Raw genomic sequence first — 57,671 nt, forward strand, 5'->3', positions numbered from 1 at the left:
CGGCCCGCGCCTCCGCGGCCGAGGTCGGTGCCCGTGCGTACACCTCCGGGAGCCATGTCGTCCTCGGCGACGGCGGCGGCGACAAGCACACCCTCGCCCACGAGTTGACCCACGTCATCCAGCAGCGGCACGGCCCCGTCGCCGGCACCGACCACGGCGACGGCCTGCGGGTCAGCGACCCCTCGGACCGGTTCGAGCGCGAGGCCGAGGCCAACGCGCACCGGGCCATGTCCGGGCCGGTCCGCACGCCCGAGACCGCCGTACCGCAGGAGCGAACGGCCCGTTCCGCGAGCACCGGCGCCCTGCAACGCGCCGCCACCGACGACCTCCCCGACGCCGCGGAGCCGTCAGCGACGGTGCCCGACCTACCCGCCACCCTGGTCCAGGAGTTGCAGGAGGCGAAGGACGCGACCGGGTCGGACGCCAAGGCCGTGCGCCAGGCCGCGCTGGACTCGCTGCTGCGGTACGTCCTCGCCCACCTGCCGGTCACGCCCGACCACCCCGAGCTGCCGCAGGCCCTGGCCGACAAGGACCTCGTCCTCGGCTACAAGCACTCCCGCCAGGGGGCCGGCAAGCCCATGGCCCTGACCAGCACCGGCACTTCGGGCGACAAGGTCACCATGGCGCTGTACCGCAACCTGTTCGACGACTACGGCCCCGCCGTGGTCTACAGCACACTGCGCCACGAGCTGATCCACGCCGCCCAGGCCATGCTGATGCCCGACGAGGACGCCGCCAACGGCGCGGACCCGCACATCTACATGGACGTGATGAGCGACATCGGGCACGAGACCTTCGCCCTGCTCCAGCAGCCGATGCGGGAGATCGAGACCCACGTCTGGGAGCTGGAGCACGCGGGCCGCACCGGGATCGACGGCGGCTACCTGAAGGAGACCGTCGACTACCTCGTGACCTACACCGAGGAGTTGGCCGCCAACCTCGGCAAGCCCGCCGTCACCGACCGGCACGTCGAGTACTGGGACGCGTACCTGGACAACTCGGTGGCCGCGCTCGGCCGGGCCGCCGCCACCCCCGCCGTCACCGGGCACACCGACCAGGCCCTCGCCGGACGCCTCACCACCGCCCAGCAGGCGCTGCGCGGCGCCATCGACGTCAAGAAGCGGGCGGGTGCGGCGGGCGGGAAGCGGGCCGGGGGCACCGGCCGGGGCAACCCCGGCCAGCGCAAGCGGGAGAAGGCCGACGCGTGAGTTGAGTCTGCTTCCCGCTGCGGACGGGACGGTCAGCCCCGGCGGGCCCGCCAGCGGCGGGGGTGGCGCACGGTGACGCGGCCGAAGCTCTTCTTGCCGATCAGCTCGATCCGCAGCCTGACCGGGGCGCCCGGGTCGGCGTCCTGGTGGCCCTTCACCTTGGAGAACTCCAGGGTCAGGCCGTAGGGATCGACCACGATCCCCGGGCCGACGATCAGCGTCAGGTTGCCGCCCTGCATGTCGACGTCGATCTCCAGGGTGTCGTGGGTGATCACCGCCTGGGTGAAGTCCAGCTTCACGTGGCACCACTCCGCGGCGATCTCCAGGCGGCGCGGCAGCACCCAGGCGCCCACCCGCTCGGTCCTGGTGAACTTCTGCTCGATCCGCAGCACGTCCCGGCCCTCGGCCACCACGCCGGTGGCCGAGACCGACACCGGCGGCAGGTCGGCGGTGAGTTCGGCCAGGTCCCCGACCGTGCGGGCCGACAGGGCGGCCTCCACCCGCTCGTCCAGCTCCTCGGCCGTCAGCCGGCCGTCGCCCGCGGCGACGCCCAGCGCGGTCACCACCCGGTCCCGGTCGGCGTGCGAGGCCCGCAGCGCGGGCCGGGTGCTGGGGCCGGGGGTGCTCCCGGCGGGCACGATCTCTCCCGGCATTGATTCCCGTCCCTGAACTCGCTCGGCGAAGGTCTGCGCGCGGAGGCGCCGCGCGGCAACTTACGTTATATCGCGATACGGTATATCGCGTTACGCCGTCCCCGCCAGGCCCGGGGCGGTGGCTCGCCCCGATGCGGGGGCGGCAGCCTCAGGAGGCGGCGTCCTTGCGGAAGCGCTTGGCCAGGGCCGGATCCGACTCCCACCACAGGCCGTTGCCGCTCTGCTCCTCCTCCGCTTCGACCGGCCGGGCGGATTCGGCCCCCGGGAGCACGGAGTCGCCGACGGCCCGCAGGCGGAACAGCAGGCCGGGGACGGCCCAGAAGACCGCGGCCAGCAGCAGCGTGAGTGCGGCGACGTAGTACCAGGGGACCATGGCGGCGCGGACCAGGGGCACCGCGAAGAAGGCGAATGCGAGTCCGGTGACCCGGCCCGTGAGCAGGAACTCACGGTCGTCGGCGACCTCCACGGTGACCGCCTTGGAGCGGGTGCGGTCCCAGGAGGTGAGCCGGACGGTGTGGGTGCCGGCCGGGACCGGGAAGCGCGCGAGGGTGCCCTGTTTGACGCTGCCGACCGGCACCCCGTCGATCTCCACGCCGTAGCGGCCCCTGCGCAGGGCGAAGAGCGGCGGCTCGGCATGCACGACGACGGTAGCGGTCATCTGGGTGTCCCCCCGGGTTGGTGATGATCATGAGGCGCGGAGCGCGCCCATGATAGGGGGATGCCCCTGGCCGGGCACCGTCAATTCGGCTGCCGGGCAACGAGGTTCTCCAGACCGAGGTCGCCCGGATGCTCGCCGGTGGTGTAGCGCGGGGCCGTGCGCCCCCAGTCGTGGTAGCCGCGGATCCACGCCGCGTGGGCGTCCCCGTAGCGGGCCAACTCCGGGATGCCGCCGCCGAGTTCGCGCTCCAGTTCGGGCAGGCCGGCGCGCAGGCCGAGGAAGGACTCGACGCTGCGGTCCGCGGTGTCGCGCACCTGGCGGACGGCCTCGGCGCGGGAGGCGCCGTGGTGGTGCACCAGGCTCAGCACGAGGTTGGGGCGGGCGCCGGCCTGATCCTTCTCCAGGGAGTGGATCTCGTTCATGGCGATGACGGCGTCGCAGGCGGCGACCCGCATCGCCTCCAGGTGGCTGGTGCACCAGGCCAGCAGCGGGACCTCGAAGTGCCCGACCCGCTCGGCCAGCGCCAGCAGCGGGCGCACCCCGATCGTGCGGCGGCGGGCGCGCAGGTGGGCGGCCGGGTCCGGGAGGACGCCGTGCGCCTGGTCGGCGATCTTGGTGGGCCAGCCGGCCAGGTAGTCGACCCAGTCGTGGACGGTGCGGCGGCGCCACTCCCCCGACATGCCCTCGCTCATCCGCTGCCAGCAGTCGGCGAAGGCGGCGACGACGGGGGGCGCGTGCGTCGTCTGCTGCTTCGGCCAGCGCAGGAGGTCCACCAAGTCCTGGCAGACGGCGATCGCGTCGTCCGTACGGCCGTCCCGGGCGTCGAACCGGTCGTCGAAGAGGAAGAACCAGCCGAGCAGGTCGAAGCAGAGGTCCAGGTCGGCGCCGACCGCGTCCGGGAAGCCGTACGCGGCGCTGTCCGCGACCCGGGAGAGCTCGTAGCGGCGCAGCGCCTCCGGGCCGGAGACCAGCCCGCCGGCCCGTACCCAGGCCAGGTGGCGCCGGCGGGCCCGGGCCAGGTCGGGGCTGACCCGGCCGGCGAGGGGCACCGTGAACTCGATGTCCTGGGGCATTCGGCTTCCGCGCTCCCGATACGACTCGACGGTCCGTGGCGGCCGCTCGGGGCCGTACGGTTCGGGCCCAGCGTGGGGGAAGCGGCGGTGCCCGCGCCAGAGCGCAAGGGGGCACCCCCCGGGCGCATCCGGATGCGCGGCGCCCTCCCGCACCGGGGGCGCGGGAGGGCGGGGGCCGGGGCGGGGTGCGGGAAGTCGGCGGGCCCGACTTGCCGTGCCGGGCCGTCGGCGGCACCGGGGCGGCGGCACCGGGGCGGCGGACCAGCCGGTGTCGCCGGTGCGGCGCGGGCCGGTCATTCGGGCGTCATTCGGGGAGGTCGCCGTCGCCGCCCAGGTTGGCGGTGATGCGGCGCAGCACGTTGACGGTGGTGACGAAGTCGGCCTCGTCGACGCCCTCGTGGGCCTGCCGGAGGACGTGCAGGTTGCGTTCGCGGGCGCGCAGACGGGCGGCCTCGCCGTCCGGGCTGAGGGACATGGCGCCGGTGGTCGCGTCCTCCAGCAGCCAGCCGCGGGCGGCGAGGTCGTCGAAGACCTCGTCGAAGTCGAGGCCGAGGTCCTCGTGGGGGGCCAGCCGCGGGACCAGGGTGGTGCGGTTCCAGCGGCCGGGGGCGCCGGCGGCGTGGTTGAGCGTCCACCAGTGCGGCTGGGTGAGGCCCTCCACCGCGAGCTGTCCGCGCAGGGCTCCCACCACCCGGCGGTAGGCCTCGCCGGTCCACGCGCCGATGGGCTGGGCGGCCAGGACCTCGTGCGGGTACTCCTTGAGCGTCACGCTGCTGCGCCTCTCTGTGCCGTTCGCCAGGACGTGATCACGGTAGGACTTCAAGTCGGCTTGAGGTCAAGGCGGTTCGCGGGGGTGTGTGGTGGGGGGTGGGGGGTGGGGGGTGGGGGTGCGGTGGCCGGGTTCCGGCCGGATCGGGGGCGCCCCGGGCGTGCGGGCCGGGGCGCCCCGGGGCCGTGGGCCCGGTTTCCGCCGCTGCGGCGGGCCGGTGCCGGCACCGGAAGTCGGCCCGGTCGACTTCCGGTGCCGCAAACCGGCCGGCGGACTATGGCGCGCCGGCGCTCACCCACACGGGTGGCGCGGCCGTTCCCGCTCCCCGCCGGGCCGGTGGCCTGGCACGGTTGGTCCGCGAGCGACCGCCGCCCCGGGGGCGGGAGCTCGGTGCTCGCCCCCTCTGGCCGGAGCGGGAAGTCGTCCCCGCCGACTTCCCGCTCCCCCCGGGGGCGCCTCCCGGGGATCCTGCGGGATCAGGCCTCGCCGTCGCGTGCCTACGCCGCCTGACGGCCGCTCACGGCGCGGGTTCGGACGCGAGTTCGGACGCGGGTTCGGGTGCGGTGGGGGCCGGGGCGGGGCCGTCGGCGAGGGCGGCGGACAGGACGACCGGCAGCTCCTTGTCCCCCTGGCCGACGCACAGCCCCAGCCAGCGTTCGGCGCCGGGCAGTGGCCAGACGTGCAGGGTGACGGCCTGCTGGCAGAGCAGGCCGACCGGTTCGGCGGGCGGCCGGTACCCGGCGTCCTGCGCGTCGCAGCTCGCGCGCAGGTAGGAGAACAGGTCGACCTCGTACGGGCGGCCCCAGCGGGCCGTGAACACCTCGGCCAGGGCCTCCAACGCGCCCTGGGCCAGGTCGTGTTCGCGGTCGCAGGCCATCCCGTCCGGGTCGTCCCAGAAGTCGCGGCTGACGGACAGCTCCTCGACCCGGTAGCCGGGGCCGCAGTACCCGGTGGGGTGGTCGGTGTCCTCGGGCGGGTGGGGCCGGGGGTCGGCGAGGAGGGCGTCGACCCGGTCGAGGTGCGCGGGGGTGGTCACGGCCGCAAGGCTAGGGCCTGTCTTCAAACTCCCGTCGTCCGCCCGGAGGGCGGGCGGGGCGGCGTTGGGGTGCGTGCATCGCAAGGCGGAGGTGGGGGCACCTCCCGGCCGGAGGCTGGGGGCGGAGCCCAATGCAGCGCATTGGCGACCGACGACAACGCGGCGAGGTGCGTGCACCGGCGTCGCCCCGCAGACGGGAGTTTGAAGACAGGCCCTGGGGGGCGGCACCGACAGCGGCGCGGCGGGGCCGCCCCGACGGGGCCGGGCGGTCGGCGTTGAACGGCGTCGTGGGCTCGGGCCGTTGAGCCGGTGGGGGATCCGTACGGCACCGGCATGGGGGCCGGCGCAGCGACAGGAGGCGGAACGTGGCGGCGGACCACATGGTCATCGAGCAGGTACGGCGGCTTGGGCGGGGCCCGGAGCGGGAGCTCTCCCCCGACTACGGGCTGCTCCCCCCGGCCCCGAGGTCCGAGCCCGACTGGCGTCGGCCGCTGGACACCCTGGGGACGGTGCTCATCCCCCCGGAGGCCCGCCCCGGCCCGGTCTCCCCCGGCCCGGTCTCCCCTGCCCCGGTCTCCCCCGGCCCCGCTCCGGTCACCGCCCCCGCCGTCCTCCTCGCGCCGCCCCCGATGCCCCCCGCGCCGCCCGCCGTCGCGCCCGCGCCGCCCGTCCCGTCCACCACGCCGCAGCCACAGCCGCAGCCGCAGCCGCAAGCGCAGCCGGACCCGGCGCCCGTGCCCGCGCCCGCCCGGCGGCCCCGGCTCCTCGGGGCCGGCCTGGGCGGCGGCCTGGGCCTGGGCCGGGGCGAGCAGCGTGAGCAGGAGCGGCTGCGGGCCGTCATCCGCACGCCGCTGCACCGCTCCTTCCGGATCGCGGTCATCGGCCTCAAGGGCGGGGTCGGCAAGACCTCCGCGACCCTGGGGCTGGGGTCCGTCCTCGCCGAGACCCGGGCCGACAAGGTCGTCGCCGTCGACGCCAACCCGGACACCGGCACGCTGAGCCGGCGCATCCGCCGGGAGACGCCGGCCACCGTCCAGGACCTGCTCGCGGCCGCGCCCTCGATCACCGGCTACATGGACATCCGCCGCTTCACCTCGCTGACCCCCAGCGGGCTGGAGGTGCTGGCCAACGACGCCGACCCGACGGTCGCCAACGCCTTCGGCGGCGGGGACTACCGGCGGCTGGTCGACCTGCTCAGCCGCCAGTACCCGATCGTCCTGGCCGACTGCGGCACCGGCCTGCTGCACGGCTCCATGCACGCCGTGCTCGACCTCGCCGACCAGCTCGTCATCACCGCCACCACCAGCGTGGACGGCGCCAGCGGCGCGGACACCACCCTGGACTGGCTGTGCGCCAACGGGTACGAGGAGCTGGCCCGGCGCAGCGTGACCCTGATCTCCGGGGTGCGGGCCAAGGGCCGGACGATCCGGGCGGACGACCTGGTGGCCCACTTCGGGCAGCGCTGCCGGGCCGCCGTCGTGCTGCCCTTCGACGAGCACCTCGCCCTGGGCGGCATGTTCGAGCCCGCCCGGCTGCACCAGCGCACCCGCCGCGCCTACCTGGACCTCGCCGCGCTGGTCGCCGAGGGCATCCGCCCGGCGGGGGCCTGAAGGACCTGTCTTCGAACTCCCGTCGTCCGCCCGGAGGGCGGGCGGAACGGCGTTGGGGTGCGTGCATCGCAAGGCGGAGGTGGGGGCACCTCCCGGCCGGAGGCTGGGGGCGGAGCCCAATGCAGCGCGTCGGCGACCGACGACAACGCCGCGAGGTGCGTGCCCCGGCGGCGGCCCGCAGACGGGAGTCCGAAGAAAGGCCCTGGCTGTCCGGCCGGTCTTGGCGGATCAGCCCGCGACTCCCCCAGCCTTCGGCCCGGGAGGTACCCCCGTGTCGCGCCCGGTTGGGCGTGCGTCCGGATCGTCCTCGTGCTGGGCCGTACTTGGGCGATTCGGGCGTGCGTCCAGGCGGGATGCCCAGCGTCGCGGGCCCGGCACGATCGGCCGGACAGGGCCTGAGGGCCGGTCAGGCCTTCCAGCGGCCCGGGCGCCAGGCGCGGCGGCGGGCGGCGGTGCACAGGACGGCGAGGCCCAGGGTGAGGGTGACGGTGGTCAGGACGGCGGCGGCCACCGTCGCGGCCTGGCGGGGGGCGGGGTCCGGGGGCGGGGGCCCCAGGGCGGTGGCCCGCGCCGGCGGGAGGGCGGCGGCGGTGGCGGGCGGGGTGGTGGTGAGGGCGGCGAGGGGGTCGACGGTGCCGTAGCCCAGGCGGGGGTCGGGCAGGGCGGTGCCGGGGTGGTAGGCGGTGGCTTCGAGGCGCTCGCGCAGGTGGGCCGGGTCGAGGTCGGGGTGGTGGCCCAGGAGCAGGGCGGCGGTGCCGGCCACCACGGCGGCGGCGAAGCTGGGGCCGCTGCCGGTGAAGTAGCCCTTGCCGGCCGGTCCGGTGCTCATCATCGCCTCGCCCGGGGCGGTCAGGTCGACCCGGGGGCCGGTCCGCGCGCCCTGGCCGGTGCCGGTGCCGACACCGGGGCCGACACTGGTGCCCGCACCAACGCCGCCCGTACCGCCGCCTCCCGCACCGACGCCCGTACCGCCGCCGCCCGCACCGCCGCCCGCCGTGGCCGCCGGGTCCGGCGCGGTGCCGTCCGGGGCCAGCGCGGCGACGGTGAGGACCTGCGGCGGGGCGGAGGGCAGCGAGCCGCCGCCCTGGTCGGGGGTGGCCGGGGCGACCACCAGGGCGCCCCGGTCCTCGGCGTGGCGCAGCGCGTCCTCCAGGCCGGGGTCGCCGGCGGGCAGGGGCAGGGCCGAGGCGATGATGCGGGCGCCGGCGTCGGCCGCGTCCCGGATGCCCTTGGCGAGCAGGGCCGGGGTGGTGGCGCCGGTGTCGTCGGTGACGGCGACGGCCAGGATCCGCGCCTGGGGGGCGATGCCGGCGAAGCCGGTGCCGTCCTGGTGGCGGGCGGCGATCAGCCCGGCGAGGAAGGTGCCGTGGCCGACGCAGTCGCGGGTGGAGTCGCCGGTGCCGTACTCGCGCGGGCCCGGGACCAGGCGTTCGCCCAGGACGCCGGAGGCGCCGTCGACGCCGGAGCCGACGACGGCGACCGTCACCCCGGCGCCCCGGCCCAGTGCCCAGGCGGCCTCAGGGCGCAGGAAGGTCTGTGCCCAGGGGGTGCGGTCGGTGCCCTTGTCGGAGGGTTTGAGGCACTCGCCGGCGCGGGCGCCCTGGCGGCTCTGGCCGATCACGGGCAGGGCCGCGGGGTCGCCGGAGGCCGCCGCGGCCGGGGCGCTCCCGGTGCACAGGGCGGCGGCGAGGGCGGCGGCGGCCGCGGCGCTGCGGCGGGTGGTCACACCGTGCTCCCCTGGAGCAGCGCGGGGACGTCCTGGGGCAGCAGCAGGCTCAGTTCGGACACGTCGCCGACCTCCAGGCGGGCCAGCCGCCCGGCCTGACGGGTCACCATGGCCTCCAGGGTCTGGCGGGCGAAGCGGCCGTTGCCGAAGTTGCGGTCCCGGGGGACGGCCGCGCACAGCGTGGCCAGGGTGGTGAGGGTCTCGGGGGCGCAGAGGTAGCCGGCCTCCTCGGCCTGGCGGGCGACGATGGTGACGAGTTCGTCGGCGCTGTAGTGGTCGAAGGCGATCTGCTGGGGGAAGCGGGAGGCCAGGCCGGGGTTGGAGGCGAGGAAGCCCTGCATCTCCTCGTGGTAGCCGGCCACGATCACCACGACCTCGTCGCGGTGGTCCTCCATCAGCTTCATCAGGGTGTCGACCGCCTCCTGGCCGAAGTCGCCGGAGGCGGCGCCGCCGCGCGGGGTGAGGGTGTAGGCCTCGTCGATGAACAGCACGCCGCCGCGGGCGCGTTCGAAGGCCTCCTTGGTGAGCTGGGCGGTGTGGCCGATGTAGCGGCCGACCAGGTCGGCGCGGGCGGTCTCGACGAGCTGGCCGGTGGGCAGGACGCCGAGTTCGGCGAGCAGGGCGCCGTAGAGGCGGGCGACGGTGGTCTTGCCGGTGCCGGGCGGGCCGGCGAAGACCAGGTGGTGGCTGATCCTGGCGGCGGGCAGGCCGGCCTCCTCGCGGCGGCGGGCCTGGGTGATCAGGTTGACCAGGTTCTCCACCTGTTCCTTGGCGGCGCTCAGGCCCACCATCTGGCGCAGCCGGGCCAGGAGTTCGCTGCGGCCGTCCGCGCCGGGGCCGGGGCCGGCGGCGCGCGCGGCCTCGGCGCCGAGGTCCTCGGGCAGCAGCAGCGGCAGGTCCGCGTCGGTGACTTCGGCGAGGGCGGCCAGCCGGGAGGCCTGGCGGTCGACCATCTCCTCGAAGACCTTGCGGGCGGCGCGGCCGTTGCCGAAGTCCGCGCCCTTGGGCATGCGGGTGAAGTGGGTGCCGAGGGCCTCGACGGTGGCCTCGGCGAGGTCGAAGCCGTGGGCGGCGGCGGCCCGTTCGACGATGGTGACCAGTTCCTGGGCGGAGTAGTTGCGGAACTCGACGGTGCGGCTGAAGCGGGAGGCCAGGCCGGGGTTGGAGGAGAGGAACTCGCGCATCTCCTCCGAGTAGCCGGCCACGATCACCACGACGTCGTCGCGGTGGTCCTCCATCAGTTTGACCAGGGTGTCGATGGCCTCGCGGCCGAAGTCGGGCCCGGTGCCGCCGCCCCCGGCGGACAGGGTGTAGGCCTCGTCGATGAACAGCACGCCGCCGAGCGCCTCGGTGAACACCTCGGTGGTCTTGATGGCGGTGCCGCCGACGATGGAGGCGACCAGGTCGGCGCGGGCGACCTCGGTGAGGTGGCCGCTGCGCAGCACGCCGAGTTCGGCCAGGATGGCGCCGTAGAGGCGGGCGACGGTGGTCTTGCCGGTGCCGGGCGGCCCGGCGAAGACCAGGTGCCGGCCCATCGGGAGGGCGGGCATCCCGGCCTGTTCGCGGCGCCGGGCCAGCTTGTTGAGGTTGACCAGGGTGGCGACCTGTTCCTTGACGCCCTCCAGGCCGACGAGCGCCTGGAGGGCGGCCTGGGGGCCCTCGGGGTCCGGTGGCGGCGGCTCGGTGGCGGCGCCGTCGGGGCCGGGCGGGGTCCCGTATCCGTCCCCGTACCCGCCGCCGTACCCGTCCTCGTACCCGCCGCCGTACCCGCCCCCCTCGCCGTCGCCGTCCCCGGGTGCGGGGTCGGCGGGGCGGGTGCCGGGGGCGGCGACGGGCCGAGCCTCGGCGCTGCCGTGGCTGTCGGCGTGGGCGTTGTCGCGGCTGGTCAGCTCGGTGACCGCGAGGCGGGTGCCGGGCCTGGTCTGGCGCAGTCCGGAGCCGCGGTTGCCGGTGACGGTGCAGCCGGTGACGCGGACCGGTTCCTCGGAGTCCACCCGCAGTCCGTCGCGGGCGTTGTCGGTCAGTTCGCAGCCGTTCAGGGCGGCGCGGGCGCCGGCGGCGAGCAGGATGCCGTGGCGGCGGTTGTCGTGGACGCGGGTGCGGGCGGCGGTGAGTTCGCCGTCGCCCTCGACCAGCAGGCCGTCGCCGCTCCAATCGGCGATGTCGCAGTCGCGCAGCGAGGCGACGCCGCCGGGGCCGATCTCGACGCCGTTGACCGCCGCGGTGGCGGCCGTGGTGCCGCGTACGGTGGCGGCGGCCGGGCCGGTGGTGGTGCCGCGTACGGTGGTGCCGCGTACGGTGGTGGCGCCGACCTGGGTGTTGCCGCCGTCGGCGACCCGCAGGGCGGCGCGCCCGCCCGCCCCCAGCAGGCAGGACTCCAGGCGGCCGCGGCCCTCGCGCAGCACTTCGACGCCGTGGCCGCCGACCTCGGCGACGTCCAGGCGGCGCAGCAGCGGGTTGGCGCCGTCGCGGACGACGACCCCGGCGCCGGCGGCGCCGCGCACCTCCAGGCGGTCGAACTCGGCGGCGCTCTCGCCGGTGAGGTCGACGGCGTCGCCGGCGCCGGCGGTGACGGTGGTGCGGGTCAGGACCGGGCTGGCGGACTCGTCGACCAGGATGCCGGTGCCCTGGGCGTCGCTGACCTCGCACTCCTCGAAGCGGCCCCGGGAGCGGCCGGTGACGTGGATGCCGTGGCCCTTGGTGCGGGCGGTGCGGCAGCGGCGCAGCAGTGGGTCGGTGCCGCCGGCCAGGACCAGTCCGTGGCCGCGGGTGGCGTCGAACGCGCAGTCCTCCAGGAGGACTTGGGCGGCGGAGCTGACGTAGGCGCCGATCGCGACGTCGCGCACGGTGGTGCGCAGGACCCGGGTGGTGCTGTGTTCCTCCAGGGCGATGCCGGGTTTGTCGGTGGCGGAGATCTCGCAATCCTCGATGGAGCCGCGGCCTTCGCCGTTGGCGCACACGCCGTTGCCGCGGGCGTCGCGCAGGACGCAGTTGCGCACGACGGGGTTGGCGCGTTCGCCGATCACCACGGCGGAGCTGCCGAGGTGTTCGATGACGGTGTCCTCGATGACGCTGGTGCCGGTGGAGGTCTCGACGATGCCGGCGCCGGCGGGGTTGACGATGCGGCAGCCGCGCATGGCCAGGGAGCCCTGCTGGCGGGTGAGGACGGCGGTCCAGGAGTTGCCCGCGACCTCGCAGTCCTCCAGGGCGGCCTGGCCGCGCGGGACGTCGATGGTGGGCAGTTCCTCGTCCTGGCCGTGCAGGACCAGGCCGGTGAGCTGGACGGCCTCGGCCACGACCTGGACGACGGCGCCGCGGCGCGGGGAGATGCGTACGCTGCCGCGGGCCTCCTCGGCGGTGATGGTCACCATCTTGGTGATCACCAGGTTCTCGTCGTAGCGGCCCGGGCGGACGCTGATCACCGCTCCGCTGCGGGCCGCCTCCAGGGCGGCGCCGATCGTGCGGTAGCCGCCCTCTTGCGGCTCCGCGCCGACCGTCAGCACATGGCGGGCCATGGGGCGCTCTCCTCCGTCGTTCGTGTCTGTGGTGCTTGTGGTGCTTGTGGGGCTTGTCGTGCTTGTGGTGCCGGCGGCGCTTATGGTGCCGGTGGCGCTTGTCGTGCCGGTGGTGCTTGTGGTGCCGGTGGTGCTTGTCGTGCTGGTGGTGCTCGGTGGTACGGGGGTGGTTACGGGGTGGGGCGGGTCAGCCGGTGCAGTCGGCCCGGACGGCGGAGGCGGCGTGGTGGGCGTAGGTCTTGACGCTGTCACCGACCCAGTCCTGGCCGCGGCTGTGCATCACCACCGCGATCCGGCCGCCGCTGAGCGGGAAGGTGCCCGCCGAGACCCACTGGCCCCGGGAGGAGACCTGGTTGACGGTGAAGGACTGGTTCTGCACGGTGTAGTAGGTCGGGGCGCCGCCGACGGCCTTGAGGTCGCCGTTGGGCACGTACACCGACAGGCGGCAGCTGCCGGTGGTGAGCGAGCCGGTGTTGAAGGTCCACACCACCGAGTTGCTGTTGTCGTCCTTGCCGGCGGCGCCGGACATCGGCATCGAGGCGAAGCCGCCGCCGCAGCCGTCGCCGGTGTAGCCGCCGGAGTTGTTGCGCCAGCCCTTCTGCCCGTCGTCGTACCAGCCGTTGCGCTGCATGGAGGTGGACCCGCCGCAGCCCGGGCCGGCGACGCCGCTGTAGGTGGGCGCGGGCGGCGGGGCGGGCTGGGCGGACTTGGCCGGGGGCGGGGCCGGCTGCTGGGGCTTGGCGGGCTGCTGCGGCTGGGTCTGCGCCGCGCCGCCCCCTTGTCCGGAGCCCTGGCCGCTGCCCTGGCCGGTGTTCTGCCCGCCGCCCTGGCCGGTGTTCTGGCCGCCGCCCTGGGGTCCGGCGGGTGCGCCGGCGGCGGTGTGGCCGGGGGTCGTGGCGCCCTGGCCGCCCTGGTCGGCGCCGATGCCGGGCAGGGCGGCTCCGGCGGCCGCGGCGGCGGGCACGACGGCGCCCTCGCCGGGCTGCGGGCCGGCCGGCTGTCCGGGCTGGCCCGGCTCACCGGGCTGGCCGGGCTGCAGCGGCTGGTCTCCGGGCGGGTTCCCGGGCCCGTCGGCACCGGGCACGTACCCGTTGCCGCCGCCGTCCGGCTGGGAGAACCCGGCGGGCGGCGGGCCGTCGGCACCGGGCGTGCCGGGGCCGTCCCCGCCGAAGCCGGAGATGCCCAGCGGCACCCCCACCAGCACCAGGCCGGCGATCACCGCGGCGGCCACCATCGGCTTGGGGATGCGCCGCCCGGCGCCCTCCCCCTCCGCGGCGCCGGCCGGCGCGGGCACCGCGCTCACCCCGGGCTGGGCCTGCCCGGCCGACGCCTGCGCCGCGCCGCTCCCGGCGACCGGGGGCACCGCCCCGGCGGCGCCCACCGCCGCGGGCGCCCGCTCCTCGGTCGGGGCCGCGCCCGCACCCTGCGCCCCGGCCTCGGCGGCCGGCTCGGGGACCTCCCAGGCCACGGCGGGCAGTTGGATGCCCCCGCCCGACGACCCGCTCCCCCGCGCACTCCGTTCCCTGCCCACCCGCGCTCCCTGGCCCTCGACGACGACGCTCGACGGGTCCGGCCCGCCCCGGCCGCACCGGCCGCGCGACGGGAACCGCCCCTCCCCCACACGACGGGCGGCACGCCCCGCAGGGTTCAGCCGGTCTCCAGGCGCCAGGCCGGCTCGGCGGGGCGCGGCGGGTGGAGGACGAAGTCGACCGCCCGCTGGAGGGTCTGCGGTGACGGCTGCGGGCACGGCCCGGTGCGCCCGCGCAGGTGGGCGAGCAGCCCGGGCTCGGGGGCGAGGTCGTACTCCTCCAGGTAGTAGGCGACGGTGTCGGTCCAGATCCACTCGCCGTCGGTGCGGTAGTTCATCGGGACGGCGCCCCGGCGGGAGGTGTCGAAGACGTCGTCCATCAGCATCGGCGTCACCAGCACCTCGGCGCCGGACCGCAGGTACTCCAGCAGGTCGGCCCGCTGCCCGCCGTCCCGCACCAGCGGGTGGTCCGCCGAGAAACCGGGCCCGATCACCGGGTCGACCAGGTCGAACACCGCCGCCAGCCGGAACTCCGGCTCCGCCGCCCGCCCTTGCTGCTGATCCACGCGTCGTGCTCCCGGTCTCGTGGCCCCGCACCGGGGCGCCCTCACCCGGTCAACGGCTCCGGGCGCGGGCGGCGTTCACCCGGTGGTCGTTCCGTGGTCAGGCCGTGCCGGTGAGGTCGGGCCGCGGGTCCTTCCTGTACCAGCCCAGGAGGGCCGCATCGAGTTCTGGGGAGAAGGTCCACTTCAAGGGGCTGTTCTTCATGGCGGCCTTGAGTTTCACGACGAAGTCCCCCTGGTCGCCCTTGTACCCGTCGGCGAACTTCATGACGGCCTTGGCCAGGACCGGCTTGAGCCGCCTGTTGGCCTCCTCCACTGCGCCGGCCTCTGCCCTCTGCGCCCGTTCCTGGGCCAATTCCCGCGCTGCGGCCTTCCTCTCGGCTGCCTTGTCCGCGAGCCACTGGCGCTCCCAGGCCCCGTTACCGCTCTTCGCGGGGAAGTACTTGAAGACGACGTCCTTGTCCTCGGGCGCGTGCTTGCTGCGGGGCGTGAGCGTGGTCATCTCGTTCCAGCCGTAGTCGAGGACGTGCTGCACCTTGACACCGCCCTGCGTGACCGTCCGCTCCGCCACCGTACGGGTCCGCTTGTTCCTGGTGTTCGCGTATCCCACATAGGCGCTGACCCCCGGGAACGCGTCCTGGAAGTCCTTGACCACGTACTTGCAGCTGTCGCACGTGCCTTGGGAGGAGAGCACGGCGATCACCCCCTCGGTCTGAGGGGGCAGCTGCGCACCGGGCTGGACGGCCGCCTTCTCCCGCGGCTTGCCGGGCGCGTTCTTCGGGTCGTAGGGAACCTGCTCGACACCCCATTCCGCCATCTTCCCGTAGACCGGCTGTAGCCCCTTCACCTCGGCGTCGAAGCGCTGCTTGTCCAGATTCTTGTAATCCGCCCATCGTTGGGCGGCCTGGAACGGCCGAGCCTGCTGGTCGACGCCGTTCTTGTCCCCGCTGACCTCGGCGTGGGGCATGTACCAGCTCTTGTCGCCCTTCAACTCCAGGCCCATCACGACGTGGGTGTCACCCTCGGCAGTTCGGGCGAAGAGCGGTTCGAGGAGGGAGGCGTTCAGCACGAACCTCGCCGCCTGCACGGAGCCGGGTTCCGGTCCCGCCACTGGGGGTTCCGGGTCGTTGGCCCGCTCCTTGCCCTTGCCTTCCGTCCCCTCCGGCAGCTTCGTCCCGTCCTGCGCGTCGGCAGGCCGCGGTCCGCCCGACAGTACGTTCTCGACCCCCTCGGCAGAGTTGGTGTCGAGGGGCCTGACCTCGGGGTCGGGGGCCCTGGCCACGGGGGGAGCGGGGTCGGTCTGCTTCTTGTTCCTCCTCCCGAACGGCAGCGCGCCCTCCAGCTCTCGGTTCGGGTCGAGGGTGCCCGGCTCGGCGCTCTCGTAGCCCTCGGGGCGCTCCCGGTCCTGCTCCGGGTGGGCGGGGGCGGGCAGGTGGGCCCCGCGCTCCACGATCACGGGCGGCTGGTCGTCCCCCACGGGCCGGTGGATCTCCCGGAAGTGCCCGCCGGGGACGACGGCCGGGTGGCCGTCGGCTGTGAAGCCGACGGCGGAGGCGACCACCAGGTGGCCGGGGCGGTCCGCGCCGCCCGTGTGCGGGGTGAAGAACACCGGGCCCGTGGCGACCAGCGCGCTGCTGCCCAGGCCCGCGCGGCCGAGCTGGCGCATCACCTCGGTGACGAACTCGACGCCGGGCGCCTTCCCGAGGTTGCAGGAAACGAACTGCAGCCGGTCGGTGCCGTTCCAGACACCGCCCGCGTGCAGCCCGGCCAGGATCCCGGCGACCCGGTCCTCGGTCAGTTCCTCGCCGTCCAGCACCGGCCTGCCGGTCTCGGGGTCGGTGTGCACCGGAAGCGTGAACACGCCCTCCTGCGCGGGGAAGCGCGCCAGGGCGTACCTCTCCGCCGGCGACGGATCGGGGTTCCCGAGCCACCAGCCGTGGCCGGGGCCGCCGAACGCGCTGAGCGGCGCGCCGACGTCACCCGCCGTCGGTACCGGGTCGGTCCAGTACCAGTCCGCCGGGAGGTTGATCGTGTCGAAGGGGGCGGTCTTCGCCAGCGTGCCCTCCTCCAGGTAGGCGCTCACCTCGTGGATGTTCTCTGCGGTGTACCGGTACACCGCCGGAGCGTCGCCCTCGGCGATGTCGACGCTGTTGTGCAGTTCGACCGTGAGGGTCCCGTCCTGCGCCAGCCTCAGGTGCACCGTCACGCTCTGGCCGGTCAGCTTCGGGTGGGACGGGGTGATCTCGATCGTCCTCTCCCGCCCGTCCGCGGACTGCCGCTCGGTGATGCGGTGGTCGGCCCGCAGGTCGTCGGGGTAGGCGGCGCGCAGCGCGGCCTCGCCGTAGAACCCGGCGAACAGGTCGAACGCGTGCTCCATCGGGGTGTCGTTCGTCCAGCCCGCGATCGTCTCCGTGACGTCGTGGAGCGTCATGGGCGCGGCGTCCGCTCGGATGACGTGGAAGGGGCCGTCCTCCTCCCGTCCGGTCACCGTCAGCCTGGTCGGGCCGAGGGTCACCTCGTACTGACCCGGGTTGACCTCCGCCGGGCCGCCCGGGAGCATGCGCTCCCGCGGGTAGGACAGTGCCAGCATGGGGTGGGACAGCGGCACCTGGATCTCGAACAGCGCGTAGCCGTCGGGGTTCGACATCCACTCCTGGACGAACTGCCGGTCGTAGGAGGTGGAGGAGGGCACGATCTCGGTGAAGCTCTGCTGCTCCCGCGTCTGCTCCGACATCCGCACCGCCCGGTACAGCAGCAGGGTTGACTCGGCGTGCGGTTGCCCCGCCGGGGGCCGGAGGTCCTGCGCGTGGGCGAAGAACCTCTCCAGGTTGCCCATCATCGTGGCGTAGGTGGCCGTGCCCTCCCGGTGGATCAGCCGGCCCGCCGGGTTGCGCAGGTTGGTGAAGGCTCCGGTGCGGATCTGTCCCATGAACGCGCGCAGGTCGCTGCCGGGCGCGGCGGTGGTCAGGTGCCGTAGTGACATCTGCGTCCCGGCGGCGGTCTGTTCCTCGGTCGGCTGGGCGAAGCGCACCGCTTGCTCGTTGTGGCGCGCCGGGTCCACCGAGTCGACCAGTCCGTAGCCCTCGGGGTGGTCGTGGAAGGAGCCGTCCGGCGCCCGGTGGGCCCGGCGGTCCTCGACCTGGACCTGGACGGCACCGGAGTCGTCCCGGACCGCCCGGAACTCCCGCCAGTGGCCGCCGGCGGCCATGACCGGGTGGCCGTCCTCGGTGAAGCCGATGTCGGAGGCGACCACCAGGTGCCCGGGGCCGCTCTCGCGCGGGGCGAAGTACACCGGCCCGGTCCCGGCCAGCGCATTGGTCCCCAGGCCCAACTCCTCGAGCTGGCTCATCACTTCGACGAGGAAGTCGTGGCCCGGGCCGCTCCCCAGGTTGCACGCCACGAACTGCAGCGTGTCAGTGCCGTTCCAGACTCCGGAGCGGCGCAGGTCGGCCAGGACGCCCGCCGTCTGGTAGGCCGACAGCGTGCCGTCGGGCCCGACCGGCAGGCCGGTGGCCTCGTCGGTGTGCACGGGCACGACGAACACCCCGGGCTGTTCGGGGAACTGCCGCAGGGCGTCGCGTTCCGCCAGTGGCACGTCGCTCGGGCCGATCCGCCAGCCGGCGGCGGTGGCGCCGAAGGCCGACAGCGGCTGGCCGACGTCCTCCGCCCGGGGCGCGGGATCGTGGGCGTACCAGTCGGCGGGAAGGTCGATGGACTCGAAGCTGGGGTGCTCGGCCAGCGTCTGCCCGCGCAGGCTTCCGCTCACGTCGCCGATGTTCGCGGCGTCGTAGACCATCGGCTCCCGCTCGTACGGCTCGCCTCCGTCGACCGGCGCATCGTCGCTGGAGCGCCAGCGGATCGAGACGGAATCGCCGTCGTGATGGATCGTCACTTCGGTGAACTGGTCCCTCAGTTCCTCCTTGCGGTGTTCGATCCGGACGGTCTTCCGGAGGCCGTCCGATGACCACGACTCCGTGATGCGGTGGTCCGGCCCGAGGTCGTAGGGGTAGGCGGCCCGCATCGAGTCGTCGCTGAAGAACCGGGCGAACCCCTGGAAGGCGACCGGCATCGACGTGCCGCTGGACCAGTTCTCGACCTCGGTGCGGATGTCGGCGACCGTCATGGGCGCGGCGTCCACCCGGATGACGTGGAAGCCCCCTTCGTCGGCCCCTTCGGTCACCGTCAGGCGGCTGGGGCCGAGCGTCACCTCGAACTGGCTCTCGTTGACCGGCTCCGGGTCGCCCGGCGCCCTGGTGTGGCCCGGCGGGAACGACAGCGCCAGCATCGGGTGGGACAGCGGCACCCGGATCTCGAACAGCGCGTAGTTGTCGGCGCCGCCCCCGTTCGACATCCAGCCCTCGACGAACTCCCGGCTGAAGGAGGTGGACGCCGGCAGCAGCTCGGTGAACCCCTCCCGACCCCGGGCCTCGGAGTCCATCCGCACCGCCCGGTACAGCCGCAGGGACTCCCCCGCCGGCTGCTCCCCGGCCGAGTGCAGCGCCTGCGCGTGGTCGAGGAAGGTCTGCACCTGGCCGAGCAGGGACTCGTAGCGCTCCCCCTCCCGGACCTTGAGCATGCCCTCGTCGTCGCGCTTGCTCGTGAACCCGCCGGCCTTGATCCACCCCATGAACTGGTGCAGTGCCGGGCTCTGGGCCGCGGCGTCCAGATGACGCCGGGCCAGGTCCACGGCGGTCTCGTCGGTGCCGAAGGTGAACGCGCCCTCGATCGGGGTCAGGTCCGGGTGCTTGCGCGCGTCGATCTCCGCCCTGGTCGCGTCGTCGATCAGGACGGCGGACTCGTGGTCCACCCGGCCCTCGCGGTCCGGGCCGCCGAAGAACTCCCACGGCGCCCGGTGCACCTGCGGCGCCGACTGCCCGGGCACGGTGAGCGCGGCCTGCCACTGCTCCGGGGTGACCGCCCGGTCGGGGAAGAGCAGCGGGTCGATCACCCGCTCCCCGGCCGCCGTGTCGACCACCACCGCGACGTGGTGGTTCCACCCGTGCTGCGGATGGAGGCGCCCGCCCGCGGCCGCCGGAGCGGCCCAGATCTTGGCGAGGTGCCCGCGGCCGGTCCGCGGGGCCGCCAGGTCGATGAGCTCGGACAGCGCGTGGGCCCGGTACTCGCAGCCGTCGACGCGGTTCGGGTCGTCGGGTCGGTAGCGGCTCATCACCGTGGTGTGGAGCTGCTGGAACTGCTCGGCGGAGGGCGGCTCGGTGAGCTGCTGTCGCAATTCGGCCTGCCGGACGCGCAGTTGCAGGGGCCGTGGGAGCGATGCGCGATCCAGCAGGCCCAGCAGGGCATCGGCCGCCCGCACCGAGCGGACCACTCCGACGTTCTGGATGGCCGTCAGCACGTCCTGCTCGGCGTTGATCCGGGCGATCTCGTCCAGGTCGTCGTTCTCGTCGGCGTGCCGCCATTGCTCCCTGAGGTCGTCGGAACGGGTCCTCACCCTGTCCAGGTAGCCGCGGTAGTCCTCCGTCTCGGACTCGCTGCCGCTGTCACTGTCCGACTCGGAGTGCTCGCTGCCGGTGTCCGACTCGGAGTGCTCGTTGCCGGTGTCGTCGCCCGACGCCGTCTCCTCGGCCGACGCCATCTCCTCGTCGGACGCCATTTCCTCGTCGGACGAAGCGGGGTCGTTCGGCCGGACGCGCTTCACCGAGCTCGGGCCCACGCCCGGATCCGGACTCGAACCCTCGTCGTCGGTCCCGTCGTTGCGCCTGCGGCGCCCGGAGAACGCCACCGCGTCGTCCTGCGGCGCCAGCTCCCGCTCGCGCGGAAGAGCCCCGCCCGGGGAGGCCCCGCCCGGGACGGCGGTGTAGCCCTCGGGCGCCGGCGCCGAGCGCGGCGGCAGGCTCGCGTCCACCGGCAGGTGGGCGCCGAGGTCGCGGACCGTGATCGGGGCGTCGGGGGCCGCGTCCCGCCGGAGCGTCAGGCTCGCCCAGTTGCCGCCGTCCACCAGGACGGGACGGCCGGAGCCGTCGAAGGCGAGCTGCTTGCCGACCACCAGCGCGCCGGGACCGTGCGGGTCGCTGCGGAACGGTCCCGCGACCGGGGGCGCGAACCAGGCCAGGCTTCTGGGGGCGTAGACCTCCAGGTCCCGGCCGGGCAGGCGCAGGCGCAGGTGCCGCAGCGTGCCCGCGGCGAACGACCGGGCGCCGTCGCGGGCCGCCGAACAGGCCACCAGCTGAACGGGCTTGATCCCGTCCCACGCCCCTTGTTCGTGCAGCGAGACGAGCAGGTCGGCGGCTTCGCTCTCGGTGAGGCGGGTGCCCTTCCAGAGCGGCACGCCGTCGGAGCCGGTGTGCATCGCCACGGTGAGGAAGCGTTCGTCGACCGGGAAGCGGTCCAGTGCCGTGGCCATCCGCTGCCGGGCCCGCGGGTCGGCGCCCGGGTCGTCCAGCCGGTAGGCGCCGGAGGTTTCGTGGTGGACCAGTGCCGTGCGCAGGTCGCCGGTGCGGTCGACGGCCGGCGGGTCCGGGAGCGGTGCCGGCGCCAGGGGTCCGGCTCCCGGCGCCTGCGTCTCGTGCTCCGGGAGCGGCGGCGCGGCGGCCGGCTGGTGGAGGTCGTCGGCGTTCAAGTCCGCCAGGGGCTGACCCGCCTCCTCCTCCGTGGGCGGGTGGTCGAGGTCGTACCAGTTGTAGGGGAGGTCGATGGACTCGAAGCTGGTGTTCTCGTTCAGCTTCTGCGAGCGCAGGCTCACGCTCACGGTGCCGATGTTCTGGGCGCCGTAGGCCAGCGGCTTCCCCTCGTGCGGTTCCTCTCCGTAGGACGTTTCGTCGCGGAAGCGCCAGCGGACCGAGACGGAATCGCCTTCGTGATGGATTGTCACTTCGGTGAACTGGTCGAGCGGATCGCTGGGGTGCTCGATCCTGACGGTCTTCCGGCTACGGTCGGCGGACCACGTCTCCGTGATGCGGTGGTGGGGCTCCAGGACGCGGGAGTAGGCGGCCCGCAGCGAGCCCTCACTGTAGAACCGGGTGAACTTCTCGAACGCGTCCGGCATCGACATGGGACTGGTCCAGTTGTCGACCTCGGTGCGGATGTCGGCGACCGTCATGGGCTCGGCGTCCACCCGGATGACGTGGAAGCCCCCGGCCTCCTCCCGTCCGGTCACCGTCAGACGGCTGGGGCCGAGCGTCACCTCGGACTGCTTCTCGTTCACCGGCTCCGGGTCGCCCTGCGCCCTGGTGTGGCCCGGCGGGAAGGACAGCGCCAGCATCGGGTGGGACAGCGGCACCTGGATCTCGAACAGCGCGTAGTTGTCACCACCGCCCCCGTTCGACATCCAGTCCTGGACGAACTCCCGGCTGAAGGACGTGGACGCGGGCAGCAGCTCGGTGAACCCCTCCCGGCCCCGGGCCTCGGAGTCCAGCCGCACCGCCCGGTACAGCCGCAGGCCCTGCCCCGACGGCTGCTCCCCGGCCGAGCGCAACGCCTGGGCGTGGTCGAGGAAGGTCTGCACCCGGCCGAGCAGGGACTCGTACTGGTCCCCGGACCTGCTCGCGAGCATGCCCTCTTCGTCGCGCTTGCTCGTGAACCCGCCGCCCTTGATCCAGCCCATGAACTGGTGCAGCGCCGGGCTCTGGGCCGCCGCGTCGAGATGACGCCGGGCCAGGTCCACCGCGACCGGGTCGGCGGCCGGCGGCGGCGCGGCGGCGGAGTCCCGCAGGCCGCCGCCGTCGGTGTCGTGGTCGCCCTGGTGGTCCTGGTGGTCCTGGTGGTCCTGGTTCTCGGGGGTGAGGCCGGTGACCTCCGGGTCGTCGACGGACCACGTGCCCACCAGCTGCTCGTCCGGGAAGAGCCCGTCCGGCGCGACCTCGTCGCGCAGGTGCTGCTCGGTCAGCGGGGAGAGGAAGCGGTAGCGGGAGTAGGTGTCGCGGTAGGTGAGGTCCGTGTGGGCGAGGTCGGGGTCCGCGCGCTCCTCGGGGGTGAGGCTCTCGGAGAACATCCGGGAGCCGGTCATGATCTCGTGGAAGGTGTGGTCGTCCGACTCCAGCATCCAGCCGAGCAGCCCCAGCCTCAGCAGCTCGAAGTCGACCGGGCCGTCCCCGATCTCGGTGAGCGTCTGCCTGCCCTGCTGCGTCCTGGCGAGCTCCTTGACGGCCTGGAGCATCCCGAAGGCCGTGCCGGAGGTGCCGCTGACGACCAGCCCGCCGCTGTCGTGGGCGTCCTGGTGGAGCTTGGAGTCGAGCTTGTAGTAGAAGGACTTGGCGCCGGGCTGCCAGCCCAGCCGGCCGTCCTTCTCCACGGCGCTGTACCACTCGCCGCGGCCCAGCGGCGGGTTCACCTCGAAGGGGTGGCGGTCGGTTTCGAGGATGCTCTTGGCCTGGCGCTCCGCGGCCTTCTGCGCGGCCTCGACCACCTGCTTGCGCTTCCAGTCCGGGATGTGTCCGCCCTGGAGCTCGGCGTAGTCGTCCCGGATCCGCTCGATGACGGGCCCGTACGGCTCGTCGGTGCGGAACGATTCGAAGGGCACCGTTCGTCCGCGCTCGGCGGGCGGGTTCAGCAGTTCCCCGTAGACCTTCTTGATCTCCGCGGTCAGCGGGTTGACGACCTCCTTGCCGATGTCGTGGCGGTCCGCCCGTTCCTGCTTCAGCTGCTCCGGGCGCGGCAGTTCCCGCTGTCGTACGAGCTTGGCGAAGTGGTTGGAGGTGTAGCCGTTGTAGAGCAGGGCCATGCGCTCGCGGAGGTTGCCGCCGTCGACGACCTCCTGCAGCATGTGCCGGTCGGTGCCGACCATGCCGGTGGTGCCCGTGGTCCTGGACCCGAACTTGGCCTTGTCCTTGTCGCCGGTGGTCATCCGCCAGGCCAGGTCCACGGCCTTCTTGACCTCGCGCTGGACGTCCTCGCGGCCGAGCAGGTGGGCGGCGAGCCGCCGCTCGTAGGCCTCGGCGTGCTCCAGGTACCGGATGCGCCGGAGGTCCTCGGGCGCGGCGTGCGGGGCGGCTTCCAGGGCCTCACTCGTCGGGGCCGGGTCGGGCGTGTGCTCGGAGGCCGCGAGGTCCTGGCTGCGCGGGTGCTGCTCCGCCTTCTCCTTGTGCGCCTTGACCAGGTAGCCCTCGAACTCCGGGACGAAGTCCTCGGTCCGGTAGTGGTTCCAGACCGAGTCCCCCTCCTTCACCTTCAGGCCGGCGACCCGCAGGCCGCTGGGCTTGTCGGCCGACTGCGCTCCGTCCCGGATGAGGCCCTCGTAGAAGCCGGGGTGGAACTTGAACTGCGTCCCGTCGGTGAGGAAGTCGTACTTCTTCAGCGTCTCCGGGACCTCCTTGGCCGGCCAGTCCTCGGTGATGTTCGTCACCTTCAGCCCGGTGGCCTTGCGGCCGAGGACGAGTTCCATGACCACCGGCAGGCCGGAGAGGGTGAAGCTGTAGTTGGCCGCGTGGTCGAAGTCGTGGCCCGTGTAGAGCCCCGGCCCCAGCTGGGACCAGCCCTCCTTGTTCTTGACCGCGCCGATCTTGCCCTGGAGCAGGTACCCGCGCAGCGTCCAGGCGTCGGTCACCCGGAAGACCGGCTGCCCGGGCTCCAGGGTGACCACGACCATGTCCGGCTGGACGCGCCCTTCCAGCTCCTTCGCCACCTTCGGGTCGACGGTGGCGCCGGTCTCCACCGCCACCGGCCCCCGCTCGTCGGGGCGCAGCTCCGAGTAGTGCGCCACCTGGCCCTCGCCGGGCCGGGGGTCGCGGTAGACGTGCACCTCGCGGCCGTCGACGCCGGAGTTGAACTCGGTGGGGGTGTTTCCCTCGTGGACCACGAGGTGGATGCCAAGCCCCTCGGCGAGGACGCGCGGCGCGTCCTCGGAGGCCGCGGTGTGCCACTCCGGTGCCAGCTCCCGCAGCTTCTCGACGGTGAGTTCGCCGTGCTCCCAGGTCGCCAGCCGGCGGGCGCCGGCGAGGACGGCGGGCAGCAGGCGGTCACCGTCGCCCGGCACCTCGACGACGTGGTGCAGTCGGCTGCCGAACAGGACGTTCACGCGCGACTCGTGCACCGGGGCCGGCGCGCTCGGCGGCGTGTTGCGGGGGTTGTCGGCGGTGTGGGTCGCGCCGTTCGGCGGGAGCAGCGGGCCGGGGCCCTCGCTCTGGCGGTGCTGCTCCGTCAGCGGGGCGTCCGTCGTCGTCTCCTGGTGGGAGCGGTACTGGCCGTGGGTCAGGTCGCGCAGGACCGGGCCCGAGTGCAGGACGTCCTCGATGCGCTGGAGGTGGCGGGGCAGCACGGTGAAGTCGTCGCGGTGGGCCGAGGTGCCCATCACCCCGTTCTCGCCCGCCCAGAGGTCACGGCGGCGCAGCGCGAAGGCGTCGCCCGGCTTCCCCGCCGGCTCGACGTACTCGTCCGGGAGGCCGAGGAAGTGCAGCGTTTCGTGCAGCAGCACGCCGGGCGGGCTCTGGTCGTACCAGTGGAGCTGGTCGCTGCGTCCGTTGCCGGGCAGGACGGTGATGCTCTGGTGGGCGCCGGCGGCGTCCTGGACGCTCTCGACCCGCAGGTGGACCTGGTCGCCGCCGGGCAGGCGGAAGCGCTGGTTGAAGCGGTCGGCGACCACGGCCCGGGTCCGGTCGAGCATCCGGGCGGCGGCGGCCTGATCCAGTGGGCGGCCGTCCGGTCCCTGGAGGTGCAGGTTCAGGGTGAACTCGGTGACCCAGTGGCCCGGTTGGGCCTCGAAGCGCCGTACGTCGTAGCTGATCGTGGTGTCGGCGCCGTGCAGGCCGCCGAGGCTGCGCCGGCGGTTCTCGTACTGCTCGCGCACCCCGGGGCCGGCGATGTCGCCCCGGCCGCCCTGGCCGCGCACCCGGGGGTCGAAGCGCACGGTGTCCATCCGGGCGGGCTGTGCGAGGGTGCGGATGTCGGCCCAGGCGGAGGCGGGCAGCAGCGGACGCGGGTCCGCGGGCGGTACGGCGGCGGGCGGTACGGCGGGGGGCGTCTGGGCGGCGGTGTCCGGCACGGTGTCCGGGACCGGGTCGGTGGGGCGGGTGAGCGGGCCCGACGGGGTGTCGGGGGTGAGGGCGGGCTTCTCCTCGGGCTCGGGGTCGGGCTCGGGAGCGGGCTCGGGAGCGGGCTCGGGCTCGGGAGCGGGCTCGGGCTGCTCGTCGGTGGGGCGGCGGCCGAAGACGTTCTCGTGGGTGGCCTCGTGGCCGCGCCAGTGCTCGCCGTCCAGGTCCTCGGGTGCCCAGTGCTCCTGGTAGGCGTCGAAGAAGCCGTCGCCGTACTCGGTCTTGAGCCTACGGACGTCCGCCTCCGGCACCTGGCGGCCCTCGGCGAGGCGGTCGTAGCCGGCGGCGGCGCGCTCGCGGGCGGGCAGCACGGCGCGCTCGAAGGCGACGTGGTCCGCCAGGCCCTCGGTCAGCCGCTCGCGGTCGCGGCGCCACTGCTCCAACTGCCCGGGCAGGTCGGTGCGGTGGTCGGCCTCCCGGTCGCGCAGCAGGGTGCGGAAGTTCTCCTCGAAGGCGGCGCGGACGCGCTCGGTGTAGCCCTCGCGGACGCGCCGGGCGGCGGCGGTGGGCGGCGGTTCGGAGTGGTCGGTGCGGCTGCCGCGCACCGGTCCCAGGGCCATCTCGACGGAGGCGGCCGAGGTGCTCGCCTGCTCGGGGGCGTCCGGGCCGCCCAGGTCGTGCGGGACCTCGGCGCGGGCGGTCTCCTCGGCGACGCGCAGCGCCTGCTCCCGGGCGCCGTGCAGGGCCAGCAGGCGGTTGGCCTCGGCCGGGGAGGTCAGCCGCTCCAGCTCCGCCTTGAGCAGGGCCGGGTCGCGGTCGGCGGCGGTGTGCTCGGCGACCAGGCGGTCGGTGCGGCGGGCGAGGTCCGCGCGGGCGGCGCCCACCGCGCGCGGGGACGGGCCGTCGGCCAGGCCGAGTTCGCGCAGCGCCTCGGGGCCGAACTGGTCGGCGGCGGTGTCCTTCCACGCCGCGGCCGCGTCGTCCACCGCGTCGACGGAGCGCTTGAGCACGGCCTCGCGGACCGCCTGGACGGCGAAGTCGTGGGACAGCCCGGCCCGGTGGCGTTCCAGGGCCTCCTGGAAGTCGGCCTCGAGCCGGGCCCGGCCCAGGCGGGTCGGGTCGACGGGGGCGAGGTCCTCGCCGCCCTCCTCCTCGATCCGCCGGAAGGAGTCCCCGTCGCCGTGCAGGTCCTGGATCCGCTCCCGCAGGGCCTCGGCCATCTGGTCGCGGGCCTCCGGTGACAGCCGGACGTCCCCGGTCAGGCCGGCCGCGTCCAGCAGGGCGCGGTCGCCGTCGGAGAGCCCGTCCGCGGACCACCGGTCGTGGGCGTCGTCGACGACCCGGTCGACCTGCTCCAGCGCCTGGGCGCGCGCCTGACGCACGTCCAGGTCCCCGGCGGCCTCGCGCAGGCGGCGCTCCAGCGCCCGGGCGGCCAGGGCGTTGCGCTCGGGGGTGAGGTCGGTGCGGGCGGTGAACAGCTGGGCGATGTCCTGCTCGGCGTCGGTCCGGAACCTCTCCGAGGTCTCGCGGCGGATCTCCGACCGGGTGTGGTCGCCGGAGTGCTCGGGCCCGAGGCCGCGCTCGGCCAGCAGCCGGTCGAAGCGGCCGACGGCGAAGGTGAGCGCGAGTTCGCGGGCGCCGGCCAGCTCCAGGCGGTCCGCAGCGGCGGCGAGGATCTCCTCCCGCTCGTGCGGGCGGGCCTCGATGTCCTCCCGCAGGGACTCCGCGGCCCGGTGCCACACCGGCGAGTCCGGCGTCACGAGGGCGCGCAGCTCCCGGGGCAGCCGGCCGGCGCCCTCGGTGAGGCGGTCCTCGATCTCCCGGCGGGTCGCCTCCCGCTGCTCGGCCTCGGCGAGGCGCGCGTCGTGGTCCTCGGCGAGGGACTGCTGCCGGTCCCGCCAGGCCGTGCGCCGCTCGTCGCCGGCGGGTGCCTTGGCGTGCTCGGGCGCGTCGACCCGGTGGTAGAGGTGGCCGGAGGCGGTGGACGAGGGCGGGGTGTCGGGGGTGTGCGGGTCGGGGCCCGGGCCGTTCGGCCTGGGGTCGCGCGGCGGGGTGGCGGGCGGCAGCGGGGGCTGCGGGGCGGGGCCCTCGGGGTCGGGGCCAGGCCCGTCGGGGGTCTTCGGCTCCGGGTTCTTGGGGTCCGGGGTCTTGGAGTCGGGGCCGGGCACGTCCGGGCGGTTCGGGTCCGGGCGGTTCGGGTCCGGCCGGTTCGGGTCGGGGTGCCCGGGGTTGGCCGGGGCGGGGCCGTCGCCGGGGCCGCCGGCGCTGGTGCGAATCGGCGGCGGCGAGGCGGCCGGGCTCCGGTGGGCGGTGTTCTCCTGCGGCTGCGGGGTGGTGTCCGTGCTGCCCGGGCGCGCTCCCCCGGGGCCGCCGTCGGTCGCGGTCGTGGACGCGTGCAGGCGCGGTTCGGCGCTCTCGTCGACGACCGTGGTGCGGCGCGCCGGGTCGGGCTTGGGCTGCTGCGGCTGGGGCTTCACGGCGCTGCCCTGGCCGTTCGCGTCGGCGGGGGCCGTGGCGGTGGTGCCGCCGCTCTTGGAGGCGTCCGCGCCGGTGTTCCCGGGCTCGGTGGTCTCCGGCCCGCCGCCGGTCTTCCTGGGCACGGGCGGCGCGACGGCGGTGTCCCGGCCGGCCGTCGAGGAGGAGTTGGCGTTGGAGGTCGAGGTGGAGGTCGTGGGCTTGGGCGTCTCGGGGGCGGGTGCCTCGTCGCCCCGGGACTGCGTCTCGACCGGCCGGGCGGGCGCCTTCGGGTCCCAGCCGCCGTCGACGGAGGAGTGGAAGCTGCTCCTGCCCTCGGGGTCGGCGAGGACGCCGTCGCCGTTCTCCTCCCGGTGGTGGCTGCCGGATCCCAGCAGCGTCGAGCCGGACAGCGAGGAGCCGTCGGAGCGGAGCGAGGCGCCGTCGGAGCGGACCGAGGCGTCGTCGCCGCCCGACAGCCGCGTCCCGGCGATCTGGTCGATGTGCCCGGGCCGCCGGGGCACCGGGAACGGCGCCGAGTGGCCGCCCATGTTGCTGATCACCGCGAGGAAGGTCAGCGGGTGGGTCTTGCCGTAGAACCCGCCGTTCTCCTCGGTGATCCGGGAGCTCTCCAGGCCGCGGACGAAGTCCGCGTAGCGCAGGGTCAGCGGCGAGGCGAGGCCCATGATCATGTGCCGCATGCCGCCCATCATGAAGCCGCCGACGAAGCTCATCCCGCTGGCTTGCCACTCGCCGTTGTAGATCGTGTTGTAGATGCCCTCGGTGAGGTACTGGTTGATGCCCGCCTCGAACTGGCTGCCCAGGACGGCCCCGAGGTGGAACATCTTGTTCATCTTGTTGATGCTGCCCGCGAGTTCGGGCATCTTCTCGACCAGCAGCTTGAGTTCGGGTGTCAGGGCGACCTTGCCGCCGTCCTTGGCGAGGTTCTCCAGGGCCTCCTTGAGCGCCGTCTGGCTGCTCTCCTTCGCCACCGTCTTGAGCGAGTGCTGGACGAACTGCTTGCCGATCTGCTCGCCCATCTCCCGGGCGAGCTGGTGGCCCAGTTCCTCTCCGAGCTTCGCCTCGAAGAGGTCGCCGAGCTGGCGCACGAACTTCTCGCCCATCGCGGCGCCCACCTTGCGCCCGCCCTTGAAGCCCTTGGCCAGGTACTGGGCGTTCTCCTTCAGGAGGTTGGAGATGCCCTTGGCGAACTCCTCGGCCGCCTCGTTGCCGAGCAGCCGGCCGAAGCCCTCACCGGCCTCCTTGCCCGCCCCCTTGAGGGCGCCACCCGCGGCGCCCTCCCCGAGGCCCTTGCCCACGTCCTTGAGCGCGCCGCCCGCCGCGGCCTCCGCCAGGTCCTTGCCCACGCCCTTGAGCGCGCCGCCCGCCGCACCGCCGGCCAGTTCCTTGCCGAATCCCCCGCTGAGCCCCTTGATGATGTCGTTGAGCGCGCTCTCCACGAACAGCTTGCTCAGGCGCGAGCCCAGCAGCTTGCCCAGGCCCTCGCCCAGGATGTTGAGCGGGCCGCCGATCGCGCCGCTGATCGCGCCGAAGATCGCCGCCTGCTTGGTGAGGTCCTTGTCCCACTCGTGGCGGTCGCCGCGCTCGAACTGGATGCCCTGGATGATCGCGTCCAGCATCAGGCCGCCGATGATGCCGCCGAAGGTGTGCAGGACGATCAGCTGGACGAGCTTCTTGATGAGCTGGAGGAGGAACTGCCTCGTCAGGATCTTCTGCCACTCCAGTTGCACGAGCGAGAAGCCGCCGGTGAAGACGGACCAGGCGATGGCCAGGGCGATCTCGATGATCAGCTGGACGAGCTGGCCGATCGCCATCCACTTGGTGTACTCGACGGTGTTGGCGACCTTGCCGGCCAACTCGGCCAGTTGGGTGCAGAGTTCACCGGCCTTCTGGAGCGGGTCGTTGTTCTTGTCCGCGTTGACGAACTGGCCCCACTCCTTCCTGAACGCCTTGGCGGCCTCGCCCTCGATCCGCTTGTCGCAGGTCTGCACCGCGTCGAGGATGTAGCCGCTCAGCTTCGGCAGGTCCTCGGCCAGTGCGAGGTAGTCGTCCCGCACGTCCCGCAGCAGCCCCTCGTCCGACTCCGGCCAGGGCATGCCGCTGATGATGTGGAAGAACTGCGCCACACCCGGGGAGACGTGGATCGAGGAGTGCGACATCGGCGAGGGGCCTCCGGAGCGGGGCTGGTGGGTGGTACGAGGCGGGCGGGCGGGCCCGGAGTACGGCGGCCGGACAGGGCCTAGGAGGCGCCCTGGCGGAGGCGGTTCAGACCAGGCCCGTGTTGTGCTCGTCGGTGGCGTCGAAGAGGTCGGAGGTGCCCTGGCCGTGCGCGGACATCGCCTTCAGCTTGTTGCGGATCGACGTCGTCAGCCCGTACAGATCCGAGGTCGGCTTGTCGATCTTCTCGTGGTACTGCTTGCCGATGTCGTCGCCGCCGCCGGCCTTGACGTTCCTGGTGTTGATGTCCTCCATCTCCGTGTTGATCTTCTCCACCAGGGCGGCCACGTCGTCGAAGTTGGCGAACGCCTGCTTGAGGCCGTCCTCCTTGCGCAGGGTCTTAGCCATTGAACTCCTCCTGCTTACGGGACTTGGCGACCCGGTCCGCCCCGGGGCGCATCGCGGTGAGCGGGGCGAGCAGCGCGTCCAGGTCCAGTCCGCCGCCGGCCCCGAACAACTCGTCGTCCCCGCGTTCGCCGGTGAAGTTCATCCGCAGCGTCTCGCCGACGCCCTCGAAGGTGCGCATCTCGGCGGCGATCCGCTCGCCCATCCGGGCCTTGGCCTCGTTCAGGACGTCCTTCAGCACGGCGCTCAACTCGGCCGGGGCCATGGACTGGTAGCCGGTGGTGTGGAAGCTCAGCGCGAGCAGCTCGCCCTGCGGGCCGACCTTCGCGGTGACCATCCGGTCCTTGCTGGTCGCCTCGGCGGTCATCGCCTGCATCCGGCGCGTCGACTCGGCCAGCTTCTCCTGCTGCTCCGCCAACGACGCCAGGGCCTGGTTGAGTTGGTCCTCGAAGGAGTACGACATGTCTTTCCTGTTCCTCGTCCCGGGGGGTGCCGCGCCGCTCAGCGGCCGATCACACCGTTGACCGCACCGGTGTCGGTGCCCCACACCTCTTCGTCCTCCGCCAGCCAGGTGGTGCGCTGACGGGCCTTCTCGCCCTGGCCGCCCATGCCGGCGCCCATGCCGCCGCCCATCGGCGGCACCATCGGCATGCCGCCGCTGGTGGACACCGACCGGCCGCGCATCGCGGCGGCCTCCTCGGCGGCCAGTGCGGCGGCCTTCTGCGTCGCGGCCTTCTCCGCAGCGGCGGCCTCGGCGGAGACCGCGGCCGCCGTCTTGCCGCCCGGGCCCAGCCCGCCGCTGTTCTCCATGGCCCGCGCGCTCATCCCGCCGCCGGAGCCGATCAGCCGGGGCGCCGAAGCGCCGCCGGAGGCACCGGAGCCGAACTCGCCCGCGCCCCCCAGCAACCCGGTGTACGAGGGCAGGGCGCCGACGCCGGAACCGGAGCCCGACAGCCAGTCGGTGCCGCCGCCCTGGCCGCCGAAGGAGGAGCCGAGGTCCAGCTTCCAGTCGGACCCGGTGGACGGCGGGCGGATGCCGCTGCCGCTGCCGGCACCCCCGCCGCCACCGCCGCCACCGCCGCTGCCGACCATCTGGTCGATCGCGTGCTGGCGGTCGGTGTAGCGCTGGGAGATGTCGGAGATCGGGCGGCCGGTGGAGTCCAGCAGCGTCCCGTCCCCGGCGACGGAGGCGCCCTTGGGCAGCACCACGGGGTTGCCGTCCCGGTCCAGCACCTCCTTTCCGTCGGGGCCGATCACCGTGCCGTCGTCGCGGACCTTGGAGCCCTTGGGCACCTTGGCGTTCTGCCCGTAGATGCCGCCGCCGGTACCCGGCGGCACGTCCGAGCCCGGGGGGACCATGACGGGCTTGCCGTCCTTGCCGATCACCTTCTGGCCGTTGGCGTCGTACACCTGGCCGTCCTTGCCGATGTAGCCGCCGGGCGGCAGCAGCACCGGCTTCTTGTCGGCGCCCAGCACGGGCTTGTGGTCCTTGTCGAGGATGGGCGTGCCGGCGCCGTCGCCCCCGAGGCCGCCGCCCCCGCCGCCCCCGCCGGGACCGATGACCGGGGGCGGCGGCGGCAGGTGGGTGTTGTTGCCGCCCTTGCCGCCGCCCTTGCCATCGCCGCCGCCTCCGGCGCCGCCGGCGCCGCCGTTCAGGTCGAACTTGCTGCCGCCACCGCCACCGCCACCGCCGAGGCCGGTGTTGCCGCCCTTGCCGTCGCCGCCGGTGCCGTCGCCCGTCCCGGGGCCGGGGGGCGCCTGGGTGGGCAGGTCCAGGCTCGCGTTGACGTAGGTGAAGCCGAAGTCCCCGGCCAGCTTCTTGTAAGCGGTGTTCAGGGCGTCCGTGGGATCCGTCCCGCTCCATTGCTTGCGCTCGTCGAGGTACTTGGCGACGTTGCCCAGCCAGATGTTCTTGGCCTTCAGCTCCAGGCCCACGTAGAAGGCGTCCTGGGTGGCGTCACCGAGCGACTTGGAGGTGATGCTGGTCACGTTGCCGGAAGCATCGAGCACCGGTTTGACGCCGCTCATCTCGTCCGCCAGCGCCTCGTACAGGGCGTGGGAGGGCCACAGCGTCCCGGAGTCCCACCACCCTTGGTGGACGCTCTGCAGGCCCGTGACCGTGGTCTTGATCTGGTCGGCCGCCGCCCTGAGGTCGGCCGGGGACTGCGTCGTGTCGATCTGGAGGCGGATGGTCTCGATCTCCAGCGCGTAGTGCTTGAGCAGCATCTTGAACTCGCCGGCCGCGTCGCCCTGCCAGTTGCTGTCCGGGCCGTCGATCAGCTCCGCCCACTTCTGCACCCGCGGGTGCCAGGTGTCCAGCCACTGGCCCACCTCCTGGAGGTGCGTCGCGGCGTCCCGCAGGCTCTGGGGGTCGATCACACTGTTGCCGGCTCCGCTCGCCAGCGGCGCGAAGATCGCCTCGTGCTGGTGGATGAACTGGGACAACGGCTTGTCCGCGTCGTTGCCCCAGTCCGTGTAGTTGACCGGGACCCCGATCAGGATGTGGCTGTGGCTGCCGCTGCCCAAGGTGTAGTTCCACGCCCACCACACGTCGGGCCTGCTCTCGCCCTCCTTGGCCATGTCCGTCTTTCCGACGTCGGACTGGTCCCCGAAGTAGAAGTCGGCGCCCACCTCGCCCTTCGTGACCAGGCCGGGCCTGATCCAGGACTTGGTCCCGGTGGGCCGCTCCGCGACCTTGTCCCTGGTGACGGTCTTCTGGTCCGCGCCCCCGAAGAACATGAGCACCTGCTCCCAGGTCGCGACCACGGGATCGATCTTGGGATCGGTCTTGGGATCGGTCTCGGCCATCGGTTCCCCACCCTGCCTCGTACGGTCAACTCTTGTGCGGTCAGCCGCTCTTGTGCGGTCAGCTGCTGCTCTTGGGCGGGGCGGCGGCCGACACCTTGGTGAGGACCTCCATCATCTCCGCCGCCGTCATGGCTTCCTCGTGGGCGTCGTCCATGATCTTCAGCGTCAGCTGGATCTTGACCTTGGCGTTGCTCATCTGGGCCTTGAGGGTGCCGAGGTCGGTGGCCACCCCGGTGGCCAGGTTCTTGAAGTCGAGCGCGATCGAGTCGGCGAAGAACAGCTTGTTCCCCACCAGCAGCGTGCTGCCCGCGCTGCCCAGCATCCCGGCGTAGCGCTGCATCGCGTCGTAGCCGGGGTTCGCGTTCAGGTCGCCCACGAGGCCGCCGATCTCGGTGTCGGCGAAGTACTTGAGGTCGTCGTGCTGGACGCTGAGGGTGTGGTTGTAGTCGGGCGCCGGCGGCGTCGCCATCAGCTCACGCCCGCGGCGGCGCGCTTGTCGGCGTCGCGCAGCAGGCCGTGCATGGTGCGCAGGACGTCGGCGCCCTGGACGATGTCGTCGTTCATGGTGGCGTTCTGGGTGGCGAGCACCTGGTAGAAGGCGTCGGCGGCGGTGGCGAGGTCGCCCTGGAGTTCGGCCTGGGCGGCCTTGATGGCGGCCATGCAGTTCTCCATGGCGGTGTGCATGCCCTGGCCGGCCTGGGTCAGGGCGTCGGCGGCCTCGTCGATGTTGGCGTGGTTGAGCAGGATGCTGGCCATCGGGGGTCCTCTCGGTGGGGTCGTCGGGTCGTCAGGAGCCGGTGTTCGGTCAGGGGTTGAGGCCGTTGTAGACGTCGTTGGAGGCCCCGGAGCCCCAGTTGCCGCCGACGCTCAGGGCCAGGTCGTGGGCGTTGTTGACCTGCTGGTGGCCGGCGCCGAAGGAGCCGTGGAAGGTCTGGTAGGCGTTCTTGAGCTGCTGGTAGCGGCCCTGCCAGTCCTCGATCTTGCGCTGGTACTGGTCGCTGCAGGCGGCCCTGAAGTGCTGCTGGACCTCGCCGTTGACGTTCTCGACCTGGGCGCCGGCGCGCATCATCGCCTCGATGTGGCTTTCCAGGGTCGCCAGGATGCGCTGGACGGAGGCGTCGTCCGTCTGCAGGTTGGGGGCCACCATCGGGGGCTCCTTTCGTCGGGCCCGGGCGTTCGGTTCGCCGGGTTCATCTCAGGCAACGGGGTTGCCCGGAGCGTTGGTTCACCGGGGGCAGGGCGCTGCCGCCGGGGCCGGCGCGGCGGGGCTGGCGGTGGCGCCGGTGAGGGCGGCCGGGTCGAGGCTGGGGCCGGTGGGCAGCAGGGCCAGCAGCGTGGCGGGCACGCCCGCGGGGGCGACGGCGCCGTAGCCGAGCTGTTTGGCGACGGCGGGTGAGGCGAGCGGGTACTTCGCGCCGTTGTCGGTGACCAGGTAGAGGGTGGCGCCGGTGCCGGCGGTGGACAGGGCGCGCACCAGGGCGCCGCCGCCGGGGCGTACCGCGATGGTGTCGGCGGGGGTGCAGGCGGCCTCGATGCCGGGCTGGGCGGTGGGGGCGGGGCCCTGGACGGCGGTGTCGTCGACGAGGGCGAGGGTGGTGGTGGGCCCGGGGGTGCCGGGGCGCAGTTCGGCGCAGACGTCGCGGCCCTGGGGGGCGGTGAGGAGTTCGGGCACGGTGGTGGGCAGCGCGGTGGCGGCCGGGGCGGGGGCGGGGGGTGCGCTGTGGGCGGCGAGGTCGGCGGCGCCGATCGCGGTGGGGGTGGCGGCGGCGCCCTGGTAGGCGCTCTGCTGGGTGCGGGAGTCGGCCAGCAGCAGGTGCAGGGTCATCGGGTCGAGCGGGGTGAGTCCGGCGGGGGTGAGCAGGTAGGGGTCGCCGCCGGGGCCGGTGAAGAGCTGTCCGATGCGGGTGGGGCGGGTGGCGAGGTCGGGGCCGGGGGTGCCGCGCTGGTCGAGGTCGGGGGCGGCGAGGTCGGGGCCGGCGGGCAGGGCGTCGAGGAAGGCCTGGGTGACGGGCCGGGCGGTGACGGCGGCCTGGCCGAGGGCCTGGCGGGCGCCGGTGCGGGTGTCCAGGCGCAGGCGGCGGCCGTGCCACAGGAGGTGTTCGGTGCCGTCGGGGGCGGCGACCAGGAGGGCCTGGTCGTCGGTGAGGGCGGTGCCGTGGGTGGTGGGGTCGATGGCGAGGGCGAGTCGGGGTTGGCGGGTGCCGGCGGGGCCGGGGGCGGTGGTGGCGCAGGCGAGCCAGGGGGCGGTGGCGAGGCGGTCGGCGTCGGGCAGGCCGTCGGGGGCGCCGAGGATGCCCAGGGGGGTGCCGCGCGGGGTGTCGGCCAGGGAGCGGACGCTGACCTGGTCGACGGTGAGCTGGTCGCCGGCGAGCAGGCGGGCGGTGGTCTCGTTGAGCAGGGGGTGGAGGGCGCCGTCGAGGTAGAGGTAGCGGGCGCCGTTCTCCTTGACCAGGACGAGGGTGCCGGGTTTCTTCCAGCCGGTGGCGCCGCCGGGGACGAGGACGCCGTAGACGGCGGCGATCAGGCAGGCGAGGGCGGCGATGACCAGGCCGGTGGCGATGCCGCGGGAGGTGCGCCCGGTGGGGGCGTCGGGGGCGTCGGGTTCGCCGCGGAGCATGCCGGTGGCGAGGCGGCCCATCACGAACAGGTGGGCCTGCACCTGGTCGCGCTTCGACTGCATGGTGGCGGTTCTCCTCGGTGGCGGGGCTCGTGACGGAGCGTGCGGCGGCGCTGGGCGGTACGGGGCGTGGTGCGTGCGGCGGGTGGGCGGGTGGGGCGGGTGCGGGGTCAGCCCGCGAGGGCGCGCAGTGCGTGGAGGGTGCCGGCCGCGGCGAGGGCGAGCGGCAGGACGCTGACGGCGGCGAGGGTGTGCAGCAGGTCGGCGGCGCGGCCCCAGTAGGGCAGCAGGCGGCGGCCGGGGACGGTCCAGGAGGCGGCGGCGAGCAGGGCGGCGGTGGAGAGCAGGGCGGCGAGCAGCCCGATGCGGGCGGCGGGGTCCAGGTCGAGGGCGAGGTGGGCGGTGAGCAGGGCGGGGCCCAGGGCGCCGGGGAGGAGGACGGCCAGGCGCTGGGGGGTGGAGCCGATGCCGCGGGCGTGCAGCAGGAGCAGCAGGGACAGGGCGCAGGTCAGGGCGGTGGGGGCCCAGCCGTCCTGGCCGGTGAGGGTGGTCAGGCACAGGGCGAGGACGGGGGCGAGGGCGAGGTGGAAGGCCGTCAGGAAGCCGTCGGCGACGGTGCTGCGGGTGCGGACGGTGGTGGCGGGGACGGCTTCGATGCCTTCCTGGAGTTCCTCGGCGTTGCGGGGCAGGGCGGGCAGGCGCAGGCCGGACAGGCGGAAGCACAGGCCGGGCAGGAAGGCGGCGGTGGCGACGGGGGCGACGGCCAGGGCGGCGGCGGTGGCGGGCGGGGTGAGTCCGGCGAGCAGCAGGGCGCCGGCGGCGGTGGTGTGCAGGGCGAGCAGGAGCAGGCCGAGGAAGAGCGGGGCGGAGCAGCCGACGGCGGCCAGGGCCAGGACGGCGGCTCCGGCGCCGGCGCAGCCGCCGGCGAGCAGGCGGGCTCCGGTGGCGGAGGGGCCGGTGGCGGTGGTGAGGAGGGCGCCGGCCAGGGCGAGGTAGGGCACGGCGGTGGCGCCCAGGGCGGTGCCGGCGCCGGCGTCGCCGACGGCGCGGGAGGCGCTGAGGGCGCCCAGGAGCAGGAACAGTGCGGTGACGGCGGCGGCGCCGGCGCGCAGGTGGGGCGGGCCGGGCAGGAGCAGGACGGCGAGGCCGCCGGCGAGGGTGGTGACGGCCAGGGCGAGGGTGGTGTGGTGGGTGAGGGCGGGGCGCCAGGTGTCGGGGCGTTCGCGCATGCCGGTGGCGAGGCCGTCGGGGAGGTCGTCGTAGTGGACTTCGGGCAGGGGGTCGCGGCGGGGGCGCAGGTGGAGGTCCTCGCCGTCGCGCAGGCCCAGGGCGTCGGCGCCGAGTTCCTCGTCGAGGGGGGCCTGGCCGAGGCGTTGGAGGATCCAGCCGTCGTGTTCGGCGCCCTGTTCGTCGAGGTGGTCGCCGGCGTGGTCGAGGACGGCGGGCAGCAGGTCGGCGAGGGGTATGTCGGCGGGGATGACGAGTTCGAACACCGCGTCGGGTGCGTGGAACCTCAGTCGGCACAGTCCGGTGGCTGCGGTCCCGTTGGCGCTCCCGTTCAAGGTTCTCCTCGTGTCCGTGCGGTGGTGGCCGCGCCGCCTGCGGGGGCGGTTCCCCTCTTGGGGCACGGGCGGCGGCGGGTTCGGGGTTCAACCTGCGGCGGGGACGGCTGAACCCGGTGCCCGCCGGCGGGCTGAACCCGGTGCCGGCCGGCGGGTTGAACCCGGTGCCCGCCGCGGCCCGTCGTCCTGAAGGACGGCGCCCCGGACGGCGGGGCTCTTCGCGGCCGTCCCCTGGTGCGAGGAGCGCTTTCGTTGAGTGTGGTGCTGGTCGACCGTCCGCCGCGGCGCCCCGGGCCGGCGATGCCCGACGGCGAGATCCAGTTGCAGGAGCCGCCGGCCCTGCCGGAGTCGCAGAGCGGCATGTCGAGCATGATCACGATGGCGCCGATGGCGTTGAGCTCGCTGTCGATGGTGTTCGTGTTCCTGCGCCCGGGTGACGGCGGCGGGGTCATGACGTACGTGGCGATGGGCATGATGGGCCTGTCGGCGGTGGGCATGCTGGTGACCTCGCTGATCCGCGGTTCCAGCGACCGCAAGCGGGAGTTGCGGGCCGAGCGGCGGGACTACCTGCGCTACCTGGCGCAGATGCGCCGTCAGGTGCGCGGGCACGTCGTGCGTCAGCAGGAGGCGCTGGCCTGGCGGCATCCGGCGCCGGGGTCGCTGGCCTCGCTGGTGCGCACCTCGCGGTTGTGGGAGCGGCGCAGTGCGCACCCGGACTTCGGCGACGTGCGAGTGGGGGTGGGGCACCAGCGTCTGGCGGTGCGGCTGGCGCCGCTGGCGACCAAGCCGGTGGAGGACCTGGAGCCGTTGTGCGCGCACGCGTTGCGCCGCTTCATCCACGCCTACGGCACGGTCGCGGACCAGCCGATCGCGGTGTACGTGCGCGGGTACGCCCAGGTGCTGGTGCGCGAGGGCGACGGGAACGGCGGGGGCGACGGGAACGGCGGGGGCGACGGGGAGGCGGCGCGGGCGCTGGCGCGGGCGATGCTGGCGCAGCTGGCGCTGTTCCACGCGCCGGACGAGCTGCGGATCGCGGTGGTGTGCGACGCGCAGCGGCGGGGGCGGTGGGAGTGGGCGAAGTGGCTGCCGCACGCGCTGCACCCGGTGGACACCGACGCGCTGGGGCCGGTGCGGCTGGTGGCGGGGTCGGTGGCGGAGCTGGAGCAGGTGCTGGGGGCGGAGTTCGCGGGGCGCGGGCCGTGGGAGCCGGACGCGCAGCCGGGCCGGGACGAGCCGTTCACGGTGGTCGTGCTGGACGGTGTGCCGGTGGGTGCGGGCAGCCGGGCGGCGCTGGCGGGGTGGCGCAACGCGGTGCTGCTGGACCTGGGCGGGGCGCTGGAGTGGAAGCCGCTGCGCCACCGGCTGCGGCTGCGGATCGAGGAGGGCCGGCTGGCGATGGTCGGCGCGGACCGCAACCACCGGGACGAGGTGACCGAGCTGGGGCGGGCGGACGCGCTGTCGCTGCCGGCGGCGCGGCGGCTGGCCGGGCTGCTGGCGCCGTACCGGATCGGGGACCAGTCGGAGGCCGGGGAGCCGCTGGCCGGGGACTTCGACCTGGTGTCGCTGCTGGGCATCCGTGATCTGCACCGGCACGACGTGGCGGACGGCTGGGCCGGGCGCGGCGCCGGCGACCGGCTGCGGGTGCCGCTGGGGATCGCCGGGGACGGCACGCCGGTGGAGCTGGACATCAAGGAGTCGGCGCAGGGCGGCATGGGGCCGCACGGGATGCTGATCGGGGCGACCGGCTCGGGCAAGTCGGAGCTGCTGCGGACGCTGGTGATGGCGCTGGCGCTGACCCACTCCTCCGAGGTGCTGAACTTCGTGCTGGTGGACTTCAAGGGCGGGGCGACGTTCCTGGGCCTGGACCGGCTGCCGCACACCTCGGCGGTGATCACCAACCTGGCCGACGAGGCGGCGCTGGTGGACCGGATGCGCGACGCGCTGCACGGGGAGCTGGTGCGCCGTCAGGAGCTGCTGCGTTCGGCGGGCAACTACAGCTCGCTGCTGGACTACGAGGCGGCCCGGGCCGGCGGGGCGGCGCTGGAGCCGCTGCCGACGCTGTTCGTGGTGGTCGACGAGTTCTCCGAACTGCTGGCCGCGCACCGGGACTTCATGGACCTGTTCATCATGATCGGCCGGCTGGGGCGGTCGCTGGGGGTGCACCTGCTGCTGGCCTCGCAGCGCCTGGACGAGGGGCGGATGCACGCCCTGGAGTCGCACCTGTCGTACCGGATCGGGCTGCGGACGTTCTCGGCGATGGAGAGCCGGGGCGTGCTGGGGGTCCCGGACGCGTACCACCTGCCGTCGCAGCCGGGCAACGGGTTCCTGCGCAGCGACATCGCGACGCTGACCCGGTTCAAGGCGGCGTACGTCTCCGGGTCCTACCGGGCGCCGCGTCCGGCGGCGGTGCGCCGGCAGACGGCGGCGGGGCAGGTCGCGGTGTACGGCACCGGGTACGTGGCGCCGCGTCAGCCCGTCGCGGTGGCGGCGGAGCCGGAGGCCGAGGAGGTGGCGGAGAGCCGCAGCCTGCTGGCCATCGCGGCCGAGCGGCTCGTCGACGCCGGACCGCCCGCCCACCAGGTGTGGCTGCCGCCGCTGGGCGTGCCGCCGACCCTGGACCAGCTGCTGCCGCCGCTGGCGCCGGTGGCCGGGTACGGGCTGACCACCGAGGACGACCCCGCCCGGGGCACCCTGCGGGTGCCGGTGGGCGTGGTGGACCGTCCGTTCCAGCAGATGCGCGACCTGCTGAGCGCCGACCTGTCGGGGGCGGGCGGTCACGTGGGTGTCGCGGGCGGGCCGCAGAGCGGCAAGTCCACCCTGCTGCGGACCCTGGTGGCGTCCCTGGCGCTCACCCACACCCCGCTCGAGGTGCAGTTCTACTGCCTGGACTTCGGCGGCGGCACGCTCTCCTCGCTGCGCGGCCTGCCGCACGTGGGCGGGGTGACCGGGCGGCACGACCCGGAGCGGGTGGTGCGCACCGTCGCGGAGGTCAACGCCATCCTGGCCCGGCGCGAGCAGAGCTTCGCCGAGCTGGGCATCGACTCGGTGGCGGCGTTCCGGCGGGCGCTGGCCGAGGGGGCTCTGCCCGGGGAGAGCCACGGTGACGTGTTCCTGGTCGTCGACGGCTGGAACACCGTGCGCCAGGAGTTCGCGGACCTGGCGCCGGCGCTGACCCTGATCGCCCAGCGCGGCCTCAACTACGGCATCCACCTGGTCGTGGGCACCACCCGCTGGGGCGAGGTCACCGGCGCGCTGCGCGACCTGCTGGGCACCCGCTTCGAACTGCGGCTGGGCGACCCGGTGGACTCCGCGATCGGGATGCGGATCGCGGCGACGGTGCCCAAGATCCCCGGCCGCGGCCTGACCGGTGAGGAACTGCACTTCCTGACCGCGCTGCCCCGGCTGGACGGCAACGGCGCCACCGAGGACCTGGGCGAGGGCGTCGCGGACCTGGTCGACGCCGTCGCCGAGCACTGGCAGGGCCCGCGCGCCCCCGAGGTGCGGATGCTGCCGCTGCACCTGCCCGCGGCGGCGCTGCCCGCCCCCGAGGGCCGGCTGCGGGTGCCGCTGGGCCTGCAGGACGTCTCGATGGCCCCGCTGTGGCACGACTTCGAGGAGACGCCGCACCTGGTGGTGGTCGGTGACAGCGAGGCGGGCAAGACCAACCTGCTGAAGCTCGTCGCGGCGGGCATCACCTCCGCCTACCGGCCCGACGAGGCGCGGATCATGCTGGTGGACTACCGGCGGGTGCTGCAGGGCGCGGTGCCGCAGGAGTACCGGCTCGGGCACGCGGTCGCCGTGGACGTGCTGCGCCAGATCGTCGACGGCGCGGCGCGGGCGATGGCCAACCGGCTGCCCGGACCGGACATCCCGCCGGAGCGGCTGCGGCTGCGCGACTGGTGGGAGGGCCCCGAACTGTTCATCCTGGTCGACGACTACGAGCTGGTCGCCGGCTCCCCCGGCGGCATGGCCGCCCACCCGTTCGCGCCGCTGCTGGACTACCTGGCGCAGGGCGCCGAACTGGGCCTGCACCTGATCGTGGCGCGCAGCGCCAACGGCATCGGGCGGGCCTCCTCCGACCAGCTGCTGCGCAAGCTGGAGGAGGTCAACACCCCGGCGGTGCTGCTGTCCTGCCCGCCCAGCGAGGGCTTCCTGTTCGGCAACACCAAGCCGCGGGTGTTCCCCCCGGGGCGGGCCCTGCACGTCACCCGGCGCCGCACGGTGCAGGTGCAGACCGCGCTGGTGGACGAAGCGGACGGCAGCGGTGGGGGCGGCAACAGCGCTGAAGGAGACGGAGGTTCGGGCCGATGAGCACCGTCCAGGAGGCCACCGGGGCACGGCGCTGGCTGAGCCGCCGCCGCGCCGACAGCACCGCCGGGGCCGACACCGCTCCGGTGCCCGCGGCACAACTGCACGAGGTCGGCCCGCACTTCGTCATCGCGCCGGGCTCCGCGCACGGCCCGGACCCGGCGGCGCTGCCCGCCGCGCTCACCGACGCGCTGGCCGCGCTCGCGCCCGTGGTCGGCACCGTCACCGTGCTGGCCGCGGCCGCCGACGCCCAGCCCGTCCTGCTCGGCCGGCTCGACGACCTGGCCCGCACCGCCGCCGACCGCAACGCCGCCACCCTGGTCCTGGCCGCCACCGGCCTCGCGGCCGCGCCGGAGTCCGGGCGCCGGCCCGCCCAGCGGATCGCCGAACTGGCCGCCACCAGCATCGTGGCCCCGGACGGGCAGGTCACCCTGCGCCCGGACGGCACCCTGCTGACCAGCGGGGCCACCGACACCGAACCCTCCTCCTGGTGGCTGTTCACCCCGGACGGGCGCACCCGCCGGCTCGGCGCGGTGTGGCCGCTGCCGGGAACGGGGACGGGAGCGGGGTCGGGAGCGGGAGCGGGAGCGGGAGCGGGAGCGGGGACGGGCGCGGGAGCGGGAGCGGGCGCGGGGGCGGGCAGGGCGAAGGCGGTGCGGGCGGCTCCGGCGAACGTGCCCGCGACCGCGGGCGTGCCGGTCGTGGCCGCCGCCGTGCCCGATGTGGCCGCGGTATCCGCGGTGTCCGCCACGGCGGGAGTGCCGGTCCCGGCGGTGGCACGCCCCGTACCGACGGTGTCCGAGGCGGCGTCAGCAGCTGGGTCCGGCGGGCCCGTTACCTCGCCGGCGCCCGTCCCGGCGCCCGCCGCCCCGCCCGCGCCCGTTGCCCCGGCCGCGGCCGATCCCCGGCTGACCGTGCTGCCGCACGGCTTCTGGTTCCACGGCGCGCCCACCGCCGCCCCGGCCGTCACCCCGGCCCCGCTGCTGCGGGCCGCGGCGGCGCCCGGCACCCCGGTCCTGGTGGTCGGGCGCCCGGACGCCCCGCTGCCCCCGGCCGCCGAGGTCGCCGCCGCCGCGGTCGCCGCCGGGCTGATCCGGCCCGGGGCCTCCCCGGCCGACCTGCTGATCGGCGCGCCCTGGGCCGCCGTCCCGGAACTCGTCGCCCTGGCCGCCGAGTTGGCGGCCGGACTGGGCCACGACGTCCGGGCGGCCGTCGGCCTGCCGACGCACACCGCGAACGGCTGGTCCTCGCACATCCCGGGCACCGACGCGGCCCCGGGCTGGGAACCGTGGCTGACCGAACTGACCGCCTGCCCCGAACTCGGCCGCGTGATCGCCTCCGCCTGGCGCCCCCTGCCCGCCGGCTTCGCGGCCTGCGGCCCCGCGCTGCACCAGGCACCCGTCGCGGGCTGGCGTCTGGAGGCCGTCCCCGCCGGACTGTGGCTGCGCCCCGAGGAGCCGCCACGCGACCGCGGCCCCCGACTGCTCGACCCCGACCCGGACCGGCCCACCCTCATCGCGGGCTCGGCCGACCGGACGGCGCCCGCCGAGGTGCTCGACATCCTGGACGACCTGCTGGCCGCCCTCACCGACCCGGGCACCCCGGCCCCACGCCTGCTCCTGCCCGGCGCCCCGGCCGGCCGCCGTCAACCCACCGCGATCCCCAACTCCCCCGCCCCGCAGGCCCCGCAGGCCACCCCCGAGGCCCCCGAGGCAACCGAGGCCCCGGACCCGGAGCAGCCACCCGCCCCCGCCACCGCACCGACGATCGCGATCGCGAGCAGCGGCACCCCCGACGACCCCAACTCCCCCACCCCGCACGCCTTTCCGATCGCCCCCGCGACGGCACCGGCGGCCCCGACCGAGAGCGGCAACGCCCCCGACACCCCGGCCCCCGAGCCCGAACCCGCCCCGGCGCCCGAGCCCACCCCGACCGAACCCGAAGCCGAACCCGCCGCACCCGCCGCCCCCGCCGCACCCCGGCTCCTCGTGCCATCCGCCGTGGCCGCCGCTCCCGGGCGGGTGTCCACGGCCGCCGAGCGGGCCGCGTTCCGGGCCCTGCTGGGCGGGTACTTCCACCGCTACGCCGGCCGCGCCGAGCAGGCCGCGCTGCGGATGCCCGCGCTGCGCGCGCAGGCCCGTGACGATCTGAAGGACGACCTCGCGGCGGTCTACCTCCACCACGCCGACACCGGAATCCCGGTGCCCCGCGCCGAGTTGGTCGAGGCCGCCCGTCAACCCGGCGCCGGCCAGGGGCCGTTGGCCCCGTACCTGGCCTGCCTGGGGTCCGGGCTGCGCCGGCTGCCCAACCACCGGGGCGCGGTGCTGCTGGGCGCTGAGGCGGGTGAGGAGGTGCTGCGCCAGTACGCGCGCGGTGTGCTGCTGGTGGAGCCCGCGCCGGTGGTGGGGACGTCCGAGGCGGAGGTGGTGCCGGGGACGGACGTGGAGTTCCTGGTGTGGTCCGCGACCGGGCGCCGCACGTCGGTGATCGCCGAGGACGGGGATCCCGAGGTGGTGTTCCCGCCCGGCACCCGCTTCCTGGTGCTGGACGTGCTGCCCGGCGGCGAGGAGCGCCCGGCCCGGGTGCTGCTGCGCGAGAGCGCCCCGGACGCCGCCCCGGACGAGGCCGGGGACGAGCAGGACCGGGCCCGGCTGCTCGCCTGGCAGGCCCGCCGCGACCAGGTGCCGGCCGAGCGCCTGCGCGCCCCGGCCCGTCCGGAGCGCCTGCGCCTGACCCCTGGAATCGCCACCCGCTAGTGCTGCGACCGCGGGGCCCGTAGCCTCGCTCCATGGTGGATCAAGAGCGGTACGCCCTGTACCGGGAAGAATCGAAGCTGCTGGCGGCGATCGGGGAGCACGTCCACGCCCAGGTGGGCCGTGTGACGGTGCGGCTGCCCAGGGCCCTGGCCCAGGCCGCGGCGGACGCCTGGGAGCGCGATGACGAGGACGACCTCGGGGAGGAGACCCGTGAGCAGTACGAACTGCGGGGCCAGGCCGGTGACTTGGCGCTGATCGGCCTGGCGATCTCGGAGCGCGGGCGCACTGAGGGCGAGGAGGTCGTCGTCGATCTGCATGTCGCCTCCGCGGGGGCGGCCTTCCTCTCGTACGCCGAAGCCGCGGGGTCGGACTTCCGGTCGTCGGAGTAGTCGGGCCGCCCGCTCCGGCGCCCCGGTCGGCGGCTGCGCCGTTCGCGGTGCGGCGTGTACCGCATCCCGGCGCCCGGGGCGCGGCGGCGCGCCCCTGTCGGATGTCAGGGACCGCTGCGGCCCGCGCGTTCCTAGGCTGGCGAGCACTGGCCCCGACCCCACGTGGGGGCCGTTCCACCAGCGAGGGAGAACCCCATGCGAAGGATCACCCGTGCCCTGGCCGCCGTCGGGATCGCGGCGGCCGCGCTGACCACCGCGGGCATCGGCACGGCCGGTGCCGCCGACGGGTCCTGGGCGGGCTGCCCGTCCGGCGCCGTGTGCGTCTACCCGCAGGACCAGAACCCCGCCTCCTCGCCGAGCGCGGTGTACTGGTCCTACGGCGCCCACAACCTGAGCGGCCAGTACGGCAACCACTGGGTGCTGAACAACCAGACCGGCGGCGCCCACGCCCACCTGTGCAAGAGCTACGGCGGCGGGGACTGCGTGTACGACATCGCGGCCCAGAACGGCGTCTTCTACGACCTGGGCCCGATCAACTCCATCACCCTCGACCGCCCCTGACGGGCAGTCGGCACGAGCCGGGGCGCCCGCCGCATCGGGGGAACGGCGGGCGCCCCGCCCCTCTCCCGCCCCTCCTCCACCCCCAGCCTCACGGCGCCCGGCCCGGCAGGAAGCCCGCCCCGGCACCGCCCCACCCGGGCGGCGCCGGGGCTTTTACCGTGGTGCGCCCACTTTGGCAAGTGAACACGCCGCCGGGGCGGAAAGCGTTCACGAAGGTAACGAATGGCAGCGGAAGTCCCGGAGTCTGGTTTTACTTCTTGACGCCATGTACGCGGCCAGGTTTAACTCCCCCCACCCCCCGCCGCACCGTCGCGGCGTCCCCAGGGAGAGGCAACAGATGAACGCCCTACTGCGTCGCGCCCTCGTCTCGACCGCCGGCCTCGCGCTGGCCCTTTCCATGACCGCCGCCTGCGGAAAGGCCGGCGGCGACAAGAAGGACTCCGCCGCCGCCGGCGACACCACCTCCATAGGCCTACTGCTGCCCGAGAACGCCTCCTCCGTACGCTACGAGTCCTTCGACCGGCCCTTCATCGAGGCCAAGGTCAAGTCCCTGTGCGCGAGTTGCAAGGTGCTCTACAACAACGCCGAGGGCAGCGCCGCCAAGCAGAAGCAGCAGTTCGACACCCTCCTCACCCAGGGCGTCAAGGTGATCATCCTGGACGCCTACAACGCCAAGTCCACCCAGGGCTGGGTACAGGAGGCCGCCGCCAAGGGCGTCAAGGTCGTCGCCTACGACCGCCTGGCCACCGGCCCGGTCTCCGCCTACGTCTCCTTCGACAACGAGAAGGTCGGCGAGCTCCAGGGCCAGGCCCTGCTGGACGCGCTCGGGCCGCAGGCGCCCGACGCGAACATCGTCATGATCAACGGGGACGAGGCCGACCCCAACGCCGCCCAGTTCAAGACCGGCGCCCACAAGGTCCTCGACGGCAAGATCAAGAAGGTCGTCTACGAGCAGTCCGGGCAGTGGGACCCCACCGTCGCCGGGCAGAAGGTCGCCGCCGCCGTCACCGAACTCGGCAAGAACGGCTTCCAGGGCGTCTACTCCGCCAACGACGGCATGGCCGGCGCCATCATCACCCAGCTCCAGGGCTCCGGCATCAAGGTGCCCGTCGGCGGCCAGGACGCCGGCCTGGACGCCGTCCAGCGCGTCGTCAACGGCGACCAGGCCTACACCATCTACAAGGCCTACAAGCCGCTCGCCGACAACGCCGCCGAACTGGCCGTCGACCTCCTCCAGGGCAAGGACGTCAAGTCCGTGGCCACCACCACCGTGGACAGCGCCACCGACAAGAGCATCCCCGCCAAGCTGCTGGACGCCAAGGTCGTCACCAAGGCGAACATCGCCCAGACGGTGGTCGCCGACGGCCTCTACAAGGTCTCCGACATCTGCACCGCCGACTACGCCGCCGCCTGCACCGCCGCCGGCCTCAAGTAGCCCGTCAAGTCACCCAAGGATCAAGGTGGTTCACGTGACAGGCGCGCCCGTCCTCCAGCTGCGCTCGGTCTCCAAGCGCTTCGGCGCCGTCCAGGCCCTCACCGACGTCGACCTCGCCGTCCACCCGGGCGAGGTCCTCGCCCTCGTCGGCGACAACGGCGCCGGCAAGTCCACCCTCGTCAAGACCATCGCCGGCGTCCACCCCGTCGACGAGGGCACCATCACCTGGCACGACAAGCCCGTACGGCTGGCCCGCCCGCAGGACGCCACCGCGCTCGGCATCGCCACCGTCTACCAGGACCTCGCCCTGTGCGACAACCTCGACGTCATCGCCAACCTCTTCCTCGGCCGCGAGAAACGCCGCCGCACCCTGCTCGACGAAGTCGCCATGGAGCAGCACGCCCGCGAGCTGCTGGACACCCTGGCCATCCGCATCCCGGACGTGCGCGCCCCCGTCGCCGCCCTGTCCGGCGGCCAGCGCCAGGTGGTGGCCATCGCCCGCGCCCTGGTCGGCGAGCCGTCCGTGGTGCTGCTGGACGAGCCCACCGCGGCCCTGGGCGTCGAACAGACCGCCCAGGTCCTGGACCTGGTGGAGCGGCTGCGCGAACGCGGCCTCGGCGTCATCCTGGTCAGCCACAACATGGCCGACGTGCGGGCCGTGGCCGACACCGTCGCGGTGCTGCGCCTGGGCCGCAACAACGGACTGTTCCCCGTCGCCGGCACCACCCAGGAACAGATCGTCGCCGCCATCACCGGCGCCGACGACAACGCCCACGCCCGCCGCCGGGCCCGCCGCGCCGAGGAGGAGGACGCCGCATGAGCACCCCCGCCACCGACCCCCGTCTGCACGTGCCCGCCGCGACCTGGGCCGGGCGCGCCGACGCCGCCCGGCGCCGGCTGGCCTCCGGCGAACTGGGCGCGCTTCCCGTGGTCGTCGGACTCGTCGTCATCGCGATCGTCTTCCAGTCCGTCACCCACCACTTCCTCCAGGCCGACAACCTCACCAACATCACCCGCTTCATCGCCGGGCCCGGCCTGATCGCGGTGGGCGTCGTCTTCGTCCTCATCCTCGGCGAGATCGACCTCTCGCTCGGCTCGGTGGCCGGCGCCACCTCGGCGATCGCCGCGGTGCTCGCGGTGCGCCAGGGCTGGCCCGAGTGGCTGGCCATCGTGGCGGCCCTGGGCGCGGCCTGCGTGATGGGCGTGCTGCACGGCCTGCTGTTCGCCCGCATCGGGGTGCCCGCCTTCGTCGTCACCCTGGCCGGCATGCTCGCCTGGAGCGGCCTGCAGGAATGGGTCCTGGGCGACGGCGGCACCGTCAACAACCGCCACGACGGCATCATCGCCGGCCTGGACTCCACCTTCCTCGGCGACGGCGACATCGCCTACGCCTGGGGCCTGGCGATCCTCGCCCCCGCCCTCTACCTGCTGGCCCAGCTGAGCACCGCCCGCCGCCGCTCCGCCGCGGGCCTGGCCGCCCGCCCGCTCGCCGACACCGCCCTGCGCACCGGCGCCCTGGCCGTGCTGGGCCTGGCCGCCGCGTACGCCCTCAACCAGGACCGCGGGCTGCCGCTGTCCCTGGTCGTGCTGCTCGGCGCCGTCGTCGCCACCGACTTCGTGCTGCGCCGCACCCGCTACGGGCGGCAGGTCTTCGCGGTCGGCGGCAGCGTGGAGGCCGCCCGGCGCGCCGGCGTCAACGTCGCCCGGGTACGGGTGTCGGTGTTCCTGCTCTCCGCGCTGCTGGCCGGCCTCGGCGGCCTGTTCTACGCCTCCCAGCAGGGCTCGGCGGACAAGCAACTGGGCGGCGGCAACGTGCTGATGATGGCCATCGCCGCCGCTGTCATCGGCGGCACCAGCCTCTTCGGCGGGCGCGGCAACGCCTGGTCCGCGCTGCTGGGCATCCTGGTCATCCAGTCCATCACCACCGGCCTGGACATGGTGCACGCCGCCCAGGCCATCCAGTACATGATCACCGGCGCGGTGCTGCTGGCCGCCGTCGTCCTGGACTCCGTCACCCGCCGCACCCGGGCCGGCGCCGGGCGCAGGTAGCCGGGGGCTGGCGACGGTCGTGGGCGGTCAGTGATCCACTGGCCGCCCACGAGCACGACCGGGGCCCTCGTCCAGGCACGACCGGCGCCCTCGTCCGGGCACGACCGGGGCCCTCGTCCAGGTACGACCGGGGCCCTCGTCCGGGCCGGACAGGGTCTAGGGTTGACGATCATGGAATTGACCCCGCGCCTGCTGGAACAGTTCGTGGTGCTCGCCGAGGAGCAGCACTTCGGCCACGCCGCCCGTCGGCTGTCGATGAGTCAGCCACCGCTCAGCCAGGCGATCCAGCGCCTGGAGCGCGGCCTGGGGGTGCTGCTGCTGGAACGCACCGGCAGGGGCGTGCGGCTGACGGCGGCCGGGGTGGCCTTCGCCGCCGACGCCAGGCGGCTGCTGGAGGCGCAGGAGGCGGCCGTGGCCCGGGCCCGCCGGATATCGCGGGGCGTGGAGGGGACGGTGCGGGTCGGCTACGTGAGCAGTCTGGGGCACTGGCACCTGCCCCAACTGCTGGCGGTGGCTGCCCGGGAGCTGCCGGGCCTGCGGCTGGAGGTCCGGCAGCGGGCGTCGGGCGAACTGGCCGAGCAGGTCCGGCAGGGGGCGATGGACCTGGCCCTGGTGCGGCTGCCGGTCCCGGACCTCGCCGGCCTTCGGGTGCGGGAGGCGGCGCGGGAACACACCGTGCTGGCGGTCCCGTCCGGCCATCCGCTCGCCGGGGCCGGCTCGGTGCCGCTGGTGCGGCTGCGCGAGGAGGAGTTCGTGACCGCCGCGCAGCCGGCCATGCCCCGCATCCGCGCGCTGATCGAGGACGCCTGCCGGGAGGCCGGCTTCGAACTGCGCGTCCGCGCCCAGGCCGAGGACCTGACCGGCATGCTCGGCTACACCGCGGCCGGGGTGTGCGTCTGCTTCGTCCCGGAGCGGCTCGCCACGCTCGGCCACCCGAGGATCCGGTTCGTGGCGATCGAGGGCGGCGAGCGGCTGGTGACCACGGTCGCGGCGCTGAGCCGGCCGGACGCCGACCCGGCCGTCGCGTCCCTGCTGGACCTGCTGGAGCGCCACCGCCCCGAGATCGAGGGCCCAAGGCCGTCGCACCCCCAGGAGCGGGCCGGCACCGACACGGGCGGCACCGACACGGACGGCACCGACACGGACGGCGGCGACACGAGCGGCACCGACACGGACGGCACCGACGCGGACGGCACCGACGCGGGCGGCGCCGTCGCGGGCGGCGCGGCGCTCACCAGCTGAGCGGTGAGGCTCCCAGCGGTTCCGCGGTGCGGGACAGGCGCGGCGCCAGCGAGGAGTAGCGCACCTGGGTCGGCAGGTAGCACACCTCGCCGAACGGCCCGTACACGGTGGCCAGTTCGGCCGCGTCCTGGGCGGGGTCGGGGGCGGGCAGTTCGACCACGTCCGCGCGCGGGAGCAGACCGAGGTCCCGCACCCACATGCAGACCTTCGCCAGGTCGACGTGCACCCGCCAGCTGCCGCCCTCCCGGGCCCGGCGGCGCAGTGCCTCCAGGGCGCCGGCGGTGCCCAGCACCGCGGCGAGGTAGTCGTTCAGCAGGTAGGTCGGCGGCAGCCGGGGCGCGTCGAAGGAGCCCTCGGCGGCAGCGAAGCCCGTCGCGGCGGAGGCCAGTTGGTCGAAGCCGCCGCGTCCGGCCCACGGCCCCTCGCCGCCCCAGCCGAGGAAGTCCAGCACGACCAGTCCGGGCCGCTGCTCGACCAGTGCCTCCGGGCCGAAGCCCTTGGCGTCCAGGCCCAGGTAGTTGCAGACGTAGAGGTCGGTGCCGGCCAGCACGGAGCGGAAGGCGTCGGCCTGGGCCGGGTCGAGCAGGTCGCAGAACGCGGCCCGCTTGCCGATCCCGGTCTCGACGATCATCCCGACCGGGTCCGGGTGGCCGGGCGTGGACACGTGCAGCACGTCGGCGCCCAGTTCGGCGGTGATCCGCGCGGCGATCGGGCCGGCGATCACATGGGTGTTGTCCAGCACCCGCACCCCGGCCAGCGGCAGGTCCGCCCCCGACGCCGGGCGCGCCGGGAAAGGCGCCGGCAGCGCCGTGAAGGGCTCCGGCGCGCTCTCGCCGACCTTCTCGATCCGGATCAGCGGCCCGTCCTGAAGCAGCCGCCCCTGCGGGTGGCGCAGCCACTCCTGCCGGGTGCGCACCGCGATCGCGGTGCCGCCCCGGGAGCAGATCGCCTCCTCCAGTTCCAGCGCCTGCCACCGGGCGACGGCGGCGGCGATCCGCGCCCGGTCCGGCGGGCAGTCCAGTACGTCGCAGGCGATGTCCCGCAATTGCGGATAGGAGAACAGAACGTAGACGAACCTGCCGTCGGCGGCCCGGTAGAAGTCGCTGTTGCCGAGCAGGTTGGGGTCCTCCTGCAGCCGCTCGACCGGCACGCCCCGCATCCTGGTGTGGAACACCGCCATCAGCTGGCGCACCGCCGCCGGCACCGAGACGCTCACGTCCTGCGCCGCGCCGCCGCGCTCCCGGAACAGCGCCGCGGCCTCGGTGCCGAGCGCGGCCAGCGCTGCCGCCGCGGCGTCGCCGATCCGGTGCACCGACGGCGTCACCGGGTCGGCCCCCTCGATCACCACGGCGCCGCCGGCGTGTGCCGCCGTGATCCCCAACTCGCGGTACAGGCCCGCCAGGGCCCCGTACGCCGCGCCGGCCGGGTGTTCCCGTCCCTCTGCCATCGTCCGACTCTCCTCCCGGAGACGAGCCGCGTCCTGCGCGGCGGCCGGCCCGTCCGGGCGGCCTCCACCAGCACAGCCGAACCGGCCCGGCAGCGTCCAATACCCGTTTCCCGAAGCACCGATATCCCCGCCCATATGAGCCCAGCCCGCGCCGCGTGAATATCCTGCGCCCTATCGATCCGGTGCCCAACTCGTATTGGACGGCGCCGAATTCCGCCGGGTTTCCTGGATTGCGGAACGAGACGGCGCGGCACCGCCGCCCGCCCCTCCCCCTCACCCCGACCCCAGGAGGCATCCGATGACCGATCAGCCCAGCGGCCCGTCCGGGCGAGGACTCCTCGCCGGGGTGCGCGTCGTCGAACTGGCGAGTGTGATCATGGCCCCGTACGCCGCCCAACAACTCGGCGACCTGGGCGCCGACGTCATCAAGGTCGAGCCGCCCACCGGTGACATGACGCGCCACTACCCGCCGCTGCGCCACCCCGGCATGGGCGGCGCGGCGCTCAACCTGAACCGCAACAAGCGCAGCGTCGCCATCGACCTCAAGGCCCCGCACGGCCGCGAGGCGCTGCTCGCCCTGCTGTCCACCGCGGACGTCTTCATCACCAACCTGCGCCCGCAGGCCCTGTCCCGGCTCCGCCTGGACTACGCCGCGCTCGCACCCGCCAACCCCGGCCTGGTCTACGCCAACGCCCAGGGCTTCCGCAGCGACAGCGATCACGGCACCCAGGCCGCCTACGACGACATCGTCCAGGCCGCCAGCGGCCTGGTCTGGCTCAACCACCAGGTGTCCGGGCAGCCGCACTACGTCCCCACCGTGCTGGCCGACAAGATCTGCGGCATGCAGATCGCCCAGTCGGTGCTGGCCGCGCTGCACTACCGGCAGCACGGCGGCACCGGTCAGCACATCGAGGTCCCGATGGTCGACACCATGCTGGCCTTCAACCTGGTGGAACACCTGGGCGCGGCCGCCCTGGAGCCCGACGGCGCCTTCGGCTCGCCCCGCTCGCTCAGCCCGCAGCGCCGCGCCCAGCGCACCGCCGACGGCTGGATGTGCATCCTGCCGCAGAGCGACCGCAACTGGCGGGACTTCACCGCCTTCGCCGGCCGCCCCGAACTGGCCGACGACCCGCGCCTGGCCACCGGCCCCGACCGGGCCCGCAACGCCGACGACTTCTACCGGGTGATGGCGCAGCTGACACCGCGCCACACCAGCGCCCGGTGGCAGGAGTTCTGCGACCGCGCGGGCATCGCCGCCGCCCCGGTCCTCGACCTGGAGTCCGCCGCCACCACCGCCTACGCCCGCGAGGGCGGCCTGCTGCGCGAGGCCGACCACCCCACCGAGGGCCGCTACCGGGTGATCGGCCGCCCGGTGCGCTACTCGGCCGACCCCGAACCGCCGCTGCGGCCCTGCCCGGCCATCGGCCAGCACACCGACGAGGTCCTCCGGGAGGCCGGCTTCGACCCGGCCCTGCTGCACTCACCGGACGACGCCCCGGCCCTGCTGCCCTGACCGGACCACCCCCGCCCTGCTGCCCCGACCGGACCACCCCGGCCCTGCTGCCCTGACCGCCCCGCCCCGCCCCGCCCCAGATTCTCACCCACCGCTTTGGGAGCCACCCATGACCACGGCAACGCCGTCCCCGCTCGGATTCCCCGACACCGCCCTGCCCGCATCGGCCCGCCGGCTGCGCACCGAGGTGCGCGCCTTCCTCGACGAGGAGCGCGGGCGCGGCACCGTACTGGGCCGCCCCGACTCCTGGCTGGCCGGCTGGGACCCGGACTTCACCCGCCGCCTGGCCGCCCGCGGCTGGGTCGGCATGGCCCTTCCCGCCGAGTACGGCGGCGCCGGGCGCGGCTTCCTGGAGCGCTACGTGGTGATCGAGGAACTCCTCGCCGCCGGCGCCCCGGTGAGCGCGCACTGGGTCTCCGACCGGCAGGCCGGCCCGTCCGTCCTCCAGCACGGCACCGAGGAGCAGCGCCGCTTCTTCCTGCCCCGGATCGCGGCCGGCGAGTGCTTCTTCTCCATCGGCATGAGCGAGAAGAGCAGCGGCTCCGACCTGGCCTCGGTCCGCACCCGGGCCGAACGCGCCGCCGACGGCTGGCGGCTGAGCGGCACCAAGATGTGGACCGGTGGCGCCCACGCCAACGACTACGCCATCGTGCTGGCCCGCACCGACGACGCCGAGGACCGGCACCAGGGACTGAGCCAGTTCATCGTCGACCTGCGGGCCCCGGGGGTGCGGATCGAGCCGATCCACCTGATGAGCGGCGAACACCGCTTCAACGCCTTCCACCTGGAGGACGTCCACGTCCCCGACGGCATGCTCCTGGGGCGACGGGGCGACGGCTGGAAGCAGGTCACCGGCGAACTCGCCTTCGAACGCAGCGGGCCGGAGCGCTACCTGTCCACCTTCCCCCTGCTGGTGTCCCTGCTGCGCGAGCTCTCCCGGCGCACCGCCACCGCCGGGCAGCTCGCCCAGGTCGGCCTGCTGACCGCCCGCCTGCACGGCATCCGCCGGCTCTCCCTCGGCGTGGCCGCCGCACTGGACGCCGGGGCCTCGCCCGACACCCAGGCCGCCCTGGTCAAGGACCTCGGCACCCGCCTGGAGACCACCCTGGTCGACACCGTGCGCGCCGTCCTGCCGACCCCGGCCGACCCGCACGCCACCCCCGGCAGCCACGCCGAACTGCTCGCCTTCGCCCTGCTGCACAGCCCCGGCTACACCCTGCGCGGCGGCACCAACGAAATCCTTCGCGGCATCATCACTCGTGGACTGGAGCAGCAGCGTTGACATCTCCCCCAGCTGAAGCAGGGGGATCCTTCCCTTGCGGGTCGAGCCTTCCGCTTCGACGACAGCGCTGCCCCGGATCAACGGCAAGGGACGTTGGTACGCCCAGCGGACTCACGCCGGCTCCACAGACCTGACATCCCGCCGGCCCGGCGGTGCCGGCCTCCGCCCGGTGCCATGCCGGTCCGCCTTGGCGGCGACTCGGCACTCCTTGTCCCGCTGCACGGGCAATCCGTTTCCTCCCCCGGCTGAAGCCGGGGGTATCCACGGAGGTATCTGATGAACACCCACACGATCGACACCACCACCCCCGTCGTGACCGCCGACGCGTACGACACCGCCGCGTTCTTCGCCGACCCGGACGCCATCGCCGTGGTCACCAACGCCACCACCCCGGACGCCGTGCCGCTGCCCGGCCCCGGGGCGGCCACCGCCGAACTCCTCGCCGCCGCCCGGGAAGCCGGCCGCCTGGCCGTCCCGGCCCCGTTCGCCGAGACCGCCCTGGTCGCCCGCCCGCTGCTGCGCCGGGCCGGGCTGCCCGTCCCGGACGGCCCGCTCAGCCACGCCGTCGCCCCCGAGCTGACGATCCGCCACGCCCACCCCTCGGCCGGCGCGGCGGGCAGCGGGGTCGGCTCGGCGGGCAGCGTCGGTCAGAACGACGCGCTGCTGGTCACCGGCACCCTGCGCCGGGTGCCCTGGGGCAGGGAGGCCGCAGCGGTGGTGGTGGCGGCCCTCGCGCCCTTCGGCCCGGTCCTGTTCACCCTCGATCCGGGCCGGGCCGTCCTTGCCCCCGGTGCCAACCTGGCCGGGGAGCCACGCGACGACCTGCACCTCGCCGGGGTCGAGATCCCCGCCGAGCGGGTGCGCCGGATCCCCCGCGAACTGCTGGAGGAGGCCGGGCTGCGGGCGGCCCTGGCCCGCGCCGCCCTGATCGCCGGAGCCGCCGGGCGCTGCGTCGAACTGACCGTCGCCCACACCGGCGCCCGCACCCAGTTCGGCCGCCCGCTCAGCCGCTTCCAGGCCGTCAAGCAGGAGCAGGCGAAGCTGATCGAGGAGGCCGCCCTGGTCACCGCCACCGTCCAGGCCGCCGCCGCACCGCTGGACGCCGGCGGCGCCGCCGCCCGGTTCGCCGTCGCCGCCGCCAAGACCCAGGCCTCCGCCTCGGCCGCCGAGATCGCCCGCATCGCCCACCAACTGCACGGCGCCGTCGGCATCACCACGCTGAGCCCGCTGCACCTGGCCACCACCCGCCTGTGGTCCTGGCGCGACGAGGACGGCGACGAGACCCACTGGGCCACCCGCCTGGCGGGCACCGTCACCGCCGACACCCTCTGGCCCGCCCTCACCGCCACCCCCTGACCACCCGCCGGAGCGGCCCCGGCAAGGCCCACGCGCGCGCAGGAAGTCGACGGGTTCGACTTCCTGCGCGCGCGTGGGCTTTCAGGTGCGGGGCACGCGGGCCCGGCAGTCGGCGAGGGCGTACGTGATGCGGGGGTCGGGGCCGGGCTCGGCGGCCAGGAGTTCGCCCGCCTCGACCAGGGCGCACCAGTACCGGGCCGGGTCGCCGGTGGTGGGCAGGGGACGGGCGGCGGCCAGGGAGAGGTAGGCGGCGGTGAGGTTGCCGGTGGTGAACCAGCGGGCGAGACCGTGCCGGTGGCCCGCGCGGATGCCGCCGAGGGCGTCGATGGCGGTGAGGAAGTGCTCGATGACGGCCAGGTCCGTGGCGGTCGGGGCCTTGGGGACGTCGAAGACGCCGAGGGCTTCGAGGAGTTCGCCGGTGTCGGCCTCGGAGCCGGGGCGGGGGTCGGCCAGGAGCGCGTCGAAGCAGTCGTTGAGCCGGATGGTGGCCTCGGCCAGAGGGATGGACAGCGCGAGGCAGACGGCCCGGGCGGCGGGCAGGGGCCGGCCCGAGCTGCGGGCGAGCAGGGCGTAGGCCTGGGCAGGGGTGTGGCCACGGTCGAGGGCGCGCCGGGCGAGGTCGGGCAGGGCAGGCAGCATCGAAGGCGCGCTTTCAGACGAGGATGACGGCGGGGGCGGGCGCGACCAGCGCCCAGACGAACTTGCCGATCCCACCGGCGCGCGGGCAGCAACCCCAGCGCTCAGCCAGTTCGTTGACGAGAAACAACCCGCGCCCGCGCTCCTCGTCCGGCCGGGAACGACGGACGGAGGGCCGCCCGGCCCCGGCATCGTGGACCTCAAGACGAAGGCGCTCCCCACTGACGGCGAACCGCACCTCGATCAGCCGGTCGTCGGGAGCGCCCGCGTGCTGGACGGCGTTCGCGAAGAGCTCCCCGAGGAGCAGCTCGGCGACATCGCGGTAGCGGTCACCGGCGGGGAGGGCGGCGAGGTAGGCCCGGAGCAAGTGCCGGGCCAGGGGCGTGGACTCGGGCCGCGAGTCGAGACGAGCGGCGAACGTGCGGGGGCGGCAGGAGACAGGCATGGGGGCACCTCGGAGGGGGCGGGAGGCGGAGCGTCACGGCGAAGCTGCAGTGCGTAGCTAATCGGCTACCCAGCGCGTCCACTGTCCTCTAGACTTTGGAGGTGTTCAACTGGTCCATACTGTTTGATAGGTGGGACGAATAGCCTTGAACAAGAGGGACCTTGACCCCCAGGCATCCCCGGCGGCCGAGTTCGGAGCGTTCCTCCGCACGTTGCGCGAGGAGCGGGGCTGGACGCAGGAGCACCTTGCAGAGCTGGTCGGGTGCACGTCGTCGCACATCTCGGCCCTGGAAAATGGTCGCAGGAGGGCAACTCGCCGTATCGCAACTGAACTTGACAGAGCATTCGGGTTGAGTGAGCAGTTTCTGGCAGAGTGGGGCAAGTCAGGCCAGCGCATCCTGTTCGAGGGCTTCGAGGAGTTTCTCCGCGATGAGTCGAAGGCGGTGGCGATGCGACTGTTTGAGATCAACATCGTTCCGAGCCTCCTGCAGACCCCCGCGTACATTCGGGCGTATCAAGGGGCGCTTGTCGGTCGGGGCGTCTCGACGCAGCAGCAGGCCGACGAGCGAACGGAGCTGCTACTCCACAGGCAGACCGTTCTTGCCCGTGATCCCGCTCCGCTCGTCCATGCGGTCATAGACGAAGGGGCTTTGCGGCGGTCCATCGGCAGCCGTGCAGTCATGGCCGAGCAACTGGAGCACCTGGAGGCCCTTGCGGTTCGGCCCCGCGTTCTTCTCCAGGTCAGTCCGTTCTCGCTGGGTGAACTCAGGCCGTTCGCGCATCCAATTACGTTGCTGACTACGCCGAACAGGGCCATGGTTGGCTACGGAGAGACGCAGAAACGAGGCTTCCTCGAACGCGATCCGGAGACGTTGGCCGAGTGGGCTGGTGAGTACGATCACCTCCAGGTCGAGGCGTTGTCCCGGTCGGCGAGCCTCGAGTTCATTCGAGAAGTGCGGAAAGGTTTT

35 protein-coding genes (2 of these 35 cut by a window edge) are annotated in these 57,671 nt (G+C 74.4%); 14 read left to right on the top strand and 21 right to left on the bottom strand.

From position 1 onward, the window contains the following. On the top strand, window positions 1-1,208 hold the 3' portion of the coding sequence (locus ACZ47G_RS25130; RefSeq protein ID WP_465746194.1) for an eCIS core domain-containing protein. The gene continues 289 nt to the left of window position 1, outside the view; only the last 1,208 of its 1,497 coding nucleotides appear in the window; its start codon lies off the left edge, out of view; its stop codon occupies window positions 1,206-1,208. Between the two features lie 32 nt (window positions 1,209-1,240). Here ACZ47G_RS25130 and ACZ47G_RS25135 read toward each other — a convergent pair whose 3' ends face one another. The 5 genes from ACZ47G_RS25135 to ACZ47G_RS25155 all read right to left on the bottom strand — a co-directional run bounded on the left by ACZ47G_RS25135 (window position 1,241) and on the right by ACZ47G_RS25155 (window position 5,397). Further along, entirely contained in the window at window positions 1,241-1,846 is a 606-nt protein-coding gene (locus ACZ47G_RS25135; protein WP_465746196.1) for a DUF1707 SHOCT-like domain-containing protein, read from the bottom strand. A gap of 163 nt (window positions 1,847-2,009) precedes the next feature. Further along, on the bottom strand, window positions 2,010-2,519 hold the full coding sequence (locus ACZ47G_RS25140; protein WP_465746198.1) for a hypothetical protein: 510 nt from the start codon (window positions 2,517-2,519) through the stop codon (window positions 2,010-2,012). An 80-nt stretch (window positions 2,520-2,599) separates the two neighbouring features. Then, on the bottom strand, window positions 2,600-3,592 hold the full coding sequence (locus ACZ47G_RS25145; protein WP_465746200.1) for a terpene synthase family protein: 993 nt from the start codon (window positions 3,590-3,592) through the stop codon (window positions 2,600-2,602). Between the two features lie 304 nt (window positions 3,593-3,896). Then, window positions 3,897-4,361 carry a MarR family transcriptional regulator gene (locus ACZ47G_RS25150; protein WP_465746202.1) on the bottom strand — a complete coding sequence of 155 codons (465 nt, stop codon included), beginning with the start codon at window positions 4,359-4,361 and terminating at the stop codon, window positions 3,897-3,899. 517 nt (window positions 4,362-4,878) lie between these two features. Continuing rightward, complete coding sequence (locus tag ACZ47G_RS25155; protein ID WP_465746203.1) at window positions 4,879-5,397, bottom strand: hypothetical protein; 519 nt, start codon at window positions 5,395-5,397, stop codon at window positions 4,879-4,881. A 365-nt stretch (window positions 5,398-5,762) separates the two neighbouring features. Between ACZ47G_RS25155 and ACZ47G_RS25160 the strand changes: the two genes are divergently transcribed. Next, window positions 5,763-7,007: a MinD/ParA family ATP-binding protein gene (locus ACZ47G_RS25160; RefSeq protein ID WP_465746205.1), complete on the top strand. Its 1,245-nt coding sequence runs from the start codon at window positions 5,763-5,765 to the stop codon at window positions 7,005-7,007. Between the two features lie 406 nt (window positions 7,008-7,413). Here the strand turns inward: ACZ47G_RS25160 and ACZ47G_RS25165 are convergent, their stop codons facing one another. The 13 genes from ACZ47G_RS25165 to eccD form a co-directional block, all read right to left on the bottom strand. Next, complete coding sequence (locus ACZ47G_RS25165; RefSeq protein ID WP_465746207.1) at window positions 7,414-8,733, bottom strand: S8 family serine peptidase; 1,320 nt, start codon at window positions 8,731-8,733, stop codon at window positions 7,414-7,416. Then, window positions 8,730-12,248: a right-handed parallel beta-helix repeat-containing protein gene (locus tag ACZ47G_RS25170; protein ID WP_465746209.1), complete on the bottom strand. Its 3,519-nt coding sequence runs from the start codon at window positions 12,246-12,248 to the stop codon at window positions 8,730-8,732. Before ACZ47G_RS25170 ends, ACZ47G_RS25165 begins: the two co-directional genes overlap by 4 nt. A 187-nt stretch (window positions 12,249-12,435) precedes the next feature. Beyond that, window positions 12,436-13,716 (bottom strand): hypothetical protein, encoded by a 1,281-nt coding sequence (locus ACZ47G_RS25175; RefSeq protein ID WP_465746211.1) that lies wholly within the window; start codon window positions 13,714-13,716, stop codon window positions 12,436-12,438. Window positions 13,717-13,895: 179 nt separating this feature from the next. Continuing rightward, the gene (locus tag ACZ47G_RS25180) at window positions 13,896-14,342 is read right to left on the bottom strand and encodes a hypothetical protein (RefSeq protein WP_465746213.1); all 447 of its coding nucleotides are present in this window, start codon (window positions 14,340-14,342) and stop codon (window positions 13,896-13,898) included. Between the two features lie 97 nt (window positions 14,343-14,439). After that, a complete protein-coding gene (locus ACZ47G_RS25185; protein ID WP_465746215.1) occupies window positions 14,440-29,895 on the bottom strand; it encodes a WXG100-like domain-containing protein in 15,456 nt (5,151 codons plus the stop codon). Between the two features lie 106 nt (window positions 29,896-30,001). Further along, window positions 30,002-30,301: a hypothetical protein gene (locus ACZ47G_RS25190; protein WP_465746217.1), complete on the bottom strand. Its 300-nt coding sequence runs from the start codon at window positions 30,299-30,301 to the stop codon at window positions 30,002-30,004. Beyond that, window positions 30,294-30,761, bottom strand: coding sequence for a YbaB/EbfC family nucleoid-associated protein (locus ACZ47G_RS25195; RefSeq protein WP_465746219.1), 468 nt, complete (start codon window positions 30,759-30,761; stop codon window positions 30,294-30,296). The genes ACZ47G_RS25190 and ACZ47G_RS25195 overlap by 8 nt, the downstream gene beginning before the upstream one ends. A gap of 38 nt (window positions 30,762-30,799) precedes the next feature. Further along, the gene (locus tag ACZ47G_RS25200; RefSeq protein WP_465746221.1) at window positions 30,800-33,106 is read right to left on the bottom strand and encodes a hypothetical protein; all 2,307 of its coding nucleotides are present in this window, start codon (window positions 33,104-33,106) and stop codon (window positions 30,800-30,802) included. 58 nt (window positions 33,107-33,164) lie between these two features. Further along, complete coding sequence (locus ACZ47G_RS25205) at window positions 33,165-33,575, bottom strand: hypothetical protein (protein WP_465746223.1); 411 nt, start codon at window positions 33,573-33,575, stop codon at window positions 33,165-33,167. Beyond that, window positions 33,575-33,862, bottom strand: coding sequence for a hypothetical protein (locus ACZ47G_RS25210; protein WP_465746225.1), 288 nt, complete (start codon window positions 33,860-33,862; stop codon window positions 33,575-33,577). Before ACZ47G_RS25210 ends, ACZ47G_RS25205 begins: the two co-directional genes overlap by 1 nt. Window positions 33,863-33,911: 49 nt before the next feature. Continuing rightward, window positions 33,912-34,253 (bottom strand): hypothetical protein, encoded by a 342-nt coding sequence (locus ACZ47G_RS25215; protein WP_465746227.1) that lies wholly within the window; start codon window positions 34,251-34,253, stop codon window positions 33,912-33,914. Window positions 34,254-34,331: 78 nt separating this feature from the next. Continuing rightward, window positions 34,332-35,786 carry a type VII secretion protein EccB gene (gene eccB, locus ACZ47G_RS25220; protein WP_465746229.1) on the bottom strand — a complete coding sequence of 485 codons (1,455 nt, stop codon included), beginning with the start codon at window positions 35,784-35,786 and terminating at the stop codon, window positions 34,332-34,334. Between the two features lie 107 nt (window positions 35,787-35,893). After that, entirely contained in the window at window positions 35,894-37,285 is a 1,392-nt protein-coding gene (gene eccD, locus ACZ47G_RS25225; protein WP_465746231.1) for a type VII secretion integral membrane protein EccD, read from the bottom strand. A gap of 300 nt (window positions 37,286-37,585) precedes the next feature. On the opposite strand from eccD, the gene eccCa reads away from it, so the two are divergent. The 8 genes from eccCa (at window position 37,586) to ACZ47G_RS25265 (ending at window position 50,025) form a co-directional block, all read left to right on the top strand. Beyond that, complete coding sequence (gene eccCa, locus ACZ47G_RS25230; RefSeq protein WP_465746366.1) at window positions 37,586-41,596, top strand: type VII secretion protein EccCa; 4,011 nt, start codon at window positions 37,586-37,588, stop codon at window positions 41,594-41,596. Then, a complete protein-coding gene (locus ACZ47G_RS25235; protein ID WP_465746233.1) occupies window positions 41,593-44,349 on the top strand; it encodes a hypothetical protein in 2,757 nt (918 codons plus the stop codon). The genes eccCa and ACZ47G_RS25235 overlap by 4 nt, the downstream gene beginning before the upstream one ends. A 32-nt stretch (window positions 44,350-44,381) precedes the next feature. Then, entirely contained in the window at window positions 44,382-44,738 is a 357-nt protein-coding gene (locus tag ACZ47G_RS25240; RefSeq protein WP_465746235.1) for a hypothetical protein, read from the top strand. Window positions 44,739-44,933: 195 nt separating this feature from the next. Then, window positions 44,934-45,299: a hypothetical protein gene (locus ACZ47G_RS25245; RefSeq protein ID WP_380454169.1), complete on the top strand. Its 366-nt coding sequence runs from the start codon at window positions 44,934-44,936 to the stop codon at window positions 45,297-45,299. 337 nt (window positions 45,300-45,636) lie between these two features. Continuing rightward, window positions 45,637-46,734, top strand: coding sequence for a sugar ABC transporter substrate-binding protein (locus ACZ47G_RS25250; protein WP_465746237.1), 1,098 nt, complete (start codon window positions 45,637-45,639; stop codon window positions 46,732-46,734). Between the two features lie 34 nt (window positions 46,735-46,768). After that, window positions 46,769-47,554 (top strand): ATP-binding cassette domain-containing protein, encoded by a 786-nt coding sequence (locus ACZ47G_RS25255; RefSeq protein ID WP_465746239.1) that lies wholly within the window; start codon window positions 46,769-46,771, stop codon window positions 47,552-47,554. Continuing rightward, entirely contained in the window at window positions 47,551-48,783 is a 1,233-nt protein-coding gene (locus ACZ47G_RS25260) for a sugar ABC transporter permease (RefSeq protein ID WP_465746241.1), read from the top strand. The genes ACZ47G_RS25255 and ACZ47G_RS25260 overlap by 4 nt, the downstream gene beginning before the upstream one ends. 171 nt (window positions 48,784-48,954) lie before the next feature. Next, window positions 48,955-50,025, top strand: a complete 1,071-nt coding sequence (locus ACZ47G_RS25265; protein WP_465746243.1) for a LysR family transcriptional regulator — start codon at window positions 48,955-48,957, stop codon at window positions 50,023-50,025. Here ACZ47G_RS25265 and ACZ47G_RS25270 read toward each other — a convergent pair. Next, complete coding sequence (locus ACZ47G_RS25270; protein WP_465746244.1) at window positions 50,015-51,472, bottom strand: CoA transferase; 1,458 nt, start codon at window positions 51,470-51,472, stop codon at window positions 50,015-50,017. The genes ACZ47G_RS25265 and ACZ47G_RS25270 overlap by 11 nt on opposite strands. Before the next feature lie 298 nt (window positions 51,473-51,770). Here ACZ47G_RS25270 and ACZ47G_RS25275 point away from each other — a divergent pair, with 298 nt between their 5' ends. The 3 genes from ACZ47G_RS25275 to ACZ47G_RS25285 all read left to right on the top strand — a co-directional run bounded on the left by ACZ47G_RS25275 (window position 51,771) and on the right by ACZ47G_RS25285 (window position 55,623). Then, entirely contained in the window at window positions 51,771-52,985 is a 1,215-nt protein-coding gene (locus ACZ47G_RS25275) for a CaiB/BaiF CoA transferase family protein (RefSeq protein WP_465746245.1), read from the top strand. Between the two features lie 109 nt (window positions 52,986-53,094). Further along, on the top strand, window positions 53,095-54,267 hold the full coding sequence (locus ACZ47G_RS25280; RefSeq protein WP_465746246.1) for an acyl-CoA dehydrogenase family protein: 1,173 nt from the start codon (window positions 53,095-53,097) through the stop codon (window positions 54,265-54,267). A gap of 276 nt (window positions 54,268-54,543) precedes the next feature. After that, window positions 54,544-55,623, top strand: coding sequence for an acyl-CoA dehydrogenase family protein (locus ACZ47G_RS25285; protein WP_465746248.1), 1,080 nt, complete (start codon window positions 54,544-54,546; stop codon window positions 55,621-55,623). Between the two features lie 81 nt (window positions 55,624-55,704). On the opposite strand, the gene ACZ47G_RS25290 is transcribed toward ACZ47G_RS25285, so the two are convergent. Both ACZ47G_RS25290 and ACZ47G_RS25295 read right to left on the bottom strand, forming a co-directional pair. Beyond that, complete coding sequence (locus ACZ47G_RS25290) at window positions 55,705-56,262, bottom strand: hypothetical protein (RefSeq protein ID WP_465746250.1); 558 nt, start codon at window positions 56,260-56,262, stop codon at window positions 55,705-55,707. A gap of 13 nt (window positions 56,263-56,275) precedes the next feature. Continuing rightward, complete coding sequence (locus ACZ47G_RS25295) at window positions 56,276-56,704, bottom strand: ATP-binding protein (protein ID WP_465746252.1); 429 nt, start codon at window positions 56,702-56,704, stop codon at window positions 56,276-56,278. A gap of 130 nt (window positions 56,705-56,834) precedes the next feature. Between ACZ47G_RS25295 and ACZ47G_RS25300 the strand changes: the two genes are divergently transcribed. Continuing rightward, window positions 56,835-57,671, top strand: the 5' portion of a protein-coding gene (locus ACZ47G_RS25300) for a helix-turn-helix domain-containing protein (RefSeq protein ID WP_465746254.1). Its footprint extends 12 nt past the window's final position; the window shows 837 of its 849 coding nt (coding positions 1-837); it begins with the start codon at window positions 56,835-56,837; the stop codon falls past the right edge of the window.

The organism is Kitasatospora sp. NPDC030952, from assembly GCF_055571335.1.

Coding starts and splice junctions, on each gene's coding strand:
- ACZ47G_RS25140 (WP_465746198.1), bottom strand. CDS start 2,519: ATGACCGCTACCGTCGTCGTGCATGCCGAGCCGCCGCTCTTCGCCCTG.
- ACZ47G_RS25145 (WP_465746200.1), bottom strand. CDS start 3,592: ATGCCCCAGGACATCGAGTTCACGGTGCCCCTCGCCGGCCGGGTCAGC.
- ACZ47G_RS25170 (WP_465746209.1), bottom strand. CDS start 12,248: ATGGCCCGCCATGTGCTGACGGTCGGCGCGGAGCCGCAAGAGGGCGGC.
- ACZ47G_RS25185 (WP_465746215.1), bottom strand. CDS start 29,895: ATGTCGCACTCCTCGATCCACGTCTCCCCGGGTGTGGCGCAGTTCTTC.
- ACZ47G_RS25190 (WP_465746217.1), bottom strand. CDS start 30,301: ATGGCTAAGACCCTGCGCAAGGAGGACGGCCTCAAGCAGGCGTTCGCC.
- ACZ47G_RS25195 (WP_465746219.1), bottom strand. CDS start 30,761: ATGTCGTACTCCTTCGAGGACCAACTCAACCAGGCCCTGGCGTCGTTG.
- ACZ47G_RS25200 (WP_465746221.1), bottom strand. CDS start 33,106: ATGGCCGAGACCGATCCCAAGACCGATCCCAAGATCGATCCCGTGGTC.
- ACZ47G_RS25205 (WP_465746223.1), bottom strand. CDS start 33,575: ATGGCGACGCCGCCGGCGCCCGACTACAACCACACCCTCAGCGTCCAG.
- ACZ47G_RS25210 (WP_465746225.1), bottom strand. CDS start 33,862: ATGGCCAGCATCCTGCTCAACCACGCCAACATCGACGAGGCCGCCGAC.
- ACZ47G_RS25215 (WP_465746227.1), bottom strand. CDS start 34,253: ATGGTGGCCCCCAACCTGCAGACGGACGACGCCTCCGTCCAGCGCATC.
- eccB (WP_465746229.1), bottom strand. CDS start 35,786: ATGCAGTCGAAGCGCGACCAGGTGCAGGCCCACCTGTTCGTGATGGGC.
- eccCa (WP_465746366.1), top strand. CDS start 37,586: ATGCCCGACGGCGAGATCCAGTTGCAGGAGCCGCCGGCCCTGCCGGAG.
- ACZ47G_RS25235 (WP_465746233.1), top strand. CDS start 41,593: ATGAGCACCGTCCAGGAGGCCACCGGGGCACGGCGCTGGCTGAGCCGC.
- ACZ47G_RS25240 (WP_465746235.1), top strand. CDS start 44,382: ATGGTGGATCAAGAGCGGTACGCCCTGTACCGGGAAGAATCGAAGCTG.
- ACZ47G_RS25245 (WP_380454169.1), top strand. CDS start 44,934: ATGCGAAGGATCACCCGTGCCCTGGCCGCCGTCGGGATCGCGGCGGCC.
- ACZ47G_RS25250 (WP_465746237.1), top strand. CDS start 45,637: ATGAACGCCCTACTGCGTCGCGCCCTCGTCTCGACCGCCGGCCTCGCG.
- ACZ47G_RS25260 (WP_465746241.1), top strand. CDS start 47,551: ATGAGCACCCCCGCCACCGACCCCCGTCTGCACGTGCCCGCCGCGACC.
- ACZ47G_RS25265 (WP_465746243.1), top strand. CDS start 48,955: ATGGAATTGACCCCGCGCCTGCTGGAACAGTTCGTGGTGCTCGCCGAG.
- ACZ47G_RS25270 (WP_465746244.1), bottom strand. CDS start 51,472: ATGGCAGAGGGACGGGAACACCCGGCCGGCGCGGCGTACGGGGCCCTG.
- ACZ47G_RS25275 (WP_465746245.1), top strand. CDS start 51,771: ATGACCGATCAGCCCAGCGGCCCGTCCGGGCGAGGACTCCTCGCCGGG.
- ACZ47G_RS25280 (WP_465746246.1), top strand. CDS start 53,095: ATGACCACGGCAACGCCGTCCCCGCTCGGATTCCCCGACACCGCCCTG.
- ACZ47G_RS25285 (WP_465746248.1), top strand. CDS start 54,544: ATGAACACCCACACGATCGACACCACCACCCCCGTCGTGACCGCCGAC.
- ACZ47G_RS25290 (WP_465746250.1), bottom strand. CDS start 56,262: ATGCTGCCTGCCCTGCCCGACCTCGCCCGGCGCGCCCTCGACCGTGGC.
- ACZ47G_RS25295 (WP_465746252.1), bottom strand. CDS start 56,704: ATGCCTGTCTCCTGCCGCCCCCGCACGTTCGCCGCTCGTCTCGACTCG.